Raw genomic sequence first — 54,638 nt, 5'->3', positions numbered from 1 at the left:
ATGAATTCCAGTGGCGACATGATGATGTGGGTCGTGCCATCCCGATAAGGTGTCTTCAGCTTTAACACTATTTGCCCATCTTTATTGCGTGTCAGTCGTTCATTAGCAATCGCCGGTCGCGTGATGTAACGGCACAGATGTTCCAATTCCTTACGCTGATTCATGGCGCAACGCACCCCGGCATGCAGGCTAAAGCCATGTGCATTGACACAGTATTTTTTGTTTTCCTGTGGTTGCGTATTTTGTGTGGAAATGGTTTTTAACGTCAGCACCTTCTGCCCTGCCCGGCGACCGAGTGCTATCCGGTAGGTGCAGGCCGCCGATTGCAGTGGACTCAGCGCCGCGTCCGTTTCCATTTCAGCTAAGTAGCTCATCCCCTCTTCCTCAATAAGCGCGCCGTTACGGGTCAATGCTTTCATGATGCGCTGGATGATCTGGCTAAGCAGTCTTTGCAACTGCTCAGTCGTCGGTGACCGTGCGCTGTGGAATTCCGCCACACCATTTTGGATGCGGTAAACGCCGTCAAGCACTAGGCAATGCAGATGAATATTGAGATTAGCCGCCGAACCGAAACGTTGAATAAGCGTAATCGCACCGGTCTGTGCTTCGGATCGTTTCAATCCGGCCTGTTTGATCAGAGAAGTAGAGATGGCACGGTGAATCACCTGCAATACCGGTGTGATTAAGCGCGGATGAGCGGCTAACAGGTAGCGTAGCGGGATCGGCAGTGAGAGCACCCATTGGCGCACCGGCACTCGGGGAATGATGTGATCAACCAGGTGAGCAGCCGTCTGCGCCATGCGCCGCCCACCGCACGAGGGACAAAATCCACGCCGCTTGCAGGAAAAGGCTACCAGTTTCTCATGGGCGCAGTTGGCACAACGCAGGCGTAAGAACCCATGGGCCAGAATGCCACATTCAAGAAATGCCTCAAATTCGTCTTTAACAAAGTCAGGTAACCCTGAACCGGTTTCCGTCTCAACCTGTGCAAAGAAAGTTCCGATGTGCTCTTGCACCAACCGATACAGAGTGGTTTCTTCCGGTCGGTGCCGTTCATAGTGGAGCTGATTTTCAACCGCTGCGTGTTGAGCTGGTTGGCGCAGGTTCTTTTGGTGGAATTGGGCGCGGGGTGTGGCCGTCGACATGATCTTTGAGAACGAATGTTTTCGTTCTCAAAGTATCGACTTCTCGGGCTAGGCCTTGAGTGATTTCGCCAGATGTTGGTCGCCTAGATGGAAAAACAGCTGGTTGTTGGTGTCATGGGCGCAGGCCATGCGCTGCATGGTTTTGATGTTACCCATCAGTTGCATGACTTGGGCGTTCAGAATGTTGCCGTTTTTGCCGTGGGACAGCGACAAATCCTGCAAAAATCTCGTGAAAGCTGTGGCGGATGCCGTGTTTGGCGTTCTACCCAATGTTTCCGGATTTTTTCAGCCACAATTCCAGCGGCTGGGGATTCGCTTTGAAATGGGGTGTTAATCAACATCTGCTACTACTATCTACTATTATATTCAATCAGGTGATCCTATGGAACGTAAAGCGAAAGTGACGCAAGATGCTGTAACCGATGCATGTGATGAACTCATGGAATCCGGTAAAAACGTCACTGTAAACGCTATCACTGCGATGACAGGAGGTTCCTTTTCCACCGTAGGCGCAATGGTCAAGAATTGGAAGGCGGAACAAGCCTTAAAAACTGCACCAGCAATTGAGATGCCAGAAACGGTTAAAACCGCCATGCACAAAGCTGTTACTGTTATTTGGGACGCTGCGTCCAGCCTGGCGAGCGATGAAATTGACCGCATCCGGAAGGAAGCAGTGGAAGGTATAGATAAAGCCAAGATTGAGTTATCAGAATATGTGGGAGAAATTACGCGCCTGGAAAAAGAATTAGAACAAAGCCAAAATATCACTGCAGAAACCGGAAAGCGCCTTTCCACCGCTATGACTCAGATTTCAGAACTGGCCACTCAAAAGACTGCTCTCGAAACGCGCCTTTCAGACCGTGATAACGAACTGGATCGCATGCGAGCTGATTATAAGAAACTACAGACCGAGCTTATTACAATAGCCAAAACCAAGGCCAAACAGAACAAGGTGGGATAAGCCCACAGTACCTGCACTTAATGCTCGTTCCTTGCAATTCATTGAAAGGTAATGCAGGCATGGATTGGGGCTTGTATAAATATCGGCATTTGGTAGAAAACGCTTTTGCGCGATTAAAGCAGTATCGCGCAGTGGCAACACGATATGACAAATTGAAAAGAAATTTTAAGAGTATGGTAGTCATGGCTTGTGGATATCTGTGGCTACCTATGTGAAATGTCAACAGACCCTAGGAGTCTGTCGGATAGGCATTGTTTCGATCGCTCGAATGGATAATTACTGGCATATTGAATGATAAATAGTGATTAAAGTGGTTTTTTAATTTCATTAAATGGCATTTTACATGAATCCGGTGGGATTGATATGGTGTCTATTCGCTAAGTCCGACAGACTCCTAGTAGCCAGATTCATGTAATTTTGCACGCAAAGAATTTATTTTCTCCTCACTATTCCCTCAACAATTTAATCAACCCACGTAAAAAACGGTTCAATAACATGTTGAATCTGCAAACCGTAAATCAGTCCAAAATAATATGTGCAGTCAGGCGATCCAACGCAATGCCAATTGCCCTATCATCAAACAAACGAGTCTTACGCTCGGTGGCACCCGCAGGCCATTGCCGTAACCCTTCGCGTACAGCCTGAACCGTAGGTTGTACGCCTTCTTTACTCAGCAACCAATCGACAGTAGCCAGAAGCTCCATGCCGAAAGGAGACTCAAAGCCGTCGATCAAGGCGGCGGTGTATTCCAGCGCTTGCTCATAAGCCTTGGCCTCGGTCTTGATATAAGTTTGCACCAAAGCCTTGTGCTCATCGTCGAACCAAATTATATCCAGCGGCCCAGCGTCACTGATACGCTTATCGCAATGCAGATAGCTGCCATCCAGATTGTTGAGAAGATGATCGAGCTTATTGGCATAAGGCCCGTACTTGTGTGCAACAAATTGCAGCTTGAGCGGATTGTCCTCAGGAGAAAACTGCTCAATGGCACGCTCCAGAAACCACGCCAATTTCTGAATCTCCAGCAGACTGCACTCCATGCCAAGTATCCAGTAGCGGCGCACTAGTTCAGCAATCAGCGCGCGAGCCGGTGTTAGCCTCCCCACTCCAGCGCATTTGGCTACGTTCTGATACTGCTGGGTGGGCTCGAACACCACAATCTCGATATTTGGCAAGTCACCCAGAGCGATCTCAATTTGTTCGCGTACCTCAGTCCATTCCAAGCCGCCGTTCCCTGCGCCCAAAGGTGGGATGGCAATAGATTTAACCTGCTTTTCGATAAGAAAACGGCGCAAATCCTGCAAGCCTTCCTCCACCCATGCCATCTGTGAAGGCGCTTTCCAATGCTGCTTGGTGGGGAAATTCACGATCCAGCGCGGACCGTCGAGTTCATGTACCTCGGTGACAAACATCTTGCCGGTCTGCACTTGCTTGGCTTTGCATGCGATAGCATAAAGGCGCATGTTATCGGCAAAGCGCTCCTTGAACATCAACGCGATGCCTTTGCCCATTACCCCAACGGTGTTGACCGTGTTCACCAGCGCCTCGGCACGGGCTTCAAGAAGGTTGCCTTGTGTAAACGTAATCATCAGAAATACCACCCCGGTATGGCTTTAATATCCAGCGTTAAACCTCTGGCCTGCACTTGACTCTCAAGCATTAATTTTACTGCCTCCGTATAACAAACGACACCCAGCAACGCCGCAGTAGGCAGATGCCCATAAACCAGCGCTTCTGCTTGATAACGCTCGATCTGTGCCGGGTCATCCGGGTTTCGCTTAAAATTTCTTGCCTGCAGCAATGTCCAGTCGATCTCGTTCAACAGTGCCGTATCATTAAAATATCTTGCCAAAGCAGAATACGCATGACGATCAGTAAATACAAAACGCAATCCCATGACGTTCACACGCGACAAGCTGGAGACCAATATACAGATTTCTTCATTACTACGCTTAGGCACCTCGCCTCGCCCCGTGTATATGTTGTACATCATAGGCGAAAACGGCGTGAAATAAAATGGTACGTAGTCTGCCAAAGTGCCGCCAGGCTCAATTGGAACTTCTCGGTATGTACGCCGAGAGATAAGGTCTGTATTCCCAATTGCTACGTAGGCGGATGCCTGCGTTGGCGAGCTCGCACAATGCAGCCCATTATCCAGAATCCAAGGCAGATTGTCGCGATGGACGATGCGCCAGATCAGCGCTTTTTCTGGATTAAGATTCGTGTAAATCATGATAAAAACATTCGCTCGTTTTACCTTAACTTAGGGTACTGTGCATCTTCATCCGTAAATATACGCTAGGACAGTACCCTTTATATGGGTATTGCAGAAGAACCCCACTTAATAACCCCAAGTAAAAACCGGCTCAACCACATGTTGAATCTGCAAACCCGCAATCAGCCCAAAATACCGCGCATCAAAAGAATTCGGATTCACATCGGACATGAGAAGATATTCAGAATCATCCAGCATCCTCTCTCTCAAACGATATTGCGGCATTTCATAACCATCAATATCCGCGCGGATCTGCGCACTATTAGGCAACAGTTCACCGTTAACCTTAATCCCTGCCCCACCGATAGAAACAGTGTCTCCTCCCTGTGCAAAGACACGTTTCAGCAACATCCCATAACCGCCCGGACAGTTGCCTGTATTGATGTAATGCCGTGCCACGGCCATATCAAAAACCTCGTCTTGTGGTGGGCAGAAAGAGACGTATGCGCCCTTCCCTACTGGCTCATCAACAATCTTGTAAAACCCCACCGGAAAACTCGGCGTATTATTGTAATAAATACCCGTGAGTCGAAAAACAATACTCAACAGAAATATACCGGCACTGACAGACAAAACAATGCCTGCCAGAATATTGCGTATTTTTCTCATGATGATTGGATTATTTTGTCGCTGTAAGCCGGTGCAGGAACAGCAGCCCGCGCAGAAAACACAGAATCTTGAAAGTATAAGGGCTGCTTGCCATATATAGCAGGATAACCCGCCACATAAATAATCATGTCACCTGGCTTGGTAATTTTGCCTTCAGCATCTTTTTCTGGTGAAGTCATGCGTAAACACTCGTCAGGTGTTAGTAAAGGACGCTGTGTTTCCTGCATGGTTCGCGTTACGTTGCCGTGCATCACCCCTACCCGCCTACCACTGGTCGTAATCTGCTCCTTAATGACCGTGGTTTGTCCGGTCAGCTTGGATAAATGCTCGGCCGTCTCAATCCGGTTAGGTGGAAAGGCATTTTGAATATGACAATTGGACGTGATCGCCTCATCGTGGCCGTATCCCGTCTCGCGGCTTTTAAGTTGGTTTATATCTTGGCAGATCAAATAGGCTTTAATACCGTAGCCAGCAACAAACGCCAAGGATTCCTGAAAGATTTCCAGTTTACCCAGACTGGGAAATTCATCAAGCATCAACAAAAGCCGGTGCTTATAGTTCGCAACCGGCTGACCATCCTTAAAATCAAGCCTGTCTGCCAATGTCCGCACAATCATATTCATCATGATGCGAACCAGTGGCCGTAAACGAGTCTTATCGTTAGGCTGCGTCACAATGTATAAACTGACAGGGTTAGCATTGTGCATCAAATCACGAATTGCAAAATCCGAGCGACTAATATTCTTTGCAACAAGTGGATCACGGTATAAGGATAGATAGGATTTAGCGGTAGATAAAACTGACCCGGCTTCCTCAGAGGGACGATCCAGCATATCTCGTGCGGTGGCCGCCTACCACCGGATGGTTTTCTCCATTAACATGCGGATAGGTAGCCATTTCCATCCATAGTTCACCAATATCCCGCTCAGGATCGGATAGCATTGAATCAACAAGCGGCAATGTGGCCTCAGTCCCTTCAGCGCCTTCACTTCCTGATTTATATAAAACATGCAAAATCACACCAACAAGAAGCGCCTGACTGGTTTTCTGCCAGTGGTCTCTTAGCCCCTTCCCATCGGGATCAACAATTAAAGTAGCGAGATTTTGCACATCACCGACTTCAAGCCCATCATGCATTCTGATTTCATCCAACGGATTCCAACAAGCACTCCCTTTGGGTGATGCAGGATCAAAGCGAATGACTTTATTACCGGCATGAACCTTCCGCCAACCGGCTGTTACAGACCATAGTTCGCCTTTCAGATCAGTAATAACCGCACTATGCCCCCATGAAAGCAAGGTTGGAATAACCAAACCAACACCTTTACCCGAGCGAGTCGGCGCATAACATAAAACATGTTCGAGGCCATTATGTTTAAGGTAATGGGTTTTGCCTTTTTTATCCTGCCAGGCACCCACATATACATAATCATTTTGTGGAATCTTTTTCGAGGTGAGTCTTTTGAAGAATGGTTGTCTTAAAGGAAGTAGCCTTGCCGCCTGGATGTCCTTTTCATTGGCCCAACGCGCTGACCCATGTAAACTTGTGTTCGGACGCGATGAATTATCCGCAACCATTTTTACAATCAATGTCAGAATCAGCCCGGCTCCTGCAAATAGAACACCCATACTCCCGGATTGCCCAATGATATCTGGATACTGGGCATACCATTTATTAGCCCACTCAAAAATCGACCAAGGCGGGTATAACTGGTTAAAGTGAACACCAAGCTGCGGTTGATATTGGAATCTATAGGCAAAATATTGCGTTGCAACCTGAACCCCACCCAACATAAAGAAAATCGCCATCATCTGAGTAAGCTTGGTTTTAACCAATCCTTCGTTTTTTACTAGTGGACTTCCCGAATTTTGGTTTGAATGGTTCATTTTGACCGTCCTTTCCGAGGTGATTTGATACTGATTCTGGATACTTTCTGCTGCAATGGATTCTCTTGCTTATCTAAACCATTCGCATCGCGCCCCTCTAATCCCTGACCAGTTCTGTTATTGATTAAATCTAATCGGCGTTGTTCTAATGCCTCGTCAGCAAATGTAACATCAAGATTTGTATCTACAGCGACTTGAACAACTTTTTCACGGAAATCATCCGACCCATTGATAGTCAATTTCTCACCGTACTTAATCTTAGCCTCTTGTAATATTCCTGAAATTTTCTCTTTGGCCGCACCAGCCATAATGACCAACCGATTGCCGCCATCACGAATGGCGATTGATCCGATATTACAAATAATCGTGCCCGTTCTAGTAATCGTCTCTATAAAATCCTTATTCTTTAGAAAATCGTCATTAGTCTGTGTACCCGAGACATTATTTGTCTGCGCGCTATAATCTTTTCTGGCTCGCAATATGTCCAGCGCTTCCTGATTTCCCTGCCGGGATTCTTTCACCAGCCAACTCAACCAGTCCATTCTTTTATGGCTTGCTTTTGAGGCTTGATATCCTTCCCTAAAGTCTTTATTAATCGCGTCGATCCTTGTTTTCAATTCACTATAAACGGACGCAGCCATTATTTTTTTGGACAGCCTACCCGAAGTAACATTTTTGATCAGTAGTCGTTTTAACTTGGCTTTGGTTTTGACTGCTTCTATGGCTTGATTTTTTTTATCACGCAGTTTGTTCCATTGGTTTCTTCCCTGTATTGCCGCCTCATTCTGCTCTTTTGTGTATTGCGCATATAGTCTTGATGTATCAATTTTGTTACGCAGTGGCCTGGGTTCATATTGCTTTGAATATTGCTTTGAATATTGCTTTTTTGTTGTTGTATCATCTTCAACCCCGACATAACCACCGAACCTCTTAACCAAATTGGCCTTTGATAAGGCTCTGTCAATAGAACTGGCTTTAACACCAATCCCATTACTGGAAACAAATACAAAACCATTACCGCGCTCACGCAATTCGAGGCCATGATCCTTTAATACTTGGTGTAACTCAGTCCAGCTTGTCGCAGCTTGAATCTGCGCCAGGCATTCTTGTTGCATCCAACCTATAAGACTCTCCGATCCAGCCTTGAACTCAATATTGGACGCCCTACCCTGCGCACCGCGTTTGATTGTTTCGTGATTATCTGGTGTTAATCCATACTCTTGTTCCAACTTTTCACAAAGCTCACCAATGACTTTATAGTCATAATGGGGGTTATGGATCGTAAGCCTTTCTGGATGAATTTTGTTGATCGCAATATGCATATGCAGATGATCAGTGTCATGATGCACCACACTGAGTCGTTGGTGTTCACCAAAGCCTAGGCCATCGCAGAGTTGATCCTCTATTTGCTGCAAAGTAGCTTCGGATAGTTCATCATCACGAAAACTAACCACCAGGTGATAGGTTTTGTCAGAAGTCGCGCGCTGATTCATCTGCTGCGTATTAAGCACTTCTGCAACCACACAATCCGGACGATCCGAGTAACAATTAACTGCTCGGATTAAACCGATGCGTTCAGTCTTATTTTGTGGGTCAACAATATAATTCACCAATCCGGCAAAGTTGCTTTTCTTAACTGAATTGATTGGGATGTGTTTGGCTATCATGATTATTTTTTTGAGTTGATGATTCTCATCATGATGGCCGTCATTTGTGTGCGGGTTTCTTCAATGTCTTTTAACAGACCATTAATTGTTTTCTTGTCAAAATGGGCTGCACGCCGATCATCGCTTAACCATAATTTTAAAAGCCCCCCTAGCCTGCCTAGATCACCGTTGATCTTTGCCAGTTCATTTACTTTTTGGTTATCGATGATGCTGGTTGGCTCATAACCTAAGCCTAGTTTTTTTAAATATTCTGAAATACTCAGGCCGCATTTTTCGGCTTGCTCCCTGATGATTTTTCCTTCTTCCGGTTCAACTGGAACCCTGAGATGAAGTTTGTATTTTCTTTTATTCTTTGGGTTTGTCTCACTCATTGCTTTGGTTGGTTCTTGGTTTTTTCGATTGCTTTTGCCTCGGCTTTTGCCCTTGCCTCGCAGAGCAGGATTATCGTTGAGCACACCGTGCGAATAAGATCCTTGTGATGTTGGTTGACAAGTTTACTTGTTAGCTAACATCACATATCCTGCCCTGTATTATGTCTCTATATACTAAATTATGCATTATTATTTAAGTTTGTAGTTGTATAATTTGAGATGACATTTCTTGATTTAATATTTGTTTAATTCTTATATACCTGTTATATAGTGGATATCTTCTGCATTGTTGGATAATAATTGCATAGATACTTGAAATAATTGGTTGTGTGATTTGCTCATGAAACAATTGAATTCTCAAATCATGCAAACCAAAAAGTTTTTGAATGGAATTATGAATACGACATTGTCGTTTTAGTACGGCGGCTATTAGCGGATATGGAAAAAAAGTTATCTCAACGGATGGCCGAGAATGCAGTCAAGAAAAACAAAAGCAATGCAAGATTCAATCTTGCAATGTTTCTCCTTCTGCGCGACGAAATAAATGAAGCCATCGATGATGGATGGTCAGTTAAATATATTTGGGAAGTATTATACGAAGAAGGAAAAATTACATTTAGCTATCAAACTTTCTTGAATTTAGTAAATAAATATAAAACTAATTCATCCTTACAATCAAAAACTATTATCGCTAAAAAAGAATCCGCGCCATTGCCTGATTCTGAATCGACGGCGCAACTCCAGCCTGAATCAGAATCGACACAAGATCGGATAAAAATAACTGACTCACCAAAATCCCCTGATTATGGAAACCCGAAAGGTTTCGAGTGGAGTACTGATTATGATCCTAAGGATTTTATTTAATAGCTGCCAAGATCATTGCGCTCATTCCCGTATTAAGAATCAAGATTCACAACGTGATGTAGCAAGCTTCAATTTAAACGCAACAATTTTATGAAGGAACTATTCTAATGGCTAAAGTACACATGATCTTGCAAGGTAAGGGAGGGGTTGGTAAATCTTTCATCGCATCCATACTGGCACAGCATTATTACGCCAAGAAGAAAAATGTTCTTTGCATTGATACTGACCCGGTGAATGCTACTTTTCATGGATTTAAGAAATTAAATGTTCAGCGATTGGATTTAATGGAAGGTGACGAAATTGATCCACGTAAATTTGATGATTTGATTGAATCCATCTCCAAAAGTAAAACCGATGTGGTGATTGATAATGGCGCCAGTACCTTTGTGGCTTTGGCACATTACTTAATCAGCAATCAGATACCTGCCCTGCTTAAAAACAGTGGTATTGAGCTGATCGTCCATACCGTTATTACCGGTGGTCAGGCACTGACAGATACCTTAAATGGATTTAAGAAGATGGTAAAACAGTTTCCTGATGATGTTTCATTTGTTGTCTGGCTTAATCCTTTTTGGGGAAAGATTGAGCTCGAAGGCAAAAGCTTTGAATCTTTGAGTGTTTATCTGGATAACAAAAACCGCGTATCAGCCATTATCAAAATACCAGAATACAAGCCGGAAACTTTTGGTCGTGATTTAAGTGAAATGCTCCAAGCGAAGTTGACCTTTGCCGATGCGATCAAAAAACCGGAATTAACCATCATGAATCGCCAACGGCTAACAATAATACAAAGCGATCTGTTTGAGCAATTAGAAGGTGCACAAGCCGTATTGGCATGAGTACGACCGATGAAAAGATTGATAAAGTAATTCAGCAAATCGCATCCGTTCATGGTGTTGCCGTATCCAAAGATGATCCCATCATGATACTGCATACCATGAATGAGCGCCTCATTTCGGATAGCAAGGCTGCTCAGCAGGAATTGTTGGATAATTTTAGAAGTCAGCTTGAAGTGACTGTTTCTGAATTGTCCATGGCAGCTAAAAATCATTCGGATCGAGTTCTTAATTCAACCATACAAACCAGCAAAACAGAAATCTCACGCGTAATGGAAGAACAATCCAATATTATTATTGAGCGTTGGAAAGCTGATTTGCATGCTGAATTTAATGAAGCCTGCAAAACAATGACAACTTCAAGACAAACCGCAATATTGAATATTATCGCTTCATTTATTACTTTAATTGCTGCCGGAATTGTTTTGACTATCTATTTGAAAATGTAAAATAGGGGTCTTTAAATCAATATTTAAAAGTCAATGCCTTAATATGATGCGCTTCCTCCAACCAACTACTCGAAAGCATGCTTTCTAAATTTTCCCCGTTAAGCTTGTCAAGCTAGATAGCATTCTATAAACTGATTATAATCCGTAAATAATTTGTTGAGGCCTTATCATGTTTAGAATGAATGCTATAAACCCCGTTTCAGATTTTAGCCGCAAACCTGCGGAGCATATCAAACGCTTAAAAGAAACTGGAAAACCTGAAATACTGACTGTGAACGGCAAAGCGGAGTTAGTCATTCAAGATGCAAGAGCCTACGAAGAAATGATAGATTTATTAGAAACGCTAGAGAAAACAGCACAAGCAGCCAAATCTCATGATGAAGGTAAAAGTATTCCTGCTAATGAGTTTTTTAAAGAATTTGAGAAAAAACATGGCTTAAAGCGTGACACAGTACAAGATTGACATTGCACCAGAAGCCGCAAAAGAAATAGAAGACATTTATCTCTATATTGCCAAGGATTCCCAGAACAATGCAACAAGTTGGTATTTTGCTATCTATGACAAAATACAGACCCTAAAAGATTTTCCTGCGCGCTGCCCTATGGCTTTTGAAGATCGTTACTATGAATATGAAATTAGACACTTAATAATAGGTAATTATCGCGTGTTATACCGTATACAGGATAGAACCGTTCAGATCCTCCACGTAAAACATGGGGCACAGCAACGAAATCCATTTTAAACTTGCAATTCCCCGTGGTCTTGCCACGGGGAATTGCAAGTTGAATGTGGCCCAGACATCAAGCGACGGCCAGAAATATAACGAATAAGGCTAGATCGTATCGGAGCTAATACAAATTATTCAACAACACCAATTAATTTACAGTTCTTTTTTATGAGTTTCATAAAAGCTTCTCAAAACAGTATTCATCCTGGTTTGGTAGCCTCTACCCTGATTTTTAAACCATTCGACCATATCCGCATCAAAGCGTACTGTTAAGCGCTCTTTCTTCTCCGGGTGAACAAGTACAGCATTTTTCCAGAAGGTCTCATCAAGTTCAGGAATGTCACTGCAATCTATATCTTCATCCTTAATAGCTTTAATTTCCTTAAGACGTTTTTTTGATATGCTCATTGTACAACCTCCTTTCTTTCTTCTTGGCTGGCCTCGCTGAAATAATGCGCGTTATACCATTTCTATCTGTGTGAACAACAACAATGATGATTTCCCCATCAAGCGAACCAATGCTTATTATTCGCGTCTCGTTGTAATCTTTACGCTTATCAATCCATGTAAAAACATCGTTCTCGAAAATTTGGCAAGCTTCATTAAAGCTAATACCGTGCTTCTTTAGATTTGTTATGTCTTTATCAGGGCTCCATTCATAGCGCATTTTCTATATGTACAATATGTATGTACATATGTCAAGAATTATATATTTTGTGAGAAATCCTCAGAACAAATACCGAAACACCCTTTTGGTTATTCTCTAAACGATCGTTTTGGGAACAGAAAATATGTTGATCGGATATGCGCGGGTTTCCACTCTGGATCAAAATCCACAATTACAGATTGAGGCACTAAATGAAGCAGGATGTAAAAAGATATTTACCGAAAAAATATCAGGGCAAGTACAAAACGTTTGCAGTTAGAAGATGCTCTTAAATATATGCGTGAAGGTGATACGCTGGTAATCTGGAAACTCTCACGCCTGGCACGGTCGTTGTCAAGCTAGTTGTCGCCTGAACGTATGAATTTATGCTGTCTTTTTGAGTTCTGAATTAACCTCCTTTTGATCGGTTTTTTTGGGAACGCGTTGATCCGGGTTTAAATGAACGACACGAACTGGCTGCCAGTTCCGAGTAACGCCGCTCCAGCGTTCCGGATGCCTCTTCTTCGCTTCTTCATACACATTGGCACGCTTCTGCAGCAACTCGGTATCCAGGTTGGCATGGCGTTCTGCCGGGGTTACAAAGCGGATGGCACTGTGACGATGTTCATGGTTGTACCATTGGATAAACATGCCTACCCACCGCCTGGCGGCAAGGAGGCTTTCAAACGCTTGGCTAGGATAAGCTGGCCGGTATTTCATCGTCTTGAATAGCGACTCTAAATATGGATTATCGTTACTGACCGCCGGGCGGCTGAATGATGGTGTCACACCCAATGCTTGCAGGGTAGCCAACAACGTTGCGCCTTTCATCGGGCTGCCGTTGTCCGAATGCAGTACCACCTGGTCCGGCGCGATTTTTTCTCGCATGCAAATATCGCGCATGACGTCGCTGGCCAGTTCACTGCTTTCTGTATCATAAACTTGCCAGCCAATGATTTTGCGGCTAAAAATATCGATGAACAAATACAGGTAAAATAGACTCCCAATACCAGTGTGGGCAGGTAAGTAATATCCCAACTGACCAACTGATTGGGTGCCGTTGCCGATAGCGCACGCGGCTTGTGACGCTGTTTTACTGGTCGTTCCGCTCTGCGCTGCTTGAGCTGATTTTCCGCTCTCAGTACGCGATAGAAAGTTGATTCGGAAGCAATGTATTGTCCGCAGTCGGCTAGCCTGGGAACAATCTGACTGGGCGGAAGCTGACCAAATTCGTCTGAATGAAGGATGATAAAATGCGCACAGTACAAGCCATGCTCAAAGATACTGAAAATTACCCTTTTATCTCCGACATCATTAAAACCCTTGGTATCGGCAGAACAACCTTCTATTGTCACTTCCCGCCAAAATGGTTCTGGACAGTTTAGAACATGACATTATGTGCTTGGCGCATAACGAGGAAATCTTAACATCATGTTGCCTTACCGATATGTAAGGAATATAATGAAAGCTATCTCTTAGTGAAAGAAAAAATTAATTATGTCGACAGCGAAAATTACCAGCAAAGGCCAGATTACTATTCCAATTGAGATCCGCACTTTATTAGATCTCCAGAATGGAGACAAAGTTAATTTTATTGTAGGTGATTGTGGACAAGTCAATTTTATTCCTGTGACCAAAAATGTTACCACTTTAAAAGGTATTATCCCAAAACCAGAAAAAGCAGTAAGTATCGAGGATATGAAGAACACGATTAGAGCCAAAGGCAGCCAGTCTTGAAAGGTTTAGATACAAATGTGTTGGTACGCTATTTGGCGCAGGATGATCCCATACAATCGGCTCAAGCCACTCGATATATTGAAACACATTGTACGAATGACAACCCATGCTTTATAAGCCAGATAGTTTTATGTGAATTGGCGTGGGTATTGGAAAGTAATTATAATCAGAGCCGTGATGACATTGCATCGATGGTCGAAAACATATTACAAGTCAGCCAATTGGAAGTAATGGAGTCAGAAGTAGTTTGGCGAGCACTCAATGATTATCAAAACTCGAATGTGGACTTTCCCGATCATCTATTGGCAAGGATCAATGAAGCGAGGGGTTGCACAGAAACAATGACGTTTGATAAAAAAGCGTCCAAACAACCTGGCTTTCAACTGTTAAGGTGAATCCACCTAGTAGCTTTGTAATAAATACCTGCACTAACGTTCTATAACTCATATGATCCGGTGAGACACCCTGCTCTATGAGTGCATTGATTGAGGATCAAGAACTTGAGAACCATCCGATTTTTAGACCCTTGCATAACCAATTAATATAGTTTTACTTGTTTCATAAACGACCGTTTCTGTAACACTTATTTTTAACAGTTTAAAGTAGATTAAACAGTAACATACTAAGTTAATCATACAAAGTATCCTATACGTGATTAATTTCATATGAAACTTTATATCATTGTGTTATTCAGCACCTCACTAGGCACTATTGTTAGAAATTACCCAGGCTGACTTATTCAAAGTACTAAGCTTCTAAATTTAACTGACTCTTCTTAGCAGAAGATACCATTTTACACATCGCGACGCGGAGTATGATAAGTAGAGTTTCTCAGGTGAATGGGTGATACATAATCATGATCATGAAATTCAAACAAGAGCATAAATAGTTTGACTCGCTTCAATAAAGCACCCCACCGCAAGTAGCGAGGAATTAAACCCGAAAGAGAAATTAAACAGATAGACAACGATCCTGCACACGGTAATTCTAATGTTAATGAACTGGAGGTATCGTCACTACTGATAGAAAGTTATAAGTAAGAACACCTTTCTATAGGATCATTAATGCAACTTGTGTTCAAGTGTTCATTATATATAGTGTGCACACATTTTATATATATAAAATTTTTTTATGATTAGAGGATAACAAATTTGCTCTACGCGCGCTGCACCTATCCCCGCGGCAAGACCTCTGGGAATTGCAAGTTAAACGAAAGGAAATTTTTTATGTTTGTCTGCTAATAAACCCGTTGATTCAGCTTGACTCAAAATCAAAAAAATTAATAAATCAGAAACGACTCATCCATTAAGGCACAGTAACCATAGCAATGATGCTTCCGTAATCGAACTAGTCGTCTCAGCCATACGCTAATTATCGAAAAATTTAATACTATTAATTGAATGTGTTCATATGTTCGTTCGTTCATGTGATAATTCGTGCAATAGTTCATGTGTGCACACTATATATTATGAACATATGAACACACCAACTGTTTATATTAAGGAAAAATAGGAAGTTTTTATAATAAAAATATTTAAATGCTATAGGGTCTAAACAGCGCTTAAATTCGTAAAGTGCGGTACTAAATAAATAAAAATGTATATCGTGTTCATATTATAACGTGTGCACACTTCAACACATGAATACATGAATACATGAATACATGAATACATGCACATTATGTCTAGCTTACAGTTTTTTGTGTAATTGTCGGTTTTTGACGGCTATGAAAGAGCATATCAATTGCTTCGGCTAGTAAAACTTGAACAGATGAATTTTCATCTAAAGCAATTTGACGTAATTGCTTTGATACTTCTGGAGAAAAATAACCTCCCACGTGTTTAGTATTTTTACGTGAAGGTCGATCGTGTAGGGAAGGTGCATTACTAGTAGCTCTTGTGCCTGATATTGGTTCGACACGTTCATTAGCAGAACGCCCTTTTAAAGCTGTTGCAAATTTATTGGTCATGTTCTTATGGTCCTTCCATTTAATTTCTCTTCGGGTTTAATTCCTCGCTGCTTGCAGTGGGGTGCTTTATTGATTCATCTTGTTCAATTGTGCACACATGAATGTGTGCAAATTTGCCGTTTCTTTTGCGGCTTTACCATAACACTCAAACTCCTGTGCAGTTAATCCAGTAATCAATGATCGGGCAAAGGCAATACGATTAACAAGCTGAATAGGGCATACTTCCACATTTAACTCTCCGATTGCTTCCATTGCTTCCTCTGCTTCTTGTCCCTGTGGCGCAACGGCATTCATCACAACGAAAATTGGCGTGCCTGTGGTTTGAACAAGCGCAAGAGTATTTGAAATCGCCTCCATATCGAAAATAGCAGGGCGACAAGGAATAAGTACAAGATCAGCCACCTTGGCAGCCTCTAAAGCTGCGCTATCAGAGTGAGGTGCAGTATCAAGAAAAAGTCTTTGTCCTCCGGTTTCTTTCACACGCCGTATTTCATTATGTAAACGGCTAGCATGAGCTGATAGCACTACAGGCAATTCTTTTTCACGGCGATCCGCCCATTTTGTTGCAGAAGCTTGTGGATCGAGATCGATTAGGGCAGTATTTAATCCTGAATTTGAAGATGCAACTGCTAAATGTAAGGCAATGGTTGTTTTCCCTGAGCCTCCTTTTTGACTAATGATAGCAATAGTTTCCATGGTAATCTCACACGTTAGATTGATCACACTGAAATGTGTGCACACATGATATTATGCATGTGTTCTTATATTTTGTAATATATAAATAATATTGATTAGAAATTAATAAATTTGCCCCGCGGTGAATTGCGAGTTAAATAATTTTATTTAAGGGTGAGGAAGGAAGAATAGAATTCACTAAATGGTTATTTAATTTTTTGGCTAAGTGTTTTTGAAACTTCACTTGTACTTGTTTTGTTGTTTTCATATTTGATATTTATCATTAAGCCTGTTTCTGGGATTTGGTCAAAAAAGCTTAGATCATGTTTTATATATTGCAATCCATTTTTTTGATAAAGCACATTCTCTTTTTTATCGATATGAATGACTTCGCCAATGTTATCTTTTGATGGGTCTGCATCAACAGCGTTATATAAATTATATATACCGGGCTTGATGCCTATAGCTTTGCTTACATTGACAGTTTTCCACTCGCCTGTGGAATCATTTTGAGTTAATTTTTGTCCGTTCATAACAAGTAATCTTTTTTTCATAGTGTCAAATGACCTTCACTTTCATGAATAGTTAATCCAGACAACGAAAGTTGTATTTTTCTTTTATTTCTTGGCGTTAATTTTTTTAGATTTAAAATCATTTTGTATTTTAGGTGGGGGACTAAATGCAACTAGAATTGATTTCTAGCAGATTATTAAGCTGTAAAGAATATCGGTTGATGGTATCCCATTCACTGTGCGCTTAAATCGTCTTAAATGTGCCTTAAATTGTTTGAGCAAGGATTATTTTATATAACGAAGCTGTGATTTGTAATATTGTTTTTGATATAAACAGGCTAATGGTATTTTAATTAATTAAGCGGGGTGGATGGTTAGCTTCACCGGGCTTAATTAATATGTTTGTCGACAGTTACGATTAATATATTAATATGAATAAAAGAAGAAAAGAATAAGAAGTTATCCACAGGTTAAATACTATCTAATATCAATTAGTTATAAGGATAATAATGGTTTATCTGTGGGTTAAAACTATAACCTAGTGTTTAAAAGATTGGGAGAAGTTAAATTTTTAAACTTATGTGTGAGTTGGAACTATAACTTTTTAGCTGATGTGTGAGCTGTAACTATATCTTTTTAGTTTAGGTGTGGGTTAGAACTATAACTTTTTAACTTATGTGTGAGCTGAAACTATATCTTTTAGTATCTATGTGAGTTAAAACTATAACTAAGTGTGAGTCAAAACTATATGATATGTGGGTTAAAGCTATAACATATGTGAGTCAAAACTATATCATATGTGGGTTAAAGCTATAACATGTATGAGTCAAAATAAGAGTTATGTATAGATTAATTATTCCTATGCTTTTTTGATAATGCGAATGTTTGATTTTTGTGCTATTGTTTTTGTATCGGTGGCACGCTTATTAGAAGCTATTTGTTCGCTAATGAATTGTGGAGCTGCTTTAATTGTGTATTTTACGTCTGAAATAGTACGGCCTGTTTTACGCTCATCTATTTGAAGGCACTGAATAATTCCTTTTTGTTGTAATTCATTAAAAGCAGATAGTATTTTTCTTCTGTTATCAATTTCTCGTGTTTGTTGCAACAAGCCACTTGTTTGTTTTATATCTGAATACATACATGAATATTCAGTTATGGGACTGGCTTGGGTAAAACGGTTTATGAGCCGCTTGTAAATCCATCTAGTTAATTGTTCATTACAACTCATTAAGCGGTCATAGTTAAATTGACGATAGTCAAGATTGTTTATACTGTGGCTAATGAAGAGTGGAAGTCTTGCGATGTGATGTGTATCAGTAGATGCCAAGTATTCATTACGACCCACTGTAACAAGGTCTTGAAGGATGTTTCCATTCCAAATTTCTTTATTGTTTTTTGAAAGAGTGATGTTGCATTTACTCATTACTTCTATAGCATGTTTTATTTGATCAAGATCACGTGTTCGGCCCCTTATTTTAAGTTCTTTTTGTAGCATTCCCAAAGTAAACTTAACCCAGCTTTCTATTTTTTCAGGGTCATGAATCGCATATTGTTGATCACTAAATATCTTCTTTAGAGCCTCTTCTATGAGTTCTTCTGTAACGCCAGGGAAATAAGCTTTATAGCCTCGGTTCTTTTGCTCGATTAATGCGGGCTGAATAGAAACAGAGTATTCGTTGCCGTTTTCCTTATATGTCCATTTATAAGGTTTTGCTAATCCATCAATAGTACGCAGTTTTTCTGCTTGTTTAGTTGTAAAGAAATACTTCGGTATACGTTCCCATAATTCAACAGTATTTGAGACTTGACTTAAATCATTGGTTACAAAATGAGAAAATAAATCAAGCTGCAAACTTTTTATTGGATCTTTTGGTGGTTTCTTCATTGGGGGTCTGTGGGTATTTGATGTATTAGATTGGCTATAAATTATCGGCGAGTTAAGCATGTCTTACTACCTCTTTGACCTAGAAAATAAGTTAAAACTTTAATTCAGAGCTCTATAACAAATAAATATTTATATATCGGTTATTTATTAGTTTTAAATATCTTATATATCTTTTTATTATTTTGCAAAGTTAACTAATTTATCTAGTAAAGTTGATAGATGTGTTCGTTCCTGTATTGTCAGACTATCAAGAGCTTTAGCTGATATATCATTTTGTGTTTCAATTTTTTCATGAAACTGGCCTAAAAGAGTTAGTAATTTATCGTTGGAGTAATGGGGTGGTGGGTTTGTTTTCTTTTTGCTATTTAGAATTTTAGTATCTGGATTGCTTGTAGTCTGAGTAATTTGTTTCTCTTCTGTTTTAATGAATTGGCGTAAAAGTTTGACGGAGCCGCGTGTTATTTCTTGTTCTGAATTATTTAACCATTCAATTACAATTTCAGGAGCTTCTTTAAACGCATTAACAAGGCTATTTATTACTATTACATCTTGCGTTCTCCCGGCATTAAATATAGTTGCAATTGTTTTTGGTAAATTTAGGAGTGTGTAGTGTTGTGATACAAATCCGGGAGATTTACCAATCATCTTCGAAATTTCTACATTTTTAAATCCTTTGGAATATTGATAACCAATAAAATCAGCAATTTCTCTTGGTGTTAAAGCATCTCGTTGTAGGTTTTCAATCATTTGATCAACTTTAGAGTAATCGGTGTCTATAAAAGCCGGGATTGTTTTTTTCTTGGCGAGTATAGATGCTCGAAAGCGTCTGGCGCCGTGATTTATAATAAAGCGGCCTTCTATTTGGGGGTGAGGATGTACTGAAATTGGGGTTTTCACACCACGAAGACGGATAGTGTCTGAAAGTTCTTGTAAGGTCACGGGATCAAATTCAGTACGTGGCTGGTTAGGATCTTCATCAATCAAGCTTAAATCAAGCTCTAATGAACTTACCTTAATAAGGCTATTTTTAGTGCTGTAATTCATTATCTTTTGGTATTTTTTCTAGAATTTATAAGGATAAAATTATCAATACAGATTTATTACTTTATAAACCGGAAGCACCTAAATTAATTCTTTGCTATATCAGTTATTCTCTCCTAGAAAACATAAAGATATCATTGTATCTTTATGGATATATAAGTTAAAGTTAAATGTAATACAAAAAATTATTGAATCAATATTCAAAAGCTGATTCTTTAACAGGATAAACATTAACCCATATGGCGAGTACTAACCGAATCAAGTCAAACGCAGGGAGAAAGTAAGCTTGTACAACCAGATATTTTTAACAAATGTAATACGAGTACTGGATGAGTTAAACATGACAAAAATAGAGTTGGCTGAAAAAGCTAATATCTCACTATCTTTTTTGTCTGACCTGACAAAAGATAGGGCCAACCCGTCATTAAGAATTATGGAGGCTATTGCAAATGCTCTGGAAACACCACTTCCTATCCTTTTAGAGCAAACAAATCTTTCTGAAGCAGAAATGAAAGAACTTATGAGCGTGACACCAAAATCAAACTTACCAGAAGGGCTATTACACGTGTGTGGGACACTCACGAAGTTTCAAGCTTATCAGGTTCGAATTTGGGACACGGAAAATAAGAAGCAGGTATTAACCCGTAAAAAAAGAAAAGTAAAATAGTAGTTGCATTAAATAGTATCTCGTTATATTGTTAATTAAGCTTAACAAATAAACGGGATATATCCATGTCAGATTCTGAAGATAGTTGCGCGACGCTGAAAGACAGAGCCAAGCGGAAGCTGGATCGAGACATGGGTCCATTACTAATCAATGCGCTGAATGATCCCCAAACGGTTGAGTTAATGGTCAACGCGGATGGTCGCGTCTGGCTTGAAAAACTGGGTGAGACAATGGCGTGTATCGGTGATCTGCGGCCAGCCCAGGCCGAAGCCATTATCAAAACAGTCGCCGGATACCACAGCAAAGAAGTCACCAAGCTAAAACCCATTATTGAAGGCGAGTTTCCACTTGATGGTTCTCGTTTCGCCGGACAACTTCCCCCCATTGTGTCATCCCCAACATTCGCTATCCGCAAAAAAGCAGTTGTGATATTCACGCTAGAACAATACGTTGAGCAAAGAATGATGACGGTTAAGCAATGCCAGAAAATCAAATCTGCCGTTGCAGAACATCGCAACATCCTTATTGTGGGTGGCACCGGCTCCGGTAAAACCACACTGGTTAATGCAATCATCAATGAAATGGTCAACCATGATCCGTCCGAGCGGATTTTCATCATTGAAGATACCGGGGAGATTCAATGTGCTGCAGAGAATTTTGTTCAATACCACACGTCATTAGATGTTTCGATGACCCAACTACTCAAAACAACGCTGCGCATGCGTCCAGATCGAATACTGGTAGGGGAGGTGAGGGGTGAGGAAGCACTGGATTTACTCGATGCCTGGAATACAGGCCATGAAGGTGGAGCGGCCACACTACACGCCAATGATGCACTTTCAGGACTAACCAGATTAAATTCATTAATTACACGTAACAAATCAGCACCGGCGGATATTGATGCACTAATCGGAGAAGTTGTGCATTTGGTCGTGCATATACTTCGCACACCAACGGGACGTCGTATTCAGGAAATCATAGAAGTTGATGGCCACAGGCGGGGTAGTTTCCGCATCAAAAAATTCTAAATCAAAAAAGAGGTATTCAATGAAATATGCAATGGCACTGGAAGACTCGAAAGCTTCTGTTCTCAAAAACTCATTAATCGTATTAATTCCTTTTCTGCTGTTTGTTCCTGAGCTAGCGCTTGCATCAGTGGGTGGCGGCGGTGCATTACCGTATGAAACTTGGCTTGTGAGTTTGAGAAACTCAGTCACTGGCCCCGTTGCTTTTACGCTCTCTATTGTCGGCATTGTTGTTGCCGGTGGTATTTTGATCTTTGGTGGCGAACTAAACGCATTTTTCAGAACATTGATTTTTATTGTTCTGGTCATGGCGCTATTGATTGGCGCACAAAACATCATGACCAATCTGTTTGGTGGTGCTGTCATTTCATCAAACGGTGAGGTATTACAACTCACGCCAGAATCGACTGACGAATTGATTACGCCAGAAAGTAACACAAGTGAGGGCAGGGGATAGCTATGTCCTTGCGCTTAACGCAGATCAGGCAATCCGCGAATCGCCCCAATCTTTTTATGGGTGGTGATAGGGAACTTGTCATGTTTTCGGGATTGTTGGCTTTTGCGTTGATATTCAGTGCATTTGAATTCAAGGCATTTGTATTTGGAACTACCTTATGGGTTTTTGCCTTATTTGCATTGCGCCTGATGGCAAAGAATGACCCGCTGTTACGCAAGGTGTATTTGCGGCACCGTAAATACAGAACCTATTATCCGGCACGTAGTACGCCTTTCTACGAAAACACAAAGTCACAAGGGAAACAATACCGATGATAGAGAGCGTAATTTTCTTTTTCTCCGGCAGCGGGATGGTGATGCTATTCATTTTGTTTATGCGTATTAACGTAGTCGGGAGCAAATCAAAATTAGTTAAGCACCGCTCTAAAGAACCCGGTTTTGTTGACCTGCTTATTTATGCGTCTGTAGTTGATGATGGTGTGATTGTCGGCAAAGATGGGTCGCTCATGGCGGCGTGGGCCTATCAGGGCGTAGACTCGAATAGCAGCACGGAAGCTGAACGCGACCAAGTATCCTTACAAATTAACCATGCTTTATCACGTATGGGTTCCGGTTGGATGATCCATATTGATGCTGTTCGTAAACCCGCCCCCGGTTATTCCACCAAAGATGATTCGCATTTCCCGGATCCTGTCTCAGCAGCCATTGATGAAGAGCGGCGTGAATTTTTTGAGCGTGTTGGCACGTTATATGAAAGTAATTATGTGATAACAGCCACCTATTTACCGCCGCTACTGGCACAACAGAAGTTTGTTGAACTGATGTTTGATGACGAGGGTGTGCCGGTTGATTCCAAAACCAGAACAATAGCTTTGCTTAACCATTTTAAGCGCGAATGCGCGAATATTGAATCCCACTTATCCAGTGTTTTCAGAATGAAGCGGTTGAAAGGTAAAATAATAACCAAAGAAGATAATTCGTCTGTTAACTATGATGCTTTTCTACGCTGGATACAATTTTGCATCAGTGGCCTTGATCATCCAGTGATTCTACCCAAAAATCCAATTTATCTGGATGCGCTATTAAGTGGTCAGGAGTTTTGGGGTGGGGTAGTACCTAAAATCGGACAGAATTTCATACAAGTCGTATCCATTGAGGGTTTTCCGCTTGCATCTTCGCCAGGGCTCATTAACTCGCTAGCTGATTTGCCTTGTTTATACCGTTGGTCAACGCGCTTCATTTTCATGGATACACATGAGGCGGTCGGCCACCTGGAGAAGTTCAGTAAAAAATGGAAACAAAAGATTCGCAGCTTCTTTGATCAAGTATTTAATTCGCATAGCAGTAATGTCGATCAAAACGCCATAAATATGGTGAGTGACGCACAAGCTGCAATTGCTGAGACAAATAGCGGTGAAGTGGCACAAGGTTACTATACCAGTGTGGTTGTGTTGATGAGTGAGAGCCGAGGGGATTTAGAGGCGTCCGCACGACAAGTGGCCAAAGCAATTAATCATTTGGGATTTACTGCTCGAATTGAAACAATCAACACGATAGATGCGTACTTGGGCAGTTTGCCTGGACATGGTGTTGAGAATGTACGCCGCCCGCTATTAAACACAATGAATCTGGCTGATTTGATGCCGAGCAATACAGTATGGCCGGGAAAGAATGAAGCGCCTTGTCCGATGTATCCGCCCATGGCTCCGCCACTCATGCATTGTACTACCCAAGGGGCTACGCCGTTTCGGTTAAACCTGCATGTACGGGATTTGGGTCATACCTTCATGTTTGGCCCAACCGGCGCGGGTAAATCAACGCATTTGGCCCTCATAGCTGCGCAACTGCGGCGCTACGAGGGCATGTCCATCTATTGTTTTGATAAGGGCATGTCAATGTATCCGCTGACCAAGGCAGTTGGCGGAAAGCATTTTTCCGTTGCCGCAGATGATGATTCTCTGGCGTTTTGCCCCCTTCAATTTCTGGAAACAAAAGGTGATCGTGCTTGGGCGCTGGAATGGATTAGCACCATCATCGAACTGAACAACAGTACGATTACACCAGCGCAACGTAATGAAATCAGTAACGCCATCACCAGCATGCACAGAAGTAATGCTAAAACCTTATCTGAGTTTGTGGTAACGATACAGGATGACTCCATCCGCGATGTACTGGCGCAGTACACGATTGATGGCATGATGGGTCATTTGCTGGATGCAGAAAATGATGGTTTGACCCTGTCGTCATTCACAACGTTCGAGATCGAGGAACTAATGAACCTGGGTCAGAAATATGCATTGCCAACCCTTTTGTATCTGTTTAGACGCATTGAACGTGACTTACACGGCCAACCGGCGGCAATCATACTGGATGAAGCTTGGCTTATGTTGGGTCATGCTGCGTTTCGTGAAAAAATCCGTGAATGGCTAAAAGTCATGCGTAAAGCGAATTGTTTCGTGCTGATGGCAACGCAAAGCTTATCCGATGCAGCCAACAGCGGCATTCTAGATGTGATTGTCGAATCCACCGCAACGAAGATATTCCTACCGAACGTACACGCGCGTGATCAGGATACTGCGGCGTTATATCGACGCATGGGACTGAATTCCCGCCAGATTGGAATCATTGCATCGGCGGTTGCTAAGCGCCAATATTATTATGTATCAGAAGATGGCAGAAGGCTCTACGACTTGGCATTAGGCAAACTAGCTTTAGCCTTTGTCGGCTCATCAGATAAAGAATCAATTGCCACAATCAAGCAGTTGGTCGCAAAACATGGCGACAAATGGGTCAAGGAATGGCTGGATATTAAAGGACTGAAATTAAATAATGAGGCCATGTCATGAAGTCAATACAAGCACTACTTAATCTTAATCCTAAAAATGCACGATTAGCTGATGAATTCATAGAGGGTGGCCGCCGCGAAGGGGAAAATGAGAATCCTTATTTATCGGGGCGGCGCTCGTGGAATGATCACATGGAATCTGTGGCTGCATCGCGCAATATGTGGCAGATACTGGCAATACTTTCACTGATGATCACACTAGCAGCCGTTGGGGGGATTATCCATATCGGCAGCCAGTCGAAGTTCATTCCCTACGTGGTACGAATTGATAACCTGGGGGAGGCGATAGCCGTGTCACGGGCAGACATGGCGGCACCGGCTGATCCTCGGGTTATTCACGCATCGGTCGCTTCGTTTATTAATGATTTGCGGATGGTAACACCTGACATTGCCCTACAGCGCCGCGCAATTTTTCGGGCATACGCCATGCTCTCATCGGATGATCCGGCAACCGCCAAAACCAACGTTTGGCTAAACGGTACGGATACGAGCAGCCCATTCAAACGCGCCGCGAATGAGACAGTGAATATTGAGATTGTCTCGGTTATTCCGCAAAGCCCTGAAACCTGGCAGGTGATCTGGAAAGAATTAGTTTATGACCGTCAAGGGCATCCCAAAGAACCCCCCTTCATAATGCGCGCGCTTTTGACTATCTATAGCATTGATTCAACTGCAAATACAACTGAGGAACAAATTCGTAATAACCCGCTCGGCATTTATGTGCGGGATTATTCTTGGGCAAAGCAAATATAAAAAGGAATGATAATGAAATACGCTCGATATGCACTTATTACTCTCTATATTAGTTTGCTTCCTTCCGTTGTTTTAGCGGTAGGCAGTAATTTTCCTGATTCCTATTTTGCAAAAGACAATCCTCAACTAACACCACAGGAAAGGGCTTCAATTGAAATAGCTAAGAAATGGCAACAATCCAGCGCCACGGGAATCAAGCCGGTCGCTGGACCCGATGGCACCATCCGGTTTTTGTTTGGTGCGCAACAACCCAGCATTGTCTGCGCGGTGTTGCAGGTTTGCGATATTCAATTACAACCCGGCGAACAAGTGAATTCTATTCACTTGGGCGATCAAGTGCGTTGGCAAGTCGAACCGGCAATAACAGGCCGTGCCGCGCTCGAAGTACAACATTTGATTGTGAAACCCCTTGATGTCGGGCTGGAAACCTCACTGGTTGTGACTACCGACCGGCGTACTTATCATATGCGGCTCAGATCCCATCGGCAGGAATTTATGCCGCGCGTTGCCTTTATTTATCCCGAAGATGCACAGGCAAAATGGGATGCCGTCAAAATGAGAGAGAACCACGCAATGGAGATTAAATCATCTCGAACAATACCCTCGACGGGAGAGTATTTAGGCGATCTGGATTTTTTGTATAGCGTGTCTGGATCCGCAGCCTGGAAGCCACTGCGCGTCTATAACGATGGCAAGAAAACAATTATTCAGATGCCGACAACCTTTTCGCAAAAAGAAGCGCCGGTTTTGATGGTGGTGCGTAAAGAAGGTGGCTTGTTCTCACAAGACACAGAGGTAATGGTTAATTACCGCTTGCAGCATGACCGCTACATCGTTGATGCGGTTTTTGATAAAGCGTATCTGATTGCGGGTGTAGGCAGCGATCAAAGCCGCGTGACGATTACCAAAACACAAGGAAATTAATATGTTCCGGTTATCAATGCTTGTTTTGATATTCATTCTGACTGGTTGTGCAACAACACAATTTGGCAATTTTGTGGCGCATAACGATGAGGCTCACAACAAAAGTATAGCCAGTGATGTGACAGGGCAACTAATACAGCTTTATCCACCGGCCAGCACTCAATTTAATATGCAACATCCAACGGTAGATTCATTGGGTGATGCTTTAGTAGATAATTTGCGAGCTGGCGGCTATGCCATCCATGAACATAAAAAATCAAACCTTAACAAGTCAGCGGATACACCTACATCGGATGGTATGACGCTTGGATATGTTTTTGACCAAATGGACGGCTTATACCGTCTCACAGTCTTTGTTGATCAGCATGTTCTAACTCGCGCGTATATTTTCAATGAGAGCACAATAAACCCGGCAGGTTACTGGGTTCGTAAGGAGTAAGTTATGAGTATGTCTGCTGACGCATCTCCTGAAACCATATCGTCATCTGGCGTGCGCCGGGTCAACAACCTTCCGATTTATATTGTTGTCGGTATCATGCTGGCTTTTTTATTAATCATGATGGTTGTGGCAATAAATCGCTCAGAACCACAAGACTCAAACAATGCCGAAGAAAGCAAAAAAGCTGGATCAAGCAATATGCTGGCCGCGTTTATTACGGGCGAATACAAGGATGGCTTCATTGAACCTGAAAGACCGGAACCCACAGAACCTGCGCTGGACTTGCCGCCAGAAATCATGATTGCACGCCCCAGTAATCTTGATTTACCCCCATTACCACCAGTTAACAGCCTCGAAAGAGATCCCGCTTCAGAGCATATTCGTATGATGAAGTTGCAACTATTTGAGCAAGCGGTAAAAGCAAAAACCAATGTGGCTATGGAAGCACCGAGAAGTGCTGGTGCTGGTTCATCTTCACCTCCATCCGCCAACTATGCTCCTTCTGGCGTAACACCCAGCAGGAAAGAAGCATTGGCACGAATAGCAGCAGTCAGACAACAAGTCGATGCACAAGCAAAAGATGATCCTGCTGCTGCCTATCTTGCGCGATTACAACAAATCAAGGACAGTGGGCTTATCGGTGGCCGCGATGGTTTGGATGATTCAGCACCAGAATTAATTGATGCAGATTCAAAAAGACCTGATAACAATTATGCAAACTTTGATTCAACAGGGCAGGGGAGTCGTTGGAAACTGGACAGCAAGCCAGCAGCACCCGAAACACCGTATAGCCTACTGAACGGATTTGTAATACCGGCTGTGCTTATCTCCGGTATTAATTCAGAACTGCCCGGCCAAATCATGGCGCAAGTCAGTCAGGACATTTATGACACACCCGTAGGCCGTTGGCGCTTGATACCTCAAGGCGCTCGTCTGGTCGGGAGTTATTCCAGTGATGTTGCCTATGGTCAATCGCGTGTATTGGTTGCATGGCAACGGATTATTTTTCCTGACGGCAAGACAATGGATATTGGTGCGATGCCGGGAGCTGATGGTATCGGTCAAGCGGGATTCAAAGATCAAGTCAATAATCATTATTTGCGAATATTCGGATCGGCATTATTGATGTCAGCCGTGATAGCAGGAGCCACGTACAGTCAGCGTGATGCTGGGGGAGGGGGCGTATTCGGGCGGCAAAATGCCGGTAGCATATTGAGTCAGTCGCTAGGCCAGCAACTGGGGCAAGCGACCACGCGACTAATGATGAAAAATCTGAATATTGCGCCAACACTAGAGATACGCCCAGGTTTTAGATTCAATGTCATTGTTACCAAAGACATGGTCTTTTCTAAACCGTATCAATCATTTGATTATTAACGAAAGGAGTGATCTAACATGATAAACAGTAAAAATCTAACCGCCCTGTGGATAGCAATCCTGCTCGTAATCTGGAGTGCCGGTCATTCATCAAACATTAGAGCAGGGGGTATGGCTGTTATTGATATGGCGAATATTAAACAGACTTCGATTACCGCTTATGAGAATGTAGAGATGCGACTCAAACAGATTGATCAGTATCGGACGCAATTGCAGCAATATGAAAACATGCTCCGCAACACGGTAGCACCAGCAGCTTATGTCTGGGCAAAAGCGGAATATACGATGAATCGATTAGTTCAAGCGTCCAATACACTTAAATATTATCAAGACCAGGGCGGCGTAGAGAACTATTTAAACAGGTACAGGAACGCCAGTTATTACAGTGGTTCTCCCTGTTTTAATTTGGGCGGTAACTGCACAGATACAGCCTGGGATTTGATAAAACAAGGGCAGAACACCAGCACAAACGCGCAAAAAAGCGCCAATGATGCGTCATTACGGGGCTTGGAAATACATCAAGATGGGGCGCCCCTCGATGCCGCGCATTTGCAATTGCTGCAATCACGGGCAGAAACAGCAGGAGGGCAGCTGGAGGCGATTCAGTACGCCAATCAACTGGCTGCTTACCAGTCAAACCAACTTTTACAATTGCGAACCATGATGATTGCACAATTTAACGCAGAGAATGCCAAAAATCAGGCGCTTGTAGACAAAGAAGCGATAAATCAAGCTGCACATCAGGCCGCAACCAAACGGCTTAGTCCGGTTAACTTTCCAGCAGCAAAAATCTGGAATGTCAGAGACGCATTTTAATTTAACTTAAAACCAAAGGACACAATTATGAAAACCAATCAAACAATCATTATTGCGATGACTGCGGCATTATTTTTAACCTTGGCTGGATGTCAGGAACCCAAGGGATATTTGGAGCTTAAAGAACCTAAACCGGAACTTAGAGGAGACGCAATACGCTGGACTGTCAAAGGGCCAGTTGATGCATCAGGCAATCCTATCGTACTTGAAGAAGTAAAGTAGCAATTTAAGAATCCAATTAATTAGAGGACCAAGCCTGTGAATAAATCAACTCTATGTCTTTTGTTTAGTGCCTTGGGTCTGATGATGCTCTCATCTGGCGCATTTGCTGAGTTGGCCTATATTGATCCAGTAACCAATCAAAGTGTACTTGATCAGGTTGCGCAAAAGTTTTTAATTAAAGCCAAAGGCTGGCACGTCATTTTAGAGGGCGCAGCTATACGTTTGTTTTGGACACTGGTGTTAATTTCCATGGTGTGGACGTTTGGCATGATGGCATTACGCAAAGCGGACATTGGTGATTTTTTTGCTGAATTCACCCGCTTCATCATATTCACAGGTTTTTTCTTCTGGTTATTAACCAACGCTGTATCAGGACAAAACATTGCCGGATCAATTATCGAATCCATGCAGATGTTGGGTAATAAGGCATCCGGGCTAACCGGATCAGGACACGGCAATATTATTGAGGTAGCTATCAAAATTTGGTATCTATTCCTCCAGAGTGCATCTGTCTGGAACCCCATTGACAGCCTTATTGGTTTCGTTCTTTCACTCATTATTGTAATCATTCTGACGGTCGTCGCAGTCAACATGTTATTGCTGCTGATTTCGTCATGGGTGCTTCTATATGCGGGTATTTTCTTTTTGGGTTTCGGCGGGGCGCGTTGGACAACTGATTTCGCGATCAATTATTACAAGACAGTATTAGGCATTGGTATCCAGCTGCTGGCCATGACGTTGATTGTTGGGATTGGTGGCGATTTTCTGACCAATTATTATGGAAAAATGAGTAAAACCATCATGAACTTTGAAGAATTGGGAGTCATGTTAATTTTTGCTGTTGCCTTTTATTTCCTGGTTTCAAAGCTACCGCCCATGCTGGCCGGAATTATTACGGGTAGCAGTATTAATGCAGGAGGGGTCGGAAACTATAGCGGTGGTCAGGTAGTGGGTGCAGCAGCAGCCACGATGGCTGTTGCCAGTATGGGCGCGACTTATTTAGCGGAAGGCGCGCGTCAAATGGCTGCTGCTTCATCAACTGCTGCCGATGCGGCAAAGTCTATCAATACATCCGGCGGAACACCATTTGCTACACCGAATCCGGATGGAAGCGCACAAACTGTATCCCATGATCCGTGGGAGGTGCCTGATGATCATCTTACAAGGAAACCAAAGTGATGAATAAACTTAATGAGGAGGCTGTTATGGTTAACAAATCAATTCTTTCTGCCATCGTGCTGGTATTTATACTTGGTGGCTGTGCCAGTATGAGCGAATCACAGCAAAGCACAGCAAAAGGCACGGCAATGGGTACTGGCGCGGGTGCTGCGGTTGGTGCCATTATCGGTGCCATAGCAGGAGACCCGGCTCTTGGTGCAGGAATTGGTGCGGGTGTCGGCGCAGTGGGTGGCTATATCTGGTCTAATCGGATGGAAGAACAAAAAAAAAAAATGGAAGCGGCTACTGAAGGCACAAAAGTTTCTGTTACTCAAACAGCCGACAACCAATTAAAACTCAATGTTCCCAGCGATATTTCTTTTGATACCGGGCAATCCACCATAAAACCTGAAATGCTTCCGGTACTCAATAGCCTGGCCGCAGGACTTAAGAGTAATTCAAACTCCCAGGCGACTATTATTGGTTATACCGATGATACCGGCAATGATTCCATTAATAACCCCTTATCGGTAAACCGTGCTGCCAGCACACGTGCGTATCTGGTTAGTCAGGGTATTGCATTCAATCGTATCAGTATTGATGGCCGGGGTGCATCAGAACCGGTGGCAGCCAACACTTCTCCTGAAAATAGAGCAAAAAATCGTCGTGTAGAGATTTTCGTGAAAGAGCCGCAACCACAACAACAGCGACAACAAGAACTGCCGCAGCACCAAGATCAGCAACAATATATTCAACAACCGGCCTATTAATCCATAATGGATTTGCCACCCGATCAGCAAGAAAGAATCGTTTGCTCAATCACGGCGGCCATAAAGTATGAAATACCGGCCAATATACTTTTGGCCGTTGCGGAAAAAGAAGGGGGAAAACCGGGGCAATGGGTGAGTAACCGCAATGGAACGCATGATGTGGGTTCAATGCAATTCAATACGGCCTACCTGGGCGATTTAGCCCGATACGGGATCACATCCAATGATGTCGCACAACCCGGTTGCTATCCCTATGATCTAGCAGCTTGGCGAATACGTCTGCATATCAAGCAAGATAAAGGCGATTTGTGGACAAAAGCGGCCAATTATCATTCGCGTACTCCAAAAGTTAATGCAAAGTATCGGGCTGACTTGATGGCTAAAGCCGCTAAATGGGCGGATTGGCTGGAAAATCGTTTCATGACAGCGGACAACAAGAAAAAATAAGTTACTAACAAATTCCGTGGATAGAACTGTGAATAACCGGCCTATGTCACGCAACGATAATGTTATTTAGCCGTGCCTAAATGACAGGCAAAATCCTATGAATCCTTTGTGGGAATAGACCAGGAATGAAACAGAGAATGATCGTAATGAATGGGTTTCGAATTTTGCAAAGCCACAATGGCCAGGGATGGGAAACTGTGGGCACAATAAAGAAGGTTGAAAAGGGTATTGTGGCGGGTGTGTATAACATATTTTTGTCAAAAGAAGCTGAAGCAAACAATACCGTTTATGAAGGAATCATTCTTTATATAGATAAAGAAAAAGAAATTGTTTATCAAAAGGTAGATAAAGAATTTATCACACACAAACTGAAACCATTTAAAACCAAACCAATCATTGGCAAGAATGTTTCTATTCGGTACGACAATAACCAATTAAATCTAACCTTAGAAGATTCCTTACAGGAGTAAGTGACATGAATAAGACAAAAAATGGGTTAAATGGGATGTCGGTGGAAGACCTGAAGATCATGGACGAGATCATAGATGCGAAGCTTCAGGACGCTGAAATACCAGGCTTTCAAGCTGAATTTGATCCAATGGAAGCTGTAAGGATTGGGGCCTTTGAGGAAGATGCTTTGAGCGAACAAGATGCACTGGATAGCGTGATAGATCAACAAGCATAGGGGTTAATGCGTGATGGAAAAAATCAAAAAGACTTTTCATGAGCAAATAGCCGAAAATTTGATTGAGCAACTAAAGAAAGGTACCGCACCTTGGCAAAAGCCGTGGCAGCCAGGAGATCCACTTCTAACATTACCGAATAACCCAACAACGGGTAAAAACTACAAGGGCATTAATGTGTTGCAATTGATGTGTCAGGGGCGCACTGATCCGCGCTGGCTGACGTACAAACAGGCAGTAAACTTTGGCGCACAGGTTCGTAAAGGTGAAAAAAGCACACTGGTGCAACATTGGAAATTTGCGGATGAGCGCATCAAAAAAGATGACAACGGTAATCCTGTTCTGGATAGCGAGGGTAAGCAAATAAAAGAACAGGTAAAACTTGAACGTCCGAGAGTGTTTTATGCATCCGTATTCAATGCTGAACAGATTGATAACTTGCCCAAGCTTGAAATTAAAGCCCCCGATTGGGAGCCGCTGGATCGTGCCGAACAAATATTGCAACAATCCAATGCCATCATCCATCATGGTGAAAATGACCGCGCATTTTACCGGGCATCAACGGACAGCATTCATTTGCCGCATAAGCACCAGTTTTCAGCACCGGAACACTATTACGCAACGGCACTACATGAACTGGGACATTGGAGTGGATCAGAGACACGTTTGAATCGTGATCTCTCTCATCCATTTGGAAGTGAAGGCTATGCAAAAGAAGAATTGCGCGCTGAGATTGCCAGTATGTTGCTAGGGGGTGAATTGGGCATTGGTCATGATCCAGAACAACATGCTGCTTATGTGGGTTCATGGATCAAGGTATTGGAAGAAGACCCGAAAGAGATTTTTAGAGCGGCGGCTGATGCTGAAAAAATCAAGGATTATGTACTATCATTCTCACAGCAACAGGAAATTGTTGATCAGGAGGAAATCACGATGGATCAGACCAGCCAGCAGAATAATGATGCAGACTCACGTAAATACCTATTTGTTCCTTATGCAGAAAAAGATCTGGCGAAAGCCGCCGGTGCTTGCTGGGATAACACGGCCAAAGCCTGGTATGTAGGGCCAGAAGCGGATATTCGCACCTTGCAGCGTTGGCTGCCTGAGAATGTTTCCGGACAGCAGGATCCCGCTATGTCGCCTGAAGCTGAATTTGCCGACTTACTGCGCTCTCACGGTTGCGTTGTTGACGACAATCATCCGCTAATGGATGGCAGCAAACACAGAGTCAAGGTTATCGGTGACAAGCCCGGTGAAAAATCCGGGTTTTATGTGGCACATCTGGATGGGCATCCTGCCGGATATTTCAAGAATAATCGGTCAGGGCTTGAGACACGCTGGAAGGCCAAAGGATATTCCTTAACTGACGAGCAAAAAACGGCGCTTGTGACAAAGGCCGCCATCAAGCAGCAAAGTAGAAAAGCCGAGCAACACCAGCAGCAATTGAAAGTTGCGGAAGCTATCAAGGAATTACTGGCAATCGCACCACTTGCAGATTCTGAACATCCTTACCTGTTGGATAAGAATGCACGGCCAGGTGATTTGAGAGTCGTACCTGAGAATGCAGATGCTTTGCCCGCTGATTCTATGATTAAAATTGGTAAAGACTGGAAGGAAGCCAAGGCATTACGTGAAGAAAGCCCAGGCAGCATCGTTTTAACAGCCGGTGATTTGTTGCTACCGGCAGAAGACATCAATGGGCAAACCTGGACAGTGCAAACGATACAACCGGGTGGTGCCAAGTTTTTTGTAACAGGTAGCAAAAAAGAAAGCAATTTTCATGTGGTTGATAGTGAATATCGGGGATTGGCTGCACTCGACAATGTTAAGGCGATTGTGATCGCAGAAGGCTATGCAACTGCAGATACCTTATCGCAAGCCTTAAATTGTCCGGTTGTGGCTGCATTTGATTCTGGCAATTTGTCCAAAGTTGCTCAAGTTTTGCATGAAAAATACCCTCAGAAACCCATTGTAATCGCAGGTGATGATGATTTCATACAAGAATCAGTTAATGGCATCAATCCAGGCCGGGAAAAAGCTATCGAAGCCGCAAAGCTGGTGAATGGTGGGTTAGTTTTTCCGACATTTGCACCCGATGAGCAAGTGTCACTGAAACTTAGTGATTTTAATGATCTGGCGAATAAGAGCACTCTGGGTATTGAAGCAGTCAAACGTCAGGTTGGAACGGTTGTTGAAAAAATATCTCAGCAGGTTAAACAGGACAGCTTATTGAAGTTACAAGTCCCTATTGAACCTAAGCAGCAGGAAATCAAGCAAAAACGGGCATTGATCAGGTAATCCTATAACGATCGAATCATCCCGGGACACTGGGAAGGCGATTTAATCTGCGGCACCCAAAAGTCGTATATCGCAACCTTAGTCGAACGAAGCTCCCGCTGGTTAAATTAACTGGAAACGATACTCATACTGTGGTTAGCGCTATCACCCAGAAAGTCTTTGAGCTGCCCCAGCAACTAAAAAAATCATTGACCTGGGATCGAGGGATGGAATTGGCGCAGCACAAACTGTTCACTATTGATACCGATATCAAAGTCTATTTCTGTGATCCTAAGTCACCTTGGCAAAAAGGAACCAATGAGAATACTAATAAACTACTCCGTCAATATATGCCTAAAAAGATCGATCTATCCGTTTATTCACAGGAGCAACTCGACATGATGGCAGAAGAGTTAAATGATCGGCCAAGAAAAACGTTGAATTTTTTATCGCCATCACAGAAAATTTCAGTAGTGTTGCAATGACCGGTTGAATCTCCAGTTGCTTTTTTTAGGATCTCACACTCCCGTTTCAGCCTTACGTTCTCAGCACGTAACCGGGATAGATCCATTTGTTCCGGTGTGACAGCCTTGGTACCTTTACCGTTAAGTTTGCCTGCCTCTGCCAACTTTACCCAGTTGCGCAGTGTTTGTTCTACCAATCCCAGTTCCTTCGCTACCAGAACAATCGACTTTCCCATCCTCACTTGCTTGACCGCTTGCTCCTTGAACTCGGTCGTGTATTCCTGCTTCGGTATCTTCTTCATCGTCTTCCTCTCAGTAGTAACGTTAATTGTACGTCACCCTTGGAAGACTATTTTTCGGGGGAAGCTCATTTTTGCTTATTATTTCAAAGTGGAAACATATACAGTAAACAGCTCTGTAATAACTACAGGCTCTTGTGCGAAATTTATATGATCACTATCAACTATTGGTTTTATATGCTTAAATCATCCTTGCAATAATAATTGAGATTATTAGTTTTATTGTAAATTTTTATTATTCTATTCTTAGAGGACTTGGGAAAGTTTAAATACTCTTATTTTTTATTGAAATTGCTATTAAATATTTCATCAATAATGAAGGAAAATGTTATGAAAAAATATTTTTGTACTTTTAATCGTGTAACGCCTCTCAATCACTCCTGTTTTATTTTCAATAGATCAATATCAGCTTTTAATTTTTTTAATTTCCTTTATTTTTACTGCTGCATTTTATTAATAACTGGGTTGTTGCTTACTGCACATTCTGTCCAAGCTGAAGTTAATTCAGGTGATATTTTAGTCCTGGATATAGCGGGCGGGTCAGATGGGCGCGGTGCATTATATGTAGTAAATCCAAAATCTGGTCAGCGTACTATACTCAGTGACTTTGGTAATACTGCACAAGGTGAGCTTGGATTAATTGCTTCAAGCGTAGTGGTATTTAAATGTAATTCTGATAAGCATAATAATTTTAATTCTCAAAACAAACCACATTCTGAATGCGCAAAGGATGAGTTATTGCAGATTTTTGTATCGGATATTTTTGCAGGAGGGGAAGGTGGTGCTATATTTAAAATCGATTCTAGCACTGGCGATCGCACTTTAGTCAGCAACTTCGGTCAGGGCAATATTCGAGGGCCTTTATATCCTGGCCTAGCAGTGAATGAAAAAGGACAGATACTAACTAATATATTTAGATTAATTCCAGATAATGATAATCTTAACCCTGCAATAGTTCGTATAAATCCTGAATCCGACATGCGAATTATACTTAGTGATTTCACTAACCTTGACCAGGGAACAGTTGTTCAAGATTGGCTTATTTCCGATTTAATTATAGAGCCATCTGGAGAAATCTTGACCGGTACATCCAATGTGAATGGTCTCGGTGCAGCGATTTATAGAGTTAATCCAAAAACTGGCAAACGCACGATTTTGAGTGATTTTACTAATGGCGCACAAGGACCTTCTTCCGATTTGTTATATAACCCCGGCGGCTTAGCGATTGAGAAATCAAGAAAAATTTTAGCTTTATCAAGTCCAGGACCAAATGGTGGTACAGGAAATTTTCTTTTACGAATAAATCCAAAAACAGGTCAGCGCGTTATTTTGAGTAATTTCGATGATCCTAAACAAGGCCCTTTAGCGCAAAATATCGTGGGGGTAGCGATAGAGAAATCTGGCAAAATAATCGCTTCTGGTCAGTTATCAGAAGATAATCATGTCCTTTTCCGAATAAATCCAAAGACAGGGGAGCGTGTTGTATTAAGTGATGATTTAAATTCAGATCAAGGTCCTAAATTTAATCTAATTCAAGACACAGCAATTGTTCCGTCAGTCGAAAGGCCATAATGCTCTAGACTAGCAGAGATTAATAATATCTGATGAGCTGCCATAGTTCCTTGGCAAGTTCATCAGGTTAATTTTTACAGGGCCATTCAGATTCTTAAAATGCAGTTCAAAATTAATCTTTACGTCTGTGAACGAGCGAGGGTTTTGTTTGTTCCTTACCTATATACTTTTTTGACCGGGGTATCGTAAGGATTCCTGCGTGAATGAGTAACATCCATGATTTCGTTACATCAGGAATAGGTTATTTATTTATAAATATTATTAATCAACAGGTTGAAATAAATTTATCTATTGCCGATAATTCACATTATGTAAAATAGGATATATTCTCAATCATCAAAGGAAAAAATTTCATAAGATTATATCCAGTAGAACTTCCCTCAACATTCCTTCCTATTTATTCACATTTCGCTGAATATCCTTATATCCGTTAAGTGATATAAACCTTTTAAATCAATATGGAACACTATGCTGTTCAACTGATTTAGTTTCCAAAAGTTTGTAATGATGTTGCCTTTAGGCAGAAAAAATGGAAGATGGGTAAATTCCAACAAAGGTACGTAATGCGTCATTCGTTCTTAAGATTGCTTATTTTTCTCGTTAGAATCCTTCACATACGCATAAAGTGTTGGTTTCGAGATATTCATCATTTCGCAGATTGTTTTGATCGGTAGCTTCTTTTCTTGATACAGTTCAACCGTCAACTGGCGTTTAGTGGTATCTAGCGATTTAGGTCGACCGCCTTTGCGGCCCCTAGCACGAGCTGCTGCAAGCCCTGCACGCGTACGATCTTCGATCAGATTACGCTCAAACTCTGCTAAAGCACCAAAGATGTGAAAGATTAACTTTCCGCTACTTGATCGAGTATCGATTGATTCTTCAAGGCTCCGAAAGCTTACACCCCATTGCTCCAGACGATTAACCCATTCAATTAAATCTTTCAGAGAACGACCCAAACGATCTAATCGCCAAACTACCAATGTATCACCTTTACGTAGTAATTCACTGAGCTGTGTCAGACCAGAGCGTTCAGTTTTAACTCCACTAACCTTATCTACAATTATTTTCTCACACCCTGCCGCTTTGAGGGCATCTTCCTGTAAATCAGACTTTTGATCATCCGTCGATACTCGTGCATAACCGATCAGCATGGCAAATAAGTAAAGAAACTCATTATATAGCACATTATTGTTTACCTTGATTTCTTTACCGGGTATATTACCTAAAATCCCGCTATTTAGGAAACAAATAATGATTTTTTGAGCAAGTAAAACAAACCACCGTTTTCTTTACCTCAGCAAGGAGGTCATCATGCCGCGAATGCGTATTCTCAATACTGTTGAACGGTACGATTTTGATTTTCCACCGACATTTAACTCCCTTCAACGTAAAAAGTACTTTTATTTCTCTGACACTCTTTATCACATGGTATCAGGCTTGCGATCGCCGGCACATCAGGTCGGATTTCTGATTAGCTGCGGTTATTTTCTAGCGACTAAAAAATTTTTTGCAGCTAACGAGTTTAGAGCGGTTGATGTTGAATATGTTACCCAAAAACTGGGATTGCCAGATGTATTGGTTAATTTGCATGAATACAATGATCGTACTCGTCAGAAACATCAACAGACCATACTCAAGTATTACGGTTATCAAGCTTTTAGCAGCCAAGCCAAAGCATTTTTAAACGAAGAAATTAATATTATGGTACGTTCTCAGTTAAAGCCTCGTTTGATCTTCTGGCGCTGCATTGATTTGCTGATACGGGAAAAGGTGCAGTTGCCGGGTTGTTTCACTTTGACTGATTTAATTACAGCAGTGATCAATCGACGTAAAGATCAATTAGTAAACATCATTCAACAACAACTATCCTCAGAAGCTAAACAAGCATTGGAAGCCCTGTTTGAGCAAACCCCTGTATTCGGTGAACAACACCCAGGAGCAACTTCGGCTTATCGACTGACTCTGCTAAAAAAATTGTCGCAATCAGCACGTCCAGCAAAAATCAAAGAACGCGTTGTTGACTTGGTGTTGATTGGAGAATTGTATGGCCAGTTCCAATCGACCCTGCGAGCACTGGACTTAAACCGTGATGGAATCCGTTATTACGCCAATAGTGTGTTGAAATCAGAAATCTTTCAGATCACCCGACGGCGTGATGAAGACCGTTATTTGCATTTGTTGGCGTTTATTGCTCACCAGTATTATCGTCTGCAAGATAATCTAGTTGATGTGTTACTAAACAGCATTAAGAGCTATCAAAACGGCGCTCAGCGTGAGCATAAAGAACAGCGTTATGCACAACGGGTAGAGCGCAATCAGGTGGTAAATAAATTGCTGCGCTACATCAATAGCAATTGGCTGAGCTTAGTATCAGAGATTCAGACCGTCATACAGGATGAAGCGCTGACCGATGCGGAAAAAGTGAATCGGATCGAAGCATTATTACCCAAAGATCAACAAGACTTGATAAATCTACGGGATAAGTTGGTAACACAGTTAAATGAGGATGACTATTACCAAATTCTTGAAGCGCGTTCTCTGCGTTTGCAAAACCGTGTCAGTCCGATTCTCAAAGTGCTCACATTTCAGTGCGAACCGGCAGCGCAAGGATTGCTGGCAGCCTTGAATCACTTTAGAAACAATGACGGCCGCATTGATAAAACTGCACCGGTTTCATTTCTGACTGAGGAGGAATATACAGCAGTCACAACTGGTGAGCGCTTTCGCGTGTCGTTATACAAAGCATTTTTGTTTCTACATGTGCAAAATGGCATAAAATCCGGCACTGTAAATTTACATCATTCTTATAAATATCGTCCACTGGACGATTATTTGATCAGCAAGGGTCGCTGGCAACAAGAGAAATACATTCTGCTGGAACGAGCGGGACTACTAGATTTTGTTGATTCTGAGCAAGTACTGAAGCAATTAGATGAAGCGCTATTGCAGCAATACCAAGTGACTAATCAGCATATCGCAACCGGTGACAATACTTTGGTCAGTTTCGATGCTAAGGGACGTTTTCAGTTAAAAACGCCACAAAAAGAATCACATGGTGCAGATGCAGAGCCGCTACGCAATTTTTTTCCTGAACGACAATATGTGTCATTACTGGAAGTAATGGCTACTGTCGATCGTTATAGTGGTTTTTTGAACGAATTCCAACATTGGCAACAGCGCTATCACCATCAGCGTCCAAAAAAGCAGACTTTTTTTGCCGGTATCATCGGTCTGGGTTGCGAGATTGGCACACCGAAAATGGCCCGCATCTCACAGGCGATCAATGAATCGGAGCTGGAGCGCACAGTTAATTGGTTTTTCTCACTTGAGGGTACTCGTGCTGCCAATGATCGTGTTGTGGCATTGATTGATCAGATGGGATTACCCAATTGTTATCGACGTACTCCCGATCAGCTGCATACGTCCAGTGATGGCCAGAAATTTGAGGTTTTAAATGATTCTTTGAATGCCAGCTATTCATTCAAGTATGCCGGAAAAGATCTAGCCAGCAGTGTCTATAGCTTTATTGATGAGCGTAATATCTTATGGTATTCCACCGTATTCAGTGCCGCTGAGCGGGAAAGTGCTTTTGTTATCGACGGTTTGATGCACAATGATGTCATTAAAAGTGATATTCATTCTACTGATACTCATGGTTACAGCGAGGTTATTTTTGGCGCAACACATTTGCTGGAATTTTCTTATGCTCCGAGAATCAAGAACCTGAAGAAACAGCAGCTGTATCTGTTTAAAAATCATCGGCACATTGATCGTTCAAACTGGAAGATTCAACCATCAGGCTATATTGATACTGATCTGATTATCCGCCATTGGGATGATATTTTACGAATGATTACAACAATTAAACTCAAAGAAACTACTGCATCAGACATATTCAGACGACTAAATTCCTATTCCAAGCAACACACCTTGTACAAAGCACTCAAAGCATTTGGTCAGATCATTAAATCGCTGTTCATCTTGCGATACATTGATGATGTAGCTCTACGCCAAGCCATTGAGAAACAGCTGAACAAGATCGAGCATTCTCACAAATTCACCCGTGCAGTATCGGTAGGCAATCCTCGAGAGCTGATTGAGACTGAGAAGCAAGAGCAAGAAGTCGCAGAAAGTTGCAAGCGGTTGATTAAAAACTGCATCATTTGCTGGAATTATCTGTACTTAATTCAGAAACTATCTGACACGAATGATCCTGCGTATAAAACCGCGCTGCAAGAGGCACTGGCAAACGGTTCTATTATTACTTGGTTACATATTAATTTGCTGGGAGTATACGATTTCTCAGAGGAAAAACTGCAAGATACGGTAGGTATTCAAATGCCAAAACTAGCACTTGAAGCAGAGGTAAAGTAAAAAAGGAGGCAAACAGTGAATGACGCATTACGTACCTTTGTTGGAATTTACCCATTGATGAGAATCTGGTACAGGCAGTCTGGGAAAAAGGACGAGGGATGCTGGAGCAAGATACATCCGAGTGGCGCAAGGACCAATGTGGCGCGTGGATAAACCGGCAACAATATAATAATGTGAAGTCAGAATATGGTTGGAAGATCGTAAATGTTAAGCCAGGCAGTCCAGATTCCCTGGAAAACCTGCAGCCATTTCACTGGAATAATGATTTCGATATTGCAAACGATAAGCCACACTGCAGGGTCACGGCGGACCGAACTGGATTGTTGCCCACTCAAGACATCGATATGCCGCACAATACCAGCGCTTGATCTACCAGTATATGGCTGGTTTTATTGATACGGAAGCTTGCAGGGTGCTAAATCGAAAAAAGAAATAATTTCTTCTACACACCCTGCTAACATAAGTTGGCAGCAAAAGGAGATTAATCAATTATTCGTCTAAAATTATAAAAAGAGACAGCTGCTGCGCAAAGCAGAAGTAAAGGCCAGAACTGAACGATGCCTTCGTACCATCGCGAACCTACGGTGATCGGAATTACTAATCTAAAATCCAGCTGATTCTCATCTACGCCAGAAAGATGAAGCACGTATTCTCCCGGTTCATCAACGTGAATCTCAAGAGAAATACTGCCTGAATGATAATTTTTTGCGGGAATTGAAAAAAGCGCTTTCCCCAATTTGCCATCAGCCTCCCTGAACAGGCTGAGTGCCACCGATCGCTCACGTACGGAAACAGGATACAGTAAGTCAATGGTGATACTGAGTATGCCTGGGCTGGGTACTTTTCCACATAAAATGGGAACAGACATTGCACTTAAGGCATCCTGCGGTATTTCATAGTCTTTAGGAATAAAATAGGCAGAATAACCAATTAACAATGTATCAGACTCAATTGTGCAAGTACCACCACGAAACCCTTTTGGGTATGTTTCCGACATGTCGCCTTGAGAACTTACGTGGAACTGCATTCCAATCAGAATAATGACCATTAGCGTACTGATAGCAATCATAAGACGCCGGGTATGTATCGATAAATTTTGCCAGATTGCAGTCATAAACTCCTCCTTGGAAATGTTTGCTGGGATCGAAAAGGGGATAATTTGCTTAACTCATTGCTGCCGAAAACCAGTATCTGGATTTACTCGCAATAAACAGGACTACCCATAAGGTAAGAATAAAGGGAGATGCCAGAACAGGCAGGCCCATGGGTGTCAGTAGACTAGATAATACTGCCTGGCACAGCACGGCCAGAATACCGGCCAGGATCGCCAGCAAGGCGCTTTTGGCACTGGGCTCGAGAAAAACCCAGCCGATTGCAATCATGACCAGGGCCGGATTGAATCCATAGAGTCCCGCCTCGATAGCACTTGCATGGACGCCGAGTATTGCGGGTACGACAACCCCGATGAAAGCGCCGCCAATCACCATCAGCGCGCCGCGCAGGGAGGCGATGGCAATTCCGGTAAGAAGCATGCCGCCGGCAAGCGTATTGTCGGTAAAGATAACCTGGCCTATGCCTCTTGCCAGTGCAGTGAACCATGTTTCCAGAGGGAGGGTACCTATATCCATGACGGCTAACTGCATGCTTGCTGCGGGTAACGCTGGGCCAAGTGCGTAGCTGTCGAAGGCGTAGATCGTTACCAGAAATACCCAGCTGACCAGGACAAATGGTGAAGTTGCGGCTGGCATGTTAAAGAGCTGGAGCATTCTGGTCAGAACTGCCCACATGAGGCTCGACAGCATGGATGCCAATACAATATAGAGCCAGAGCTGGGGCGTATGTTCAAGAAATATTGAGAGGCAGGCGCCTGACAGCACACCGTTGAAGCCATATAATCCTGCTTCGATATCGGCTTTGCAGAATCTGCAGGCATGAGCAGTCACAGTGCTGCTGATCAAGCCAACGGTTGCAGCCAGCCCTGTGATCGTTCCGCCTGCGTAGAATGCCGCCAGTACGATCAATCCTGTGACGGCGTTGTTACAGAAAACGACCTGTCCGGCACCCCTCAGCAAAATGCGTAGAGGTGTGGGTATCCTCTTGTCCAAATTTAATGACCAGTTCAAGGTGGTGTTCCTCTTTTAAATTGAGTGCATCTTTGTTGCCTGATTGTTGGTGCAAGGGGCGCTGCGCAGGATGTCCTCTGCAGTCAGTCGTCCGATATGGGCGACTTCGCCATTGCCGGTCACCATCGCGGTTACGATGGTGCCATCGATCAGGAGGCTCAATTTCTTCGTGACCAATTCGGGATCCTGTATACCACTTTGCGCAACCATTGCTTGCAGCCTGGCATTGATTTTTTCGCCGTGCCGGTTGGCAATTTCCTGTATCCAACTGTTACCCTTATCGTGCTCGGCGACCGCATTGATGAACACGCAGCCGTAAAAATCCTCGCTTTTGAACCAGTTCTGCATCAGATCAAACAAGGCCAGGATACGCTCAACGGGAGAGCAATGCATTTGCGGCAAATCCCGATCGAACCAGCGAAACCAGATACTTGCTTCAGCCTCGAATACTGCCTTGAGCAAGTTTTCTTTCGAGCCGAAATGCAGATACAGCGTGCGGCGGGATACGCCTGATTCTTCGATAATTCTGGCGATGCCCGTGGCATGTATGCCTTCCTTGCAAAACAGGCGGCAGGCCGTCTGCAGCAATTTTCTTTTATTGGTTTCTTTCCGTGAATGATGTCTGGGTCGTGCCTGCGTTCCGGTGTCTAACATAGCAATGATCGATTGGGTACTTCGCCTTCAGAGCGGCAGCGAAGCTTGATTGAAAATTTCCATTATCGTCCCGCCGCCAATTGTTGTTTGATTTTTTTTGCGATTCTGCCAGCCTCGAGACGGATTTCCCGTAGCAGACCACTTAATGGGTTTACTTGCCCGATGAAGTAGAGGCGGGGGGCGTCCTTGAACTCCTGGTCGCCCGAAATAACCGATCTGTCATTCTCGTCGGTGATGCCTGGCACTTGAACCAGTTTGGAAATTCCGGTGCGAAAACCTGTGCCCGCGATGATGACATCGGGCTCCAGCGTCGTGAGTGAATGGGTGCTGCCGGGATCGGTTGTCAGCGTGCGCAGGACATGTACGGTTCGCCCGGTGATTTTCTGGATCGGACCAACGATTCTGATCCGGCCGGCCCGGACATCGTCCACGAAAGGACGATAGAGAATGGGTACGACATTGTTGATGGCGTATTGTTTGGAGAGTGGCAGGGTCGGATAGGGAAGACCATGCGCGCTCAGGTTGCCGATCATGCTGCGCTGCAGGAAGCTCAATATGCGATCCACGATAGTACCGGGCCAGTAGCGGGTCCATACGCCAATACCGATCAGTGGAATGCCATAAACGCTTTTAGGCAGGATATGCGGGGGCGTTCTGCCCGATACGGTGACATGACTGGCGTGTTCGGTCAGCCTGCTGGCAATTTCGGCGGCAGAATTGCCGGTGCCGATGACCAGCACATGCTTGCCGGAAAAATCTTGAGCGTTCTTGAATTTCGAGGAGTGAATGATCTCGCCGGGGAAAGTTTCCATGCCTTCCCATTTGGGTATGACTGGAATGCGGCACCCGCCAATGGCCATGACCACAGCGCGTGATTCAAAACGTTTGCCATCAATGCTGGTGATGATCCACAGGTCGCGGTCGGGATCGTAATTGACCTGTTTGATATCGATGTTTGTTTGTACTGTAAATCCTCCCCGCTCAGGGAAGGTCTCCAGCAGGCGCACCACTTCCTCGCGCGAAGGCCAGGAGCCGGCGGAGAGGGGAAATTTGCTGCCTGACAAGGCCGAGAAATAGCGGCCGGAATTCAGGCGTACGCCATCATAGTGATTGCGCCAGACATCCCCCACCGCAGCGGTGCGTTCCAGTACCAGCGGTTCCAGGCCCGCTCTGGCCAGCTCATAGGCGGCTGACAATCCTGCCGGGCCTGCGCCGACCACGGCTACATCGTGAATATCATTATTTTTCATAGTTCACCTTGTTTGGTATGCAGTTATTCATGCTCAAAAATGCACGCGACTGGCTGCCATAAATCCCGATGCGCGGATGAAGTACTCAGGAAGCATGCGTTGCGGTTGCTTCAGCGTGGTGAACAATCTCGACATCGATCGGCACCGGTCGCATGATCGTGTCCGGGATGGGCGCGGTTGGAAATACTTTTTCCATTAGCGCGATGACCTTTTCTTCCGGGGCATCGGTCTGGATATCGACAACGATTTTGATATTTTCGTAACCAGGCGTGCCTGCCTCCAGACCAAAGGCTGTCCGGAAATTGACTCGGCCCGAAACGTTCATGCGCAGGGATTCCACATGGATGCGGGCGGCTGATAAAGCGGCGATATAAGTATTGACCAGGCAAGCACCCACAGCTGCCAGCAGTAAATCTTCCGGTGTGGCGCCCATTTCTTCCCCGCCATAGCGTTTGGGTTCATCGGAAAGCACCACTTGGCCATCGGTGGTGTGCGTGGTGCTATGAAAGCCGCTGTCCCACTCAACTGTCGCCCGGTAGCCAGGGTTAGCGATATCGCCTTTGTCATCTGCTTTGATCGAATCGAGCGCTGCCCATATCCGTTTCAGGTCGAGTCCATTCACGATAATGTCGGTGGTTGAATTAATCATAGCTAAGTCTCCATGATGAGCGCAGGTGGTGGAAATGAATTCCCCTTATCTGCCTGATAAAAATATTTTACTGATTGTCATTCTAGCACACTTATCGCAAAAAGTATACCGATCGTTCTCTTTTTAAATCCTCTTCTAAAACAGATGGATAGCCTAGAAAATTAGAAACCTGAGGCGCGCGAGGTGTGTTGATGAGCTATGAAGAAAGGCAGCATGGTCGGTTGAGTTTTTCGGTGGTGTGATGATCAAAGAAGGCGCCAGTGCGAGACTGAACGAAACATCAGGTCGAGAATAAAGAAAAATAAAAGCGGTGATTGGGATTCTTGCAAACAATAACCTCAATCGTTACTCTTATTTTTCTTGATTCGCGACCTGACCCCGATATTGCGATACAAAAGCTCAAATCAATATGAAGCAGAGGCAGTAAAATGAGAAAAATTGCTTAATTGGTGTTCCTGGAATTTGTTGACTACGTCACCCACTACTCTTTAGAAGCTGTCTGGCAAAACGATTTCCATTAGAATCAAGGATTTTGATAACAAGCTAAGAGATGTCATACAAAACGGATATAAATAATGAGGAATGGAACTTGATAAAAAAGAGTTTGATCCTGTCAGCAAACGTGGCAATAGTCACAAACATAGCAAAAGAACCATTGTGAATGCCATTCTGTATGTTGTCAAAGGCGGTATCCAGTGGCGGCTGATGCCGAACGATTTTCCTCCCTGGCAGACTGTTTACGATCATTTTAGCCGGTGGAACAAGCGTGGTGTCTGGGAGGAATGCCTGGATAAGTTGACGCTCTTTTCTCGTCAAAAAGCTGGACGCTGTGCCGTACCCAGTTATGGCATCATTGATGCACAAAGCGTGAAAACTCAGTACGCCAGCGAAGAACGAGGAATTGATGGTGGCAAAAAAGTTAAAGGTCACAAGCGGCATATCGTGGTAGACATTCTCGGTAATTTACTCCACGTCAAAGTTCATGCTGCCAATGTGAGCGATACCAAAAGCGCTTGTACAGTGCTGGAAGGTGTCATCGATAAATACCCTTCACTCAAAGCATTCTCAGGGGATGCCGGTTATCGAGGTACAGCAGTTGATTTCGTAGTTAATGGGCTAGGCCTGGCTTTGCACATTTCAGAGAAAATCGAAGGTAAATGGGCTGTTTTACCGAAGCGGTGGGTGGTCGAGCGCACGTTTTCCTGGCTTGGTAACTTTCGCCGTTTATCCAAGGATTTCGAAATCTTGCCGGCTACTGCCGAAAACATGATTCGAATCGCCATGATGAAAATAACACTTGCAAAATGCGTCTAATATTTTACCAGACAGCTTCTTAAAGTGCAAGAAAAACGTTCCGAGGCCCAAAAAACTCTGGAACTTGTTGACAGTTATCTCAAGGAGCATGCACAGGATGAATGGCTGATCAGCGGTCTGGCCGGTGTTGAAGAACAATTGGATGGCCTGCTTTCCAAGCAAAAAGAAATCGTTCAAGAAGAGGCCAATCAAGAAAAAGCCGTGACGACTCTGGAACGGGTGACAAAATCACTTGATGACTGCCAGAAGCAATGCCGCACTCGGAAGCAGGAGCTGGACGACGCATCAATAAGGCTTCAGCAAGGTAAAGATGCATTAAGCCAGTTGCTGGGGGATCGGCTGTTGCGTGAATACCGCACCGAGAAAGAAACTCTGCTTCGTGAAATGGCCTTCCTGACGAAAATAGCGGAGCTTGAAGACCACCGGGCCAAATTGGAAGATGGCAAACCCTGTCCACTCTGTGGTGCGACAGAGCACCCATTCGCGGAAGGCAATGTTCCCGTTCCCGATGAAACCGAACAGAAGATTAAAGCACTCACCAAACTGATCAGCAAGGCTGAGGATCAGGAAGCCGCTATCAAGAAACTTGAAGAAGCTGAGGTCACGGCCCGTAAGAATCTGACGGAGGGTGAAAAGCAGGAGACAGCAGCGGCTAATGACAAGAAGGCTGCCGAGAAATCCTTTGCCGAGGTGAAGGAAGGTCTGGAAAAACTCCGTGCTGATTTTACCGCACGCAGGCAGGCCGTCTCTGCCAAACTCCTGCTGCTTGGCATCACGGAAATCCCCGAGATGCAAGTTTCATCACTGCTTGAGTCACTCAGAGCACGGCTGAATGCATGGCAGGCCCAGGTTAAGAAAAAAGCTGAAATCGAGAAACAGATTGCAGATCTCGACAGTGAGATGAAGCGTCTAGATGCGGTCATTGAAACCCAAAGTACCACCCTGGCCGAAAAGCGGGAACGCCTAGAGACCTTGAAAAAGGATCACACCATCGGGAGTGACGAGCGGAAAGCATTGTACGGTGATAAAAATCCCGACAATGAGGAGCTCCGCTTGAACAAGACCGTTTCTGATGCCGAAGATGCCGAAAAGAAAGCCAGAGATCGGCACAATGAACTGCACCAAAGATGGAACACCGCAAAGACCCATATTGAATCTTTGAAAAAGCGCATCGACCAGAGAGAACCAGAACTGAGAAAGTTGGAAATTGAATTTTCCACAGCGCTTGCGCCTGCGGGCTTTTCAGATGAGGTACAGTTTTTGGAGGCCAGACTGACCGCTGAGCAGAGGGATGAGCTGTCTACGAAAGCAAAGAAACTGGACGACAACCAAACAGATCTCAAGGCCAGACAAAAAGATAGAGAAACACGTTTGGCCACAGAAATTGCCAAAATGGTTACCAACAAATCTCTTGAGGAGATGGAACCGCAATTCAAAAAGTACGAAGATTCTCTGAAAGATCTGCGGAATATCATTGCCGGTCTCAAGCACAAGCTGAGTGAAAATACAGCAGCCAAAGAGCGGATAAAAGCAAAGCAAACGGCTATTGAGGCCCAGAAAAAAGAGTGCCATCGATGGGAAAATCTGCACGAATTGATCGGCTCCGCAGACGGAAAGAAATACCGCAATTTTGCCCAAGGGCTGACTTTCGAAATGATGATTGGCCATGCCAACCGGCAACTGCAGAAAATGACCGACCGCTACTTGCTGGTCCGTGATGATGCACAGCCGCTGGAACTCAACGTGGTTGACAATTACCAAGCGGGTGAGATTCGGTCCACGAAGAACCTTTCCGGTGGTGAGAGCTTTATCGTCAGCCTATCGCTGGCACTGGGGTTGTCCCACATGGCCAGCAAGAATGTCCGTGTGGATTCACTATTTCTGGATGAAGGCTTCGGCACGCTGGACGAGGAAGCCCTCGACACCGCTCTGGAAACCCTTGCGGGTCTGCAGCAGGACGGTAAGCTAATCGGTGTTATTTCGCACGTACCAGCCCTAAAGGAGCGGATTAGCACCCAGATCCAGGTAACGCCTCAAACTGGAGGCAGGAGCCAGATATCCGGTCCTGGATGTTGTCGTAACGGATCTGTCTAGCGGAGCTGAAATTTCAAGAAGATGATTAAGAATAAGGAGACATGAATGAACAAAAAAATCAGCGGCGCAGAGTATCCTCTTTCGAAAATATTCAGCTCCGACTTTGACAACACGTATCACATCTGAAACTAATTGATTTTATGGTGCTGTTGAGAGGAGTCGAACCTCTGACCTACTGATTACGAATCAGCGCATTACATTACTGTAGTACCCGATTACCAGGACATGTGAATCATTTCTGAAAAAAGATAAGCAATTCTAGCCTATATCTTTTTATCGCGTGGCACTGGTGTAGCACCATGCTTTATTTTATATGCCTCTGAACTGTTTTCAGTAATTTCTGCCAAATGCTTTTAGATCAACGATATAGGGAGTTGAATCATGAGAGAACTGGAAACTAATTTGCTGGATTGGCAGAAACGGTATGGAACGGAAGAAGCTTGTGCGCAGGCGCTGACGCAGCAACGCTGGCCGGAAGGGTTCCGTTGCCCGCGCTGCGGGCATGATCATGGTTATGTCATCAGCACACGCCACTCCTACGAGTGCTCCAAGTGTCATTACCAAACCTCGCTTACGGCGGGAACACTGTTTCACTCCACCAATCTGTCGCTGACTAAATGGTTCTGGGCGATTTACCTGTCTGCCTCGGACAAGGGTGGCATTTCTGCCGTACGTCTTTCTAAACAAATCCAGGTTTCCTGGGTTACGGCTTGCCGGATATTGCGCAAGATTCGCATTGCTATGGGACACAGGGATAGCATCTATCGGCTGCACGATCTGATTGAGATTGACGATGCCTTGGTGGGTGGTCGCCGCAGTGGAAAGCGAGGTCGTGGTGCCGAAGGTAAAACCCCAATACTGGTGGCAATTGAGAACCGAAGCAAGTGTGCCGGATTTATCGCCATGCAACAGGTCTCTGCTGTTACTCATGAAACAGTAGCAAAGTTTGTTCAATGTCATCTCCCGCCCAGTCAGTTGGTGCGTAGCGATGCGCTGGCTTCCCTGGCGGAAATTGGCAAAACCCAGCATCATGCCGCACGGGTGTCGCCGCCTGATATGGCGGGCGAATGGCTGCCCTGGGTGCATATTGCCATCGGCAACCTCAAGGCATTTCTGTTGGGCACTTATCACGGTGTATCGTCCAAATATCTGCAAGAGTATCTCAATGAGTTCTGCTACCGTTTCAACCGGCGTATGTGGGAGGCCGAGTTACCGCTACGCCTTCTCAATGCTTGCCTGACGCACACTCAGATCAAACTGAAAATAGTATAGAGGCATATTATTTTATTGGTGAGTATGGTAGGGCTTGAACCTACGACCAAGGAATTATGAGTTCTGCTTATTCGTATTTGACTTTATAAAAGATATTTTTCCACGGTTCTTTCATTTAGCAATTCGTAGAAGGCTATATGTTTCGTATTTTGGAAGTGCATCTGATGGTAAGGATTGGTCAATGGGATTTATCGAAACCCAGAATGAAAGAAATTCCTTTTTTATTATCGCCGCGTAGCCAGCAATAAGTTCCGAATCCGCCATTCAATAATTCACCTTGAACGTCGGGCTATCCTCTGGCCTAGTTTTGCGGTGATCGTAAATACGAGTAGTAGCAATATTGGCGTGTCCTAACCACTCCTGCACCTTGGCAATATCTGCCTGATGATCGAGCGCATTGGTCGCAGCCGTGGCACGGAGCGAATGTGCCCCGATCCTGAATCCCAGTCTTTCCGAGTAGGCCTGCACGATCTTATAGACGGCATCTGGGGTAATGGCTTTCTGTGCACCCTTATGTCGGTTATTGCTCAGCGATCGAAATAAAGGGCCATTATCATCTTCTCTATGGCCTGCCGCCTCTAGATAATCATGCAACCATCCGCCTACCTGAGGATGGATTGGTAAGTAGCGGGTCTTGCCACCCTTGCCGGATACTTTCATGTGCAGTACCCCACGTCGTTCCTGTTTGACGTCCTTCACCTTTAATTTGCACAGTTCATCGCGGCGCAGCGCATGGTAAAGCAATATGGCGAAGATGGCGCGATCCCGTTTTCCTTTAAGCGAGACACTATCAGGCGCATCGAGTAGCGCGCGCGCCTGATGATCGCCCAGTGCCGGAGATTTGCCCTCATAGCTTTCCACGCTAGGGCGCTTCACCCCCTTGACCGGATTGTGTGTGACCGCATTCTGTTCGCACAAGTTTTCAAACAATGAGGAAAGGGCTGCCAGGCTATGACGGATGGTGGCACCCGACAAATCACGATTTCTGAGCTCATCCCGGAACGCAATGATATGTGCGCGAGTAATTTGCCGAAATTCTTCTGGGTGAGAGATACCGGTAAATTGCATAAAATCCTGCAGCGCATTTTTATAAGCGCGCCGCGTGCAAAAATTTTCTAGATTGGCAAACCACTCGATCTCGGGGGGAACTTCTGCTAGCCGATAAAAATCGGCCACGTCTAAGAGTCGATGTGAGGAGTGCTCGATGGCAGGTAAATTATCTGGGTTCATGGAAAGTATCTTACTATTGATAAAATATGTTATCAATAGTAAAGTGGTGCTACAATTCAGGAAGATTGAAATATTTTTGCTTTATTAAATTTCATTGAGTAGGATAATATCCTACCACTCGGAAGGTGTTAGAAACATACATAGGAAACAAAAAATGAAGCGCACCGATAAAGCAGAAAAAATCAGCATTACACTTCCACCGGATATGCTGAATATTATTAGGGAAAAAGTGAAGGATGGCGCTTACGCTTCCACAAGTGAGGTTATTCGTGAAGCGATGCGTTTATGGCAAAGACAGGAAGAAGAACATCACGCGAGAATTGCCTCCATTCAAGCGCGTCTGGAACAATCCGCACACAGCGGTGAACCGGTTTTGCTGGATGCTGCGTTTGAAAAGCTAGAACAACTTCATCAACAACGGATAAGCGCACTAGGTCATGAAAAGCTATGAAGTGTATCTGACACCCGATGCGATACAAGACCTGACAGATATTTATGAATATATAGCTGCAAAAAGCGGACTTCCTGAAGTCGCGTGGGCATATATAGAGAAATTACGCCAAAAGTGTCATGACCTTAAAACAATACCTTTGATTGGACAACAGCGCGATGATTTGCGCAAGAATCTCAGAATCGTTGCCATTGATAAAAACGCGATTGCAGCTTTTGAGGTTAATGAGAATAAACAAAGCGTCACCATTCTTAATATCTTTTATGGTGGTAGAGATTATGAAGCAATTATGGGTAGTGAAACGCCGTATAAAAATGCTGAGCTAGACAAATAACATGACAGATCTTATTACTACAGTCAATCGCGCACTTACTGCAAAAGAATTTCAGGGCCTTGCAGATGTTCCACCTGAAGTTGAATGGTTTGCCAACTTAGGTAACGTCGAGACTCGGCGTGCCTATGAAAATGCCTTAAAGGATTTTATGAATTTCACGGGCATTCAGAATCCGGAAGAATTCAGAATTGTAACTCGTGCTCATATTATTGCCTGGCGCGATGATTTGTTGAGTCGAACATTAAGTAGCATGAGCATTCGGCACCGTTTGGCGGCAATATCTTCTTTATTTGAGTACCTGTGTGAGAAAAATACAGTTACGCATAATCCAGTCAAGGGTGTAAAGCGACCAGCGGTAGAAAGTTATGAAGGAAAAACTCCGGCAATCGGCGATCATCAGGCACGTGAATTGCTCGATGCGCCGGATGGTAGCTCACTTAAGGGCAAGCGCGATCGTGCGATACTAGCCACCCTACTCTATCACGCACTGCGGCGTGATGAATTGTGCCGATTGAAGGTCAAGGATTTTAAGCAGGAGCGGCGTGGTGTGCCACATATGAAAATATCCGGCAAAGGGGGCAAAACACGATATTTACCATTGCATCCTGCCGCCAGTGGCTTAATCCATGATTATCTCGATGCAGCTGGGCATGGCCTGGAAGATACGGGGGCATTATTCCGTTCAGCCAGTAATAATCGAGATAAGGAATCACAAAAACCAATTACGCCAGACGGTGTTTATAAGTTGGTACAGAGATACTCTGAAAAACTGGGGTTCAAGATCGGCGCACATTCGTTACGCGCAACGGCAGCCACCAATGCACTCGATCATCAAGCAGATATTGCGAAAGTGCAAGAATGGTTGGGTCATGCCAATATTGCTACCACAAGAATTTATGATCATCGCAAAACCCGGCCAGAGGATAGTCCAACGTTTAAGGTTGCTTATTGATTGCTCTATTACCCATTGATGAAGGGATTCTTGCGATCCGCCCAATAAGATCATTCCGGCATTTAGTCTGGTTAGCCATGAAACTAAATGCCACATTACACTCTCAAAAAACGCTACTGGAACCCGTTGCTCTAGCTATGATCGCACAAACTACGCTACCTCCAACTGAGCTTCCCCTATATGCTTCCTGAGTTTGCCAAATAACAGCTTTTTTCGCCGCTTCGGAATAAATACCACATGATATTTACAATCCCAGCGTGTATGACTCAAACTTTGCTACTCCTTCATCTTTGACTCCTCGTCTTGTGGTTGGGACGAGACCGTTACGACGACTGCCGTAACGGTAAAACCTTCGGAAGTCCCCCGGCAGATCCGGGGGTTTATTTATTATATAGGCTCTAGACTAGCAGACACGATCTGTTAGTCTAGTAAGATGTTAAGAAACAGTAAATTAAGCGACTATTACATTAAAAAAATAATTCAATGC

At 43.6% G+C, this 54,638-nt stretch carries 55 protein-coding genes and 8 pseudogenes; 39 read left to right on the top strand and 24 right to left on the bottom strand.

Going from position 1 to position 54,638, the window contains the following annotated elements; translation table 11 throughout:
* A partial coding sequence (locus tag C8R34_RS12595; RefSeq protein ID WP_165872588.1) for a transposase occupies window positions 1-1,016 on the bottom strand: 1,016 nt, incomplete at its 3' end.
* Window positions 1,017-1,232: 216 nt separating this feature from the next.
* Here C8R34_RS12595 and C8R34_RS12590 point away from each other — a divergent pair.
* From C8R34_RS12590 to C8R34_RS12580, 3 genes and pseudogenes are all read left to right on the top strand, one after another.
* Window positions 1,233-1,466, top strand: coding sequence for a hypothetical protein (locus C8R34_RS12590; protein WP_258364495.1), 234 nt, complete (start codon window positions 1,233-1,235; stop codon window positions 1,464-1,466).
* 61 nt (window positions 1,467-1,527) lie between these two features.
* Window positions 1,528-2,106, top strand: a complete 579-nt coding sequence (locus C8R34_RS12585) for a DNA-binding protein (RefSeq protein WP_107803745.1) — start codon at window positions 1,528-1,530, stop codon at window positions 2,104-2,106.
* Between the two features lie 35 nt (window positions 2,107-2,141).
* Window positions 2,142-2,321 (top strand): annotated as a pseudogene (locus C8R34_RS12580) (transposase); the annotation flags it as partial.
* 303 nt (window positions 2,322-2,624) lie between these two features.
* Here C8R34_RS12580 and C8R34_RS12575 read toward each other — a convergent pair.
* The 6 genes and pseudogenes from C8R34_RS12575 to traJ all read right to left on the bottom strand — a co-directional run bounded on the left by C8R34_RS12575 (window position 2,625) and on the right by traJ (window position 8,999).
* Window positions 2,625-3,695 (bottom strand): macro domain-containing protein, encoded by a 1,071-nt coding sequence (locus C8R34_RS12575; protein ID WP_107803746.1) that lies wholly within the window; start codon window positions 3,693-3,695, stop codon window positions 2,625-2,627.
* The gene (locus C8R34_RS12570; protein WP_107803747.1) at window positions 3,695-4,339 is read right to left on the bottom strand and encodes a DUF4433 domain-containing protein; all 645 of its coding nucleotides are present in this window, start codon (window positions 4,337-4,339) and stop codon (window positions 3,695-3,697) included. The genes C8R34_RS12575 and C8R34_RS12570 overlap by 1 nt, the downstream gene beginning before the upstream one ends.
* 108 nt (window positions 4,340-4,447) lie before the next feature.
* Entirely contained in the window at window positions 4,448-4,990 is a 543-nt protein-coding gene (gene traF, locus C8R34_RS12565) for a conjugative transfer signal peptidase TraF (RefSeq protein WP_107803748.1), read from the bottom strand.
* Window positions 4,987-6,877, bottom strand: a pseudogene (locus C8R34_RS12560) (type IV secretory system conjugative DNA transfer family protein). The gene traF and the pseudogene C8R34_RS12560 overlap by 4 nt, the downstream one beginning before the upstream one ends.
* Window positions 6,874-8,544 carry a TraI/MobA(P) family conjugative relaxase gene (gene traI, locus C8R34_RS12555; RefSeq protein ID WP_107803749.1) on the bottom strand — a complete coding sequence of 557 codons (1,671 nt, stop codon included), beginning with the start codon at window positions 8,542-8,544 and terminating at the stop codon, window positions 6,874-6,876. Before traI ends, C8R34_RS12560 begins: the two are co-directional and overlap by 4 nt.
* 2 nt (window positions 8,545-8,546) lie before the next feature.
* On the bottom strand, window positions 8,547-8,999 hold the full coding sequence (traJ, locus tag C8R34_RS12550) for a conjugal transfer transcriptional regulator TraJ (RefSeq protein ID WP_207896488.1): 453 nt from the start codon (window positions 8,997-8,999) through the stop codon (window positions 8,547-8,549).
* Window positions 9,000-9,353: 354 nt separating this feature from the next.
* Here traJ and C8R34_RS12545 point away from each other — a divergent pair, with 354 nt between their 5' ends.
* The 5 genes from C8R34_RS12545 (at window position 9,354) to C8R34_RS12525 (ending at window position 11,807) form a co-directional block, all read left to right on the top strand.
* Window positions 9,354-9,779, top strand: a complete 426-nt coding sequence (locus C8R34_RS12545) for a TraK family protein (protein ID WP_132467139.1) — start codon at window positions 9,354-9,356, stop codon at window positions 9,777-9,779.
* Between the two features lie 107 nt (window positions 9,780-9,886).
* A complete protein-coding gene (locus C8R34_RS12540; protein WP_107803751.1) occupies window positions 9,887-10,618 on the top strand; it encodes a conjugal transfer protein TraL in 732 nt (243 codons plus the stop codon).
* Window positions 10,615-11,064, top strand: a complete 450-nt coding sequence (locus tag C8R34_RS12535) for a hypothetical protein (RefSeq protein WP_107803752.1) — start codon at window positions 10,615-10,617, stop codon at window positions 11,062-11,064. Before C8R34_RS12540 ends, C8R34_RS12535 begins: the two co-directional genes overlap by 4 nt.
* A 169-nt stretch (window positions 11,065-11,233) precedes the next feature.
* Window positions 11,234-11,527, top strand: a complete 294-nt coding sequence (locus tag C8R34_RS12530) for a type II toxin-antitoxin system Phd/YefM family antitoxin (protein WP_107803753.1) — start codon at window positions 11,234-11,236, stop codon at window positions 11,525-11,527.
* Entirely contained in the window at window positions 11,508-11,807 is a 300-nt protein-coding gene (locus C8R34_RS12525; RefSeq protein ID WP_107803754.1) for a type II toxin-antitoxin system RelE/ParE family toxin, read from the top strand. The genes C8R34_RS12530 and C8R34_RS12525 overlap by 20 nt, the downstream gene beginning before the upstream one ends.
* Before the next feature lie 138 nt (window positions 11,808-11,945).
* On the opposite strand, the gene C8R34_RS12520 is transcribed toward C8R34_RS12525, so the two are convergent.
* Window positions 11,946-12,200: a BrnA antitoxin family protein gene (locus tag C8R34_RS12520; protein WP_107803755.1), complete on the bottom strand. Its 255-nt coding sequence runs from the start codon at window positions 12,198-12,200 to the stop codon at window positions 11,946-11,948.
* On the bottom strand, window positions 12,175-12,459 hold the full coding sequence (locus C8R34_RS17415; RefSeq protein ID WP_107803756.1) for a BrnT family toxin: 285 nt from the start codon (window positions 12,457-12,459) through the stop codon (window positions 12,175-12,177). The genes C8R34_RS12520 and C8R34_RS17415 overlap by 26 nt, the downstream gene beginning before the upstream one ends.
* 124 nt (window positions 12,460-12,583) lie before the next feature.
* Here C8R34_RS17415 and C8R34_RS17295 point away from each other — a divergent pair.
* Window positions 12,584-12,792: pseudogene (locus C8R34_RS17295) on the top strand (recombinase family protein); the annotation flags it as partial.
* Window positions 12,793-12,822: 30 nt separating this feature from the next.
* Here C8R34_RS17295 and C8R34_RS12505 read toward each other — a convergent pair.
* Window positions 12,823-13,667: pseudogene (locus C8R34_RS12505) on the bottom strand (IS3 family transposase); the annotation flags it as partial.
* A 24-nt stretch (window positions 13,668-13,691) separates the two neighbouring features.
* On the opposite strand from C8R34_RS12505, the gene C8R34_RS17135 reads away from it, so the two are divergent.
* The 3 genes from C8R34_RS17135 to C8R34_RS12495 all read left to right on the top strand — a co-directional run bounded on the left by C8R34_RS17135 (window position 13,692) and on the right by C8R34_RS12495 (window position 14,570).
* Window positions 13,692-13,823, top strand: coding sequence for a hypothetical protein (locus tag C8R34_RS17135; RefSeq protein WP_258193062.1), 132 nt, complete (start codon window positions 13,692-13,694; stop codon window positions 13,821-13,823).
* A 112-nt stretch (window positions 13,824-13,935) separates the two neighbouring features.
* Entirely contained in the window at window positions 13,936-14,175 is a 240-nt protein-coding gene (locus C8R34_RS12500) for an AbrB/MazE/SpoVT family DNA-binding domain-containing protein (RefSeq protein ID WP_107803758.1), read from the top strand.
* On the top strand, window positions 14,172-14,570 hold the full coding sequence (locus tag C8R34_RS12495; protein WP_107803759.1) for a PIN domain-containing protein: 399 nt from the start codon (window positions 14,172-14,174) through the stop codon (window positions 14,568-14,570). The genes C8R34_RS12500 and C8R34_RS12495 overlap by 4 nt, the downstream gene beginning before the upstream one ends.
* Before the next feature lie 1,289 nt (window positions 14,571-15,859).
* Here the strand turns inward: C8R34_RS12495 and C8R34_RS12490 are convergent.
* From C8R34_RS12490 to C8R34_RS12470, 5 genes are all read right to left on the bottom strand, one after another.
* Window positions 15,860-16,144 (bottom strand): ribbon-helix-helix domain-containing protein, encoded by a 285-nt coding sequence (locus C8R34_RS12490; protein ID WP_110341141.1) that lies wholly within the window; start codon window positions 16,142-16,144, stop codon window positions 15,860-15,862.
* Window positions 16,145-16,210: 66 nt separating this feature from the next.
* On the bottom strand, window positions 16,211-16,840 hold the full coding sequence (locus tag C8R34_RS12485) for a ParA family protein (RefSeq protein WP_107803760.1): 630 nt from the start codon (window positions 16,838-16,840) through the stop codon (window positions 16,211-16,213).
* A gap of 185 nt (window positions 16,841-17,025) precedes the next feature.
* Window positions 17,026-17,373, bottom strand: coding sequence for a KfrB domain-containing protein (locus C8R34_RS12480; protein WP_107803761.1), 348 nt, complete (start codon window positions 17,371-17,373; stop codon window positions 17,026-17,028).
* An 817-nt stretch (window positions 17,374-18,190) separates the two neighbouring features.
* The gene (locus tag C8R34_RS12475; RefSeq protein WP_107803762.1) at window positions 18,191-19,219 is read right to left on the bottom strand and encodes a hypothetical protein; all 1,029 of its coding nucleotides are present in this window, start codon (window positions 19,217-19,219) and stop codon (window positions 18,191-18,193) included.
* Window positions 19,220-19,396: 177 nt separating this feature from the next.
* Window positions 19,397-20,263 carry a ParB/RepB/Spo0J family partition protein gene (locus C8R34_RS12470; protein WP_107803763.1) on the bottom strand — a complete coding sequence of 289 codons (867 nt, stop codon included), beginning with the start codon at window positions 20,261-20,263 and terminating at the stop codon, window positions 19,397-19,399.
* A gap of 337 nt (window positions 20,264-20,600) precedes the next feature.
* Between C8R34_RS12470 and C8R34_RS12465 the strand changes: the two genes are divergently transcribed.
* The 18 genes and pseudogenes from C8R34_RS12465 to C8R34_RS12380 form a co-directional block, all read left to right on the top strand.
* On the top strand, window positions 20,601-20,927 hold the full coding sequence (locus C8R34_RS12465) for a helix-turn-helix domain-containing protein (protein WP_244073769.1): 327 nt from the start codon (window positions 20,601-20,603) through the stop codon (window positions 20,925-20,927).
* 65 nt (window positions 20,928-20,992) lie between these two features.
* Window positions 20,993-21,955 carry a P-type conjugative transfer ATPase TrbB gene (gene trbB, locus C8R34_RS12460; RefSeq protein ID WP_110341138.1) on the top strand — a complete coding sequence of 321 codons (963 nt, stop codon included), beginning with the start codon at window positions 20,993-20,995 and terminating at the stop codon, window positions 21,953-21,955.
* Window positions 21,956-21,986: 31 nt separating this feature from the next.
* A complete protein-coding gene (locus tag C8R34_RS12455) occupies window positions 21,987-22,409 on the top strand; it encodes a TrbC/VirB2 family protein (protein ID WP_308811236.1) in 423 nt (140 codons plus the stop codon).
* Window positions 22,410-22,411: 2 nt separating this feature from the next.
* On the top strand, window positions 22,412-22,723 hold the full coding sequence (locus C8R34_RS12450; RefSeq protein ID WP_107803766.1) for a conjugal transfer protein TrbD: 312 nt from the start codon (window positions 22,412-22,414) through the stop codon (window positions 22,721-22,723).
* Window positions 22,720-25,254, top strand: coding sequence for a VirB4 family type IV secretion/conjugal transfer ATPase (locus C8R34_RS12445; RefSeq protein WP_110341136.1), 2,535 nt, complete (start codon window positions 22,720-22,722; stop codon window positions 25,252-25,254). Before C8R34_RS12450 ends, C8R34_RS12445 begins: the two co-directional genes overlap by 4 nt.
* The gene (locus tag C8R34_RS12440; RefSeq protein WP_110341134.1) at window positions 25,251-26,006 is read left to right on the top strand and encodes a VirB8/TrbF family protein; all 756 of its coding nucleotides are present in this window, start codon (window positions 25,251-25,253) and stop codon (window positions 26,004-26,006) included. Before C8R34_RS12445 ends, C8R34_RS12440 begins: the two co-directional genes overlap by 4 nt.
* Window positions 26,007-26,018: 12 nt before the next feature.
* Window positions 26,019-26,930: a P-type conjugative transfer protein TrbG gene (gene trbG, locus C8R34_RS12435; protein ID WP_107803769.1), complete on the top strand. Its 912-nt coding sequence runs from the start codon at window positions 26,019-26,021 to the stop codon at window positions 26,928-26,930.
* A gap of 1 nt (window position 26,931) precedes the next feature.
* On the top strand, window positions 26,932-27,369 hold the full coding sequence (locus C8R34_RS12430) for a conjugal transfer protein TrbH (RefSeq protein ID WP_110341132.1): 438 nt from the start codon (window positions 26,932-26,934) through the stop codon (window positions 27,367-27,369).
* A gap of 3 nt (window positions 27,370-27,372) precedes the next feature.
* Window positions 27,373-28,746: a TrbI/VirB10 family protein gene (locus tag C8R34_RS12425; protein WP_110341130.1), complete on the top strand. Its 1,374-nt coding sequence runs from the start codon at window positions 27,373-27,375 to the stop codon at window positions 28,744-28,746.
* An 18-nt stretch (window positions 28,747-28,764) separates the two neighbouring features.
* A complete protein-coding gene (gene trbJ / locus C8R34_RS12420; protein ID WP_110341128.1) occupies window positions 28,765-29,562 on the top strand; it encodes a P-type conjugative transfer protein TrbJ in 798 nt (265 codons plus the stop codon).
* A 27-nt stretch (window positions 29,563-29,589) separates the two neighbouring features.
* A complete protein-coding gene (locus C8R34_RS12415; protein WP_110341126.1) occupies window positions 29,590-29,784 on the top strand; it encodes a hypothetical protein in 195 nt (64 codons plus the stop codon).
* Between the two features lie 36 nt (window positions 29,785-29,820).
* Window positions 29,821-30,963: a P-type conjugative transfer protein TrbL gene (trbL, locus tag C8R34_RS12410; protein ID WP_258364494.1), complete on the top strand. Its 1,143-nt coding sequence runs from the start codon at window positions 29,821-29,823 to the stop codon at window positions 30,961-30,963.
* Between the two features lie 26 nt (window positions 30,964-30,989).
* Window positions 30,990-31,712 (top strand): OmpA family protein, encoded by a 723-nt coding sequence (locus tag C8R34_RS12405; protein ID WP_110341145.1) that lies wholly within the window; start codon window positions 30,990-30,992, stop codon window positions 31,710-31,712.
* A gap of 6 nt (window positions 31,713-31,718) precedes the next feature.
* Window positions 31,719-32,159: a transglycosylase SLT domain-containing protein gene (locus C8R34_RS12400; RefSeq protein WP_110341124.1), complete on the top strand. Its 441-nt coding sequence runs from the start codon at window positions 31,719-31,721 to the stop codon at window positions 32,157-32,159.
* 137 nt (window positions 32,160-32,296) lie between these two features.
* Window positions 32,297-32,629 (top strand): KfrB domain-containing protein, encoded by a 333-nt coding sequence (locus C8R34_RS12395; protein WP_258364493.1) that lies wholly within the window; start codon window positions 32,297-32,299, stop codon window positions 32,627-32,629.
* 80 nt (window positions 32,630-32,709) lie between these two features.
* A pseudogene (locus tag C8R34_RS17410) lies at window positions 32,710-32,823 on the top strand (conjugal transfer protein TraD); the annotation flags it as partial.
* Window positions 32,824-32,857: 34 nt separating this feature from the next.
* The gene (locus C8R34_RS12385; RefSeq protein WP_110341120.1) at window positions 32,858-35,140 is read left to right on the top strand and encodes a zincin-like metallopeptidase domain-containing protein; all 2,283 of its coding nucleotides are present in this window, start codon (window positions 32,858-32,860) and stop codon (window positions 35,138-35,140) included.
* A 9-nt stretch (window positions 35,141-35,149) separates the two neighbouring features.
* Window positions 35,150-35,612, top strand: a pseudogene (locus tag C8R34_RS12380) (IS30 family transposase); the annotation flags it as partial.
* Window positions 35,613-35,621: 9 nt separating this feature from the next.
* Here C8R34_RS12380 and C8R34_RS12375 read toward each other — a convergent pair.
* Window positions 35,622-35,885 (bottom strand): annotated as a pseudogene (locus tag C8R34_RS12375) (transposase); the annotation flags it as partial.
* 327 nt (window positions 35,886-36,212) lie between these two features.
* Here C8R34_RS12375 and C8R34_RS12370 point away from each other — a divergent pair.
* A complete protein-coding gene (locus tag C8R34_RS12370) occupies window positions 36,213-37,454 on the top strand; it encodes a hypothetical protein (protein WP_110341116.1) in 1,242 nt (413 codons plus the stop codon).
* A gap of 578 nt (window positions 37,455-38,032) precedes the next feature.
* Here C8R34_RS12370 and C8R34_RS12365 read toward each other — a convergent pair.
* Window positions 38,033-38,605: a recombinase family protein gene (locus C8R34_RS12365; protein ID WP_110341114.1), complete on the bottom strand. Its 573-nt coding sequence runs from the start codon at window positions 38,603-38,605 to the stop codon at window positions 38,033-38,035.
* A 160-nt stretch (window positions 38,606-38,765) separates the two neighbouring features.
* Between C8R34_RS12365 and C8R34_RS12360 the strand changes: the two genes are divergently transcribed.
* Both C8R34_RS12360 and C8R34_RS12355 read left to right on the top strand, forming a co-directional pair.
* Window positions 38,766-41,828 (top strand): Tn3 family transposase, encoded by a 3,063-nt coding sequence (locus C8R34_RS12360; RefSeq protein WP_110341112.1) that lies wholly within the window; start codon window positions 38,766-38,768, stop codon window positions 41,826-41,828.
* Between the two features lie 98 nt (window positions 41,829-41,926).
* Window positions 41,927-42,196: a hypothetical protein gene (locus C8R34_RS12355; protein ID WP_110341110.1), complete on the top strand. Its 270-nt coding sequence runs from the start codon at window positions 41,927-41,929 to the stop codon at window positions 42,194-42,196.
* Between the two features lie 113 nt (window positions 42,197-42,309).
* Here the strand turns inward: C8R34_RS12355 and C8R34_RS12350 are convergent, their stop codons facing one another.
* The 5 genes from C8R34_RS12350 to C8R34_RS12330 form a co-directional block, all read right to left on the bottom strand.
* Window positions 42,310-42,942 carry a hypothetical protein gene (locus C8R34_RS12350; RefSeq protein ID WP_107790322.1) on the bottom strand — a complete coding sequence of 211 codons (633 nt, stop codon included), beginning with the start codon at window positions 42,940-42,942 and terminating at the stop codon, window positions 42,310-42,312.
* 49 nt (window positions 42,943-42,991) lie between these two features.
* A complete protein-coding gene (yut, locus tag C8R34_RS12345; protein WP_107790321.1) occupies window positions 42,992-43,951 on the bottom strand; it encodes an urea transporter in 960 nt (319 codons plus the stop codon).
* Window positions 43,952-43,966: 15 nt separating this feature from the next.
* On the bottom strand, window positions 43,967-44,605 hold the full coding sequence (locus C8R34_RS12340) for a TetR/AcrR family transcriptional regulator (RefSeq protein WP_110341108.1): 639 nt from the start codon (window positions 44,603-44,605) through the stop codon (window positions 43,967-43,969).
* A 62-nt stretch (window positions 44,606-44,667) separates the two neighbouring features.
* The gene (locus C8R34_RS12335) at window positions 44,668-45,855 is read right to left on the bottom strand and encodes an NAD(P)/FAD-dependent oxidoreductase (protein WP_110341106.1); all 1,188 of its coding nucleotides are present in this window, start codon (window positions 45,853-45,855) and stop codon (window positions 44,668-44,670) included.
* An 85-nt stretch (window positions 45,856-45,940) separates the two neighbouring features.
* Window positions 45,941-46,504 (bottom strand): OsmC family protein, encoded by a 564-nt coding sequence (locus C8R34_RS12330; RefSeq protein WP_107790320.1) that lies wholly within the window; start codon window positions 46,502-46,504, stop codon window positions 45,941-45,943.
* 582 nt (window positions 46,505-47,086) lie between these two features.
* Here C8R34_RS12330 and C8R34_RS12325 point away from each other — a divergent pair.
* From C8R34_RS12325 to C8R34_RS12315, 3 genes are all read left to right on the top strand, one after another.
* Window positions 47,087-47,818 carry an IS5 family transposase gene (locus C8R34_RS12325; RefSeq protein WP_207896489.1) on the top strand — a complete coding sequence of 244 codons (732 nt, stop codon included), beginning with the start codon at window positions 47,087-47,089 and terminating at the stop codon, window positions 47,816-47,818.
* 24 nt (window positions 47,819-47,842) lie between these two features.
* Window positions 47,843-49,912: an SbcC/MukB-like Walker B domain-containing protein gene (locus tag C8R34_RS12320; RefSeq protein WP_258192047.1), complete on the top strand. Its 2,070-nt coding sequence runs from the start codon at window positions 47,843-47,845 to the stop codon at window positions 49,910-49,912.
* 381 nt (window positions 49,913-50,293) lie between these two features.
* Window positions 50,294-51,184: an IS1595 family transposase gene (locus tag C8R34_RS12315; RefSeq protein ID WP_107790319.1), complete on the top strand. Its 891-nt coding sequence runs from the start codon at window positions 50,294-50,296 to the stop codon at window positions 51,182-51,184.
* A 264-nt stretch (window positions 51,185-51,448) separates the two neighbouring features.
* Here the strand turns inward: C8R34_RS12315 and C8R34_RS12305 are convergent, their stop codons facing one another.
* Window positions 51,449-52,414 (bottom strand): tyrosine-type recombinase/integrase, encoded by a 966-nt coding sequence (locus C8R34_RS12305; protein WP_107790318.1) that lies wholly within the window; start codon window positions 52,412-52,414, stop codon window positions 51,449-51,451.
* A gap of 154 nt (window positions 52,415-52,568) precedes the next feature.
* Between C8R34_RS12305 and C8R34_RS12300 the strand changes: the two genes are divergently transcribed.
* From C8R34_RS12300 to C8R34_RS12290, 3 genes are read left to right on the top strand one after another with little or no spacing between them, the layout of a single operon-like run.
* Entirely contained in the window at window positions 52,569-52,865 is a 297-nt protein-coding gene (locus C8R34_RS12300; RefSeq protein WP_107803791.1) for a type II toxin-antitoxin system ParD family antitoxin, read from the top strand.
* Window positions 52,852-53,199 (top strand): type II toxin-antitoxin system RelE/ParE family toxin, encoded by a 348-nt coding sequence (locus C8R34_RS12295; RefSeq protein ID WP_107803792.1) that lies wholly within the window; start codon window positions 52,852-52,854, stop codon window positions 53,197-53,199. The genes C8R34_RS12300 and C8R34_RS12295 overlap by 14 nt, the downstream gene beginning before the upstream one ends.
* 1 nt (window position 53,200) lies before the next feature.
* Window positions 53,201-54,151 (top strand): tyrosine-type recombinase/integrase, encoded by a 951-nt coding sequence (locus C8R34_RS12290; RefSeq protein WP_107803793.1) that lies wholly within the window; start codon window positions 53,201-53,203, stop codon window positions 54,149-54,151.
* A gap of 171 nt (window positions 54,152-54,322) precedes the next feature.
* On the opposite strand, the pseudogene C8R34_RS12285 reads toward C8R34_RS12290, so the two are convergent.
* Window positions 54,323-54,421 (bottom strand): annotated as a pseudogene (locus C8R34_RS12285) (transposase); the annotation flags it as partial.
* Window positions 54,422-54,638: the final 217 nt, after the last annotated feature.

This window comes from Nitrosomonas sp. Nm84, assembly GCF_003201565.1.
In the GTDB taxonomy this organism is placed as follows: domain Bacteria; phylum Pseudomonadota; class Gammaproteobacteria; order Burkholderiales; family Nitrosomonadaceae; genus Nitrosomonas.
This window is presented reverse-complemented; position numbering and strand designations above follow the sequence as displayed.

Excerpts from the sequence above, each read along its gene's own strand:
- C8R34_RS12590 (WP_258364495.1), top strand. The coding sequence starts at position 1,233 with ATGGAAAAACAGCTGGTTGTTGGTGTCATGGGCGCAGGCCATGCGCTG.
- C8R34_RS12585 (WP_107803745.1), top strand. The coding sequence starts at position 1,528 with ATGGAACGTAAAGCGAAAGTGACGCAAGATGCTGTAACCGATGCATGT.
- C8R34_RS12575 (WP_107803746.1), bottom strand. The coding sequence starts at position 3,695 with ATGATTACGTTTACACAAGGCAACCTTCTTGAAGCCCGTGCCGAGGCG.
- C8R34_RS12570 (WP_107803747.1), bottom strand. The coding sequence starts at position 4,339 with ATGATTTACACGAATCTTAATCCAGAAAAAGCGCTGATCTGGCGCATC.
- traF (WP_107803748.1), bottom strand. The coding sequence starts at position 4,990 with ATGAGAAAAATACGCAATATTCTGGCAGGCATTGTTTTGTCTGTCAGT.
- traI (WP_107803749.1), bottom strand. The coding sequence starts at position 8,544 with ATGATAGCCAAACACATCCCAATCAATTCAGTTAAGAAAAGCAACTTT.
- C8R34_RS12545 (WP_132467139.1), top strand. The coding sequence starts at position 9,354 with ATGGAAAAAAAGTTATCTCAACGGATGGCCGAGAATGCAGTCAAGAAA.
- C8R34_RS12540 (WP_107803751.1), top strand. The coding sequence starts at position 9,887 with ATGGCTAAAGTACACATGATCTTGCAAGGTAAGGGAGGGGTTGGTAAA.
- C8R34_RS12535 (WP_107803752.1), top strand. The coding sequence starts at position 10,615 with ATGAGTACGACCGATGAAAAGATTGATAAAGTAATTCAGCAAATCGCA.
- C8R34_RS12530 (WP_107803753.1), top strand. The coding sequence starts at position 11,234 with ATGTTTAGAATGAATGCTATAAACCCCGTTTCAGATTTTAGCCGCAAA.
- C8R34_RS12520 (WP_107803755.1), bottom strand. The coding sequence starts at position 12,200 with ATGAGCATATCAAAAAAACGTCTTAAGGAAATTAAAGCTATTAAGGAT.
- C8R34_RS17415 (WP_107803756.1), bottom strand. The coding sequence starts at position 12,459 with ATGCGCTATGAATGGAGCCCTGATAAAGACATAACAAATCTAAAGAAG.
- C8R34_RS17135 (WP_258193062.1), top strand. The coding sequence starts at position 13,692 with ATGCGCACAGTACAAGCCATGCTCAAAGATACTGAAAATTACCCTTTT.
- C8R34_RS12500 (WP_107803758.1), top strand. The coding sequence starts at position 13,936 with ATGTCGACAGCGAAAATTACCAGCAAAGGCCAGATTACTATTCCAATT.
- C8R34_RS12490 (WP_110341141.1), bottom strand. The coding sequence starts at position 16,144 with ATGACCAATAAATTTGCAACAGCTTTAAAAGGGCGTTCTGCTAATGAA.
- C8R34_RS12485 (WP_107803760.1), bottom strand. The coding sequence starts at position 16,840 with ATGGAAACTATTGCTATCATTAGTCAAAAAGGAGGCTCAGGGAAAACA.
- C8R34_RS12480 (WP_107803761.1), bottom strand. The coding sequence starts at position 17,373 with ATGAAAAAAAGATTACTTGTTATGAACGGACAAAAATTAACTCAAAAT.
- C8R34_RS12475 (WP_107803762.1), bottom strand. The coding sequence starts at position 19,219 with ATGAAGAAACCACCAAAAGATCCAATAAAAAGTTTGCAGCTTGATTTA.
- C8R34_RS12470 (WP_107803763.1), bottom strand. The coding sequence starts at position 20,263 with ATGAATTACAGCACTAAAAATAGCCTTATTAAGGTAAGTTCATTAGAG.
- C8R34_RS12465 (WP_244073769.1), top strand. The coding sequence starts at position 20,601 with ATGACAAAAATAGAGTTGGCTGAAAAAGCTAATATCTCACTATCTTTT.
- trbB (WP_110341138.1), top strand. The coding sequence starts at position 20,993 with ATGTCAGATTCTGAAGATAGTTGCGCGACGCTGAAAGACAGAGCCAAG.
- C8R34_RS12455 (WP_308811236.1), top strand. The coding sequence starts at position 21,987 with ATGGCACTGGAAGACTCGAAAGCTTCTGTTCTCAAAAACTCATTAATC.
- C8R34_RS12450 (WP_107803766.1), top strand. The coding sequence starts at position 22,412 with ATGTCCTTGCGCTTAACGCAGATCAGGCAATCCGCGAATCGCCCCAAT.
- C8R34_RS12445 (WP_110341136.1), top strand. The coding sequence starts at position 22,720 with ATGATAGAGAGCGTAATTTTCTTTTTCTCCGGCAGCGGGATGGTGATG.
- C8R34_RS12440 (WP_110341134.1), top strand. The coding sequence starts at position 25,251 with ATGAAGTCAATACAAGCACTACTTAATCTTAATCCTAAAAATGCACGA.
- trbG (WP_107803769.1), top strand. The coding sequence starts at position 26,019 with ATGAAATACGCTCGATATGCACTTATTACTCTCTATATTAGTTTGCTT.
- C8R34_RS12430 (WP_110341132.1), top strand. The coding sequence starts at position 26,932 with ATGTTCCGGTTATCAATGCTTGTTTTGATATTCATTCTGACTGGTTGT.
- C8R34_RS12425 (WP_110341130.1), top strand. The coding sequence starts at position 27,373 with ATGAGTATGTCTGCTGACGCATCTCCTGAAACCATATCGTCATCTGGC.
- trbJ (WP_110341128.1), top strand. The coding sequence starts at position 28,765 with ATGATAAACAGTAAAAATCTAACCGCCCTGTGGATAGCAATCCTGCTC.
- C8R34_RS12415 (WP_110341126.1), top strand. The coding sequence starts at position 29,590 with ATGAAAACCAATCAAACAATCATTATTGCGATGACTGCGGCATTATTT.
- C8R34_RS12405 (WP_110341145.1), top strand. The coding sequence starts at position 30,990 with ATGGTTAACAAATCAATTCTTTCTGCCATCGTGCTGGTATTTATACTT.
- C8R34_RS12400 (WP_110341124.1), top strand. The coding sequence starts at position 31,719 with ATGGATTTGCCACCCGATCAGCAAGAAAGAATCGTTTGCTCAATCACG.
- C8R34_RS12395 (WP_258364493.1), top strand. The coding sequence starts at position 32,297 with ATGATCGTAATGAATGGGTTTCGAATTTTGCAAAGCCACAATGGCCAG.
- C8R34_RS12385 (WP_110341120.1), top strand. The coding sequence starts at position 32,858 with ATGGAAAAAATCAAAAAGACTTTTCATGAGCAAATAGCCGAAAATTTG.
- C8R34_RS12370 (WP_110341116.1), top strand. The coding sequence starts at position 36,213 with ATGAAAAAATATTTTTGTACTTTTAATCGTGTAACGCCTCTCAATCAC.
- C8R34_RS12365 (WP_110341114.1), bottom strand. The coding sequence starts at position 38,605 with ATGCTGATCGGTTATGCACGAGTATCGACGGATGATCAAAAGTCTGAT.
- C8R34_RS12360 (WP_110341112.1), top strand. The coding sequence starts at position 38,766 with ATGCCGCGAATGCGTATTCTCAATACTGTTGAACGGTACGATTTTGAT.
- C8R34_RS12355 (WP_110341110.1), top strand. The coding sequence starts at position 41,927 with ATGCTGGAGCAAGATACATCCGAGTGGCGCAAGGACCAATGTGGCGCG.
- C8R34_RS12350 (WP_107790322.1), bottom strand. The coding sequence starts at position 42,942 with ATGACTGCAATCTGGCAAAATTTATCGATACATACCCGGCGTCTTATG.
- C8R34_RS12340 (WP_110341108.1), bottom strand. The coding sequence starts at position 44,605 with ATGTTAGACACCGGAACGCAGGCACGACCCAGACATCATTCACGGAAA.
- C8R34_RS12335 (WP_110341106.1), bottom strand. The coding sequence starts at position 45,855 with ATGAAAAATAATGATATTCACGATGTAGCCGTGGTCGGCGCAGGCCCG.
- C8R34_RS12330 (WP_107790320.1), bottom strand. The coding sequence starts at position 46,504 with ATGATTAATTCAACCACCGACATTATCGTGAATGGACTCGACCTGAAA.
- C8R34_RS12325 (WP_207896489.1), top strand. The coding sequence starts at position 47,087 with ATGGAACTTGATAAAAAAGAGTTTGATCCTGTCAGCAAACGTGGCAAT.
- C8R34_RS12315 (WP_107790319.1), top strand. The coding sequence starts at position 50,294 with ATGAGAGAACTGGAAACTAATTTGCTGGATTGGCAGAAACGGTATGGA.
- C8R34_RS12305 (WP_107790318.1), bottom strand. The coding sequence starts at position 52,414 with ATGAACCCAGATAATTTACCTGCCATCGAGCACTCCTCACATCGACTC.
- C8R34_RS12300 (WP_107803791.1), top strand. The coding sequence starts at position 52,569 with ATGAAGCGCACCGATAAAGCAGAAAAAATCAGCATTACACTTCCACCG.
- C8R34_RS12295 (WP_107803792.1), top strand. The coding sequence starts at position 52,852 with ATGAAAAGCTATGAAGTGTATCTGACACCCGATGCGATACAAGACCTG.
- C8R34_RS12290 (WP_107803793.1), top strand. The coding sequence starts at position 53,201 with ATGACAGATCTTATTACTACAGTCAATCGCGCACTTACTGCAAAAGAA.